The sequence below is a fragment of the Acidovorax sp. SUPP950 genome, from assembly GCF_030158935.1.
Taxonomy (GTDB): Bacteria; Pseudomonadota; Gammaproteobacteria; order Burkholderiales; family Burkholderiaceae_C; genus Paracidovorax.
The window spans coordinates 282422-338605 of record NZ_BQXE01000004.1 but is presented as its reverse complement, the minus strand read 5'-3'; the positions used below and the strand labels follow the sequence as shown (position 1 = coordinate 338605).

The window sequence follows — 56184 nt, the reverse complement described above, 5'->3', positions numbered from 1 at the left end:
CATCGACCACGGCAATGCCATTGCCAACATGGTCGAGCACCGGGCGGAAAGCCATGCCCTGCTGTACCTCAGCCTGTTTTCGCTGCCCCTGGGCGCGCTGGTGGCGCGCCTGCATGGCGAGCAGGCCGGCTGGCGAAGGTGGTGGCTGGCGATGTGGCTCGCGCTCGTCACCCACCCGCTGCTGGATGGCATGACGGTGTACGGCACCCAGTTGTGGAAGCCGTTCACCAGCCACCCGTACGGGGTGGGCAGCATCTTCATCATCGACCCGCTGTACACCGTGCCGCTGATCGTCGGCGTGGTCGCCGCGCTGGCGAGCGGCCCGCCGGTCGGGGCCCGCTGGAACCGTTGGGGCCTGGCGCTCAGCACGCTCTACCTGGCGTGGAGCGTGGGCGTGCAGCAGCACGTCACCGGCGTGGCGATGGCCTCGCTGCGCACGCAGGGCCTGCCGGTGCAGACGGTGCTGGTGACACCCACCCCGTTCAACACCCTGCTGTGGCGCGTGGTTGCGGTCACGCCCACCCAATATGCCGAAGGCTTCTATGCCCTGGCCGACGGCAACAGGCCCATGCAATGGACGGTGCACGAGCGCGGGGCCCCGCTGATCCAGCGCTACGGGACCGTGCCGGACGTGCAGCGGGTGGCGCGCTTCAGCCACGGCTTCTATCGCATGCGTTCGCGGGACGGCCGCGTCTTCGTGACCGATCTGCGCATGGGACAGGAGCCCGACTACAGCTTCCAGTTCGATCTCGGCACGCCCGCGCAGCTGGATGCCGGCCAGCCCGAGGTGGCGCTGCGCGGACAGCGCCCGGACATCGGCACGGCCCTCGCCGCGCTGTGGCGGCGCATGTGGGGGCATGCGGGCGGCTCGGGGCCGTTCGGTGCCGGCACGGCCCCATGAAAAAAGCCGGCGCCACGCGCCGGCTTTCCCCACCAGTCTGTCAGTGGCCGCACCCGCGGCCCGCGGTCAGAACCGCCAGCCCAGGCCCACGCCGGCCAGCACGGGATCGATCTTGAAGGTGCCCAGCTTGGCACCGGCTGCGAACACGTCGGTCTGGATGTAGACCTTCTTCACGTCGAAGTTCAGCACCAGGTTCTTGGTGAGGGGAATGTCCACGCCGACCTGCAGGGCGCCGCCCCAGCTGCTCTTGTCGATGCTCACGCCGGCGGGCAGGCGCACGCTGGAAAACCGCGTGTAGTTCACGCCCGCGCCCACGTAGGGACGAAAGCCCGCGGTGTCGAAGTGGTACTGCAGCATCAGCGAAGGCGGCAGGTGCTTGAGCGTGCCGATCTGCGCGTTCAGGGCGCTGGAGGACAGCCGCTGCTTCTGGGGCACGGTCAGCACCAGCTCGGCGGCGATGTTGCGGTTGAAGAAATAGGAGATGTCGACTTCAGGCAGCGTCTTGTCGTTGATCGACAGGCCCAGGCCGGTGCTGTCCTTGTTGGAGGAATCCAGGTTCACGACACGCGCACGAACGAGCCAGGGGCCTTCCGCCGTTTGCGCGAAGGCGGCGCCGGAGGTCAATGCGCACAGCACGGCCAGGGCCAGCAGGTTTTTTTTCATACGGAAACTCGATGCGTTGAACGGGGACGACCCCCGTGCATGCATTGGGCCGGCAAACGGCCCGGACGGCCTTGCCATGGATCAAACCGCCGGCAGGTTGTGCCGCAGCGCCACGAGGGCCGCAAAGCGCCCTCCTCCCCGCTCTCAGTGCGCGCCCTTGCCCCGCATGCGCTGCACCAGCGTGACCACCGCCAGCACGGCGGCACCGGCCACGATGCCCACCACCGCATTGAGCAGGTTGGGCACCAGCACGCGCCACAGGCCGCCCGCCGGCCACTGGGCCGCCGATGCGGCCAGGCCCTCGACCGCGTGGTGGACGACGGGCACGCCATGCACCAGAATGCCGCCGCCCACGAGGAACATGGCGGCCGTGCCGGCGACCGAGAGCACCTTCATGAGCCAGGGCGCGGCGGCCACGATGCCGCGGCCCAGCGCCTGCGCGGCGCGACCCGTCTTGCGGGTGAGCCACAGGCCCAGGTCGTCCAGCTTGACGATGCCGGCCACCAGGCCGTACACGCCCACTGTCATGATGAGCGCGATGCCGGCCAGCACGGCCACCTGCTGCCCGAACGGGGCGCTGGCGACCGTGCCCAGCGTGATGGCGATGATCTCGGCGGACAGGATGAAGTCGGTGCGCACCGCGCCCTTGACCTTGTCCTTCTCGAAGGCGGCGATGTCCACCGCCGGGTTGGCGTTGGCCAGGGCATGCGCCTCGCGGCCCGCCTCTTCCTTGGGGGCATCGCCGTGGGGCAGGAACCGGTGCGCCAGCTTCTCCGCACCCTCGAAGCACAGGAACGCGCCGCCCACCATGAGCAGCGGCGTCACCGCCCAGGGAATGAAGGCGCTGATCAGCAGCGCGGCCGGCACCAGGATGGCCTTGTTGACGAGCGAGCCCTTGGCCACCGCCCAGACCACGGGAATCTCGCGATCGGCGCGCACGCCCGTGACCTGCTGGGCATTGAGCGCCAGATCGTCGCCCAGCACGCCGGCGGTTTTCTGCGCCGCCACCTTGGTCATGACGGACACGTCATCGGCCATGGCGGCACTCTTCTTGGCAGCGACCTTGGTCATCAGGGCCACGTCGTCCAGAACGGTGGCGATATCGTCGAGCAGCGTCAAAAGGCTGGCACCGGCCATGGGAATCCTTAAAAAATCGAGGGAGGGAGCGGGTCCACGGGCACGGCGGCGAAAGGCGGCAAGGCCACGGGAACGCCGCGCGGGCCGGGCATGCCGGCCGAAAAGCCTGGCGCCCATCGCCCAGGCGGCGCCCACTATAGCAACGCCCTGCGATGGGTCCGTGTCGGTGCAAGGCGCATACTGGCGGCCTTCCCACCGATATCGGGGTCCTGCACGCGGGCTCTCGCTCCCGCCGCATGCCAGGCTACCTGACCAAGCAAGAAAACATCGCCATCGCCGGCGTCGACGACCTCGTCATCCGCTCCCTGCTGGACCGCCAGCAGTTCTCCGACCCCCTCGGCGACGCCGAAACCCTGGGCATCTCCTCCGCCGCCTGGCCCCTCTTCGGCCTGCTGTGGCCCTCGGGCGCGCAACTGGCCGCACGCATGGCGGCGCGGCCCGTGCAGGCGGGCGAGCGCATCCTGGAACTGGGCTGCGGCCTGGCGCTGGCCAGCCTGGTGTGCCACCGGCAAGGCGCCGACGTGACCGCGAGCGACTGCCACCCACTGGCCGGCACGTTCCTGCGCGAGAACCTGCGCCTGAACGGCATGGGCACCATGAAGTACCGACAGGGCCAATGGGGCAGCGGCGAAGCGCTGGGCCCGCCGCAGCAGGACGAGAGCCCGCTCGCGCAGGCGCACGGCGGCCCGGTGCACGGGCTGTTCGACCTCATCATGGGCAGCGACCTGCTGTACGAACGCGATGCCCGCGCCAGCCTCGCGCATTTCATCGGCCTGCACGCGGGCCCCGCGGCCCAGGTCTGGATCGTGGACCCGGACCGGGGCAACCGCGCCGCCTTCAGCAAGCAGATGGCCGCGCAGGGCTTCGGCCTGCGCGAAGAACGGCTGGACCGTGCCGCGCTGGACGATGCGCCCGCCTACAAAGGCCGGCTGCTGGTGTACCGCCGCACCTGAACGCCGAAGACGGCACGAGCACACAGGCCGCCGGAGCGCGCCGGCGCGCTTCCGGCTTTTCGGCCTTCCTCAGCCCACCCAGCGGCGCGCGTTGCGCCAGATGCGCATCCACGGGCTCAGCGCGCTGCGGTCGCCGCTGGTCCAGCTCATCTGCACGTTGCGGAACACGCGTTCGGCGTGCGGCATCATGGCCGTGAAGCGCCCATCGGCCGTGGTCACCGCCGTGAGGCCGCCCGCGCTGCCGTTGGGGTTGAACGGGTACTGCTCGGTGGCCGCGCCTTGGTGGTCCACATACCGCATGGCGGCGATGGCCTGGGCCGGGTCGCCGCGGTACTTGAAGTTGGCGTAGCCCTCGCCGTGCGCCACGGCGATCGGCAGGCGGCTGCCCGCCATGCCGGCGAAGAACAGGCTGGGCGATTCCAGCACCTCCACCAGCGACAGCCGCGCTTCGAAGCGCTCGCTCTGGTTGGTGGTGAAGCGGGGCCAGGCCTCGGCGCCGGGAATGATGTCGGCCAGCTCGGCGAACATCTGGCAGCCGTTGCACACACCCAGGCCGAAAGTGTCCTTGCGGCCGAAGAAGCCCTGGAACTGCTCCGACAGCACCGGATTGAACGTGATCGAACGCGCCCAGCCGATGCCCGCGCCCAGCGTGTCGCCGTAGCTGAAGCCGCCGCAGGCGACCACGCCGGCAAAGTCCGACAGCTGCGCGCGACCTGCCTGCAGATCGGTCATGTGCACGTCGTAGGCCTCGAAGCCCGCCTCGGTGAAGGCATAGGCCATCTCGATGTGAGAGTTGACCCCCTGCTCGCGCAGGATGGCGACCTTCGGCCGCGCGAGGTTCAGGAACGGCGCGGCCACGTCCTCGGACGGATCGAACGTGAGCGCCACATGCAGGCCCGGATCATTGGGCACGCCTGCGGCGGCATGCTCGGCATCGGCCGTGGCCGGGTTGTCGCGCTGCTGCGTGATCTTCCAGCTCACCGCGTCCCACACCTGGTGCAGGTCGGACAGGGTGGCGCTGAACACGTTCTTGGCATCGCGCCACACCTGCAGCTCGCCCTTGCCGGCGTCCATGGTGGACGAGGCAGGCCGCGTCTTGCCGATGAAGTGGCTGGACCGGGACAGGCCGTGCTCGCGCAGGGTCTGCATGACCTCGTTGCGCTCGGCGGTGCGCACCTGCAGCACCACGCCCAGCTCTTCGTTGAACAGCGCCTTGAGCGTCAGCTCCTCGCGGCGCGCGCTCACCTGCGAGGCCCAGTTCTTGGCGTCGCCCGTCTCCATGCGGCTGTCGCTGATGCCGTCGCCCTCGGTCACGAGCAGATCGACGTTCAGCGCCACGCCCACATGGCCGGCGAAGGCCATCTCGGCCACCGCGGCCAGCAGGCCGCCGTCGCTGCGGTCGTGGTAAGCCAGGATCTGGCCCTTGGCGCGCAGCGCGTTCACGGCATCGACCAGGCGCACCAGGTCCTGCGCATCGTCCAGGTCGGGCGCCACGTCGCCGCTCTGGCCCAGCACCTGGCCCAGGATGCTGCCGCCCATGCGGGCCTTGCCATGGCCCAGGTCGATCAGCACCAGCGTGGTGTCGTCCTGCGCCGCGTCCAGCTGCGGCGTGAGCGTGCCGCGCACGTCGGCCAGCGTGGCGAAGGCGCTGACGATCAGGCTCACGGGGGAGGTGACCTTCTTCGCACCGCTGTCATCCTTCCACTGGGTGCGCATGGACAGCGAATCCTTGCCCACCGGGATCGAAATGCCCAGCGCCGGGCACAGCTCCATGCCCACGGCCTTCACGGTGGCGTAGAGCGCTGCATCCTCGCCGGGCTCGCCGCAGGCGGCCATCCAGTTGGCCGAGAGCTTCACGCGCGGCAGCTCGATGGGCGCGGCCAGCAGGTTGGTGATGGCCTCGGCCACGGCCATGCGGCCCGAGGCGGGCGCGTCGATGGCGGCCAGCGGCGTGCGCTCGCCCATGCTCATGGCCTCGCCGGCAAAGCCCTGGAAGTCGGCCAGCGTGACGGCGCAGTCGGCCACCGGCACTTGCCAGGGGCCCACCATCTGGTCGCGGTGCGACAAGCCGCCCACCGTGCGGTCGCCGATGGTGATGAGAAAGCGCTTGCTCGCCACCGTGGGGTGCGCCAGCACGTCGATCACCGCCTTTTGCAGCGCCACGCCCGTGAGATCGATGGGCGCGAATTCGCGCTGCACGGTCTTCACGTCGCGGTGCATCTTGGGCGGCTTGCCCAGCAGCACCTCCATGGGCATGTCCACCGGCAGCTTCTGATCGCCGGTGGCGGCCGTGTCCTCCAGCACCAGCTGGCGGTGCTCGGTGGCCGTGCCGATCACGGCGAACGGGCAGCGCTCGCGCTCGCAGAAGGCGCGGAACTGCTCCAGCGATTGCGGCGCGATCGCCAGCACGTAGCGCTCCTGGCTTTCGTTGGACCAGATCTCTTTCGGGGCCAGGCCCGACTCCTCGAGCTGCACCGCGCGCAGGTCGAAGTGCGCACCCCGGCCGGCGTCGTTGGTCAGCTCGGGGAAGGCATTGGACAGCCCGCCCGCGCCCACGTCGTGGATCGCCAGGATAGGGTTGGCCGCACCCTGCGCCCAGCAGTGGTTGATGACCTCCTGCGCGCGGCGCTCGATCTCTGGGTTGCCGCGCTGCACGGAGTCGAAATCGAGCTCCGCCGCGTTCGCGCCCGTGGCCATGGAACTGGCCGCGCTGCCGCCCATGCCGATGCGCATGCCCGGGCCGCCCAGCTGGATCAGCAGCGAGCCGGCCGGGAATTCGATCTTCTGCGTGAGGCCCGCATCGATGGTGCCCAGGCCGCCGGCGATCATGATGGGCTTGTGGTAGCCCCGGTCCACGCCGCCCACCGACTGCTCGTACTCGCGGAAATAGCCCAGCAGGTTGGGCCGGCCGAACTCGTTGTTGAACGCCGCGCCGCCCAGGGGGCCTTCCACCATGATCTGCAACGGGCTGGCGATGTGCTCGGGCTTGCCGAACTCGCCGCCCCAGAGCTTGGACACCGTGAAGCCAGTCATGCCCGCCTTGGGCTTGGAGCCGCGGCCCGTGGCGCCCTCGTCGCGGATCTCGCCGCCCGCGCCGGTGGAAGCGCCGGGGAACGGCGAGATGGCCGTGGGGTGGTTGTGCGTTTCCACCTTCATCAGGATGTGGTTCGTGACGCTACTCTTTTCATAGCACACTGCCCTAGTGGAATTTGCACTGGCGGGCATTTTGGCCAAAAACCGCTCGACGCGCGTGCCTTCCATGACCGAGGCATTGTCCGAATACGCCACCACCGTGTGCTGGGGCGCCAGCTGGTGGGTGTTGCGGATCATGGCGAACAGGCTCTTGTCCTGCTTTTCGCCGTCGATGGTGAACTGCGCGTTGAAGATCTTGTGGCGGCAGTGCTCGCTGTTGGCCTGCGCGAACATCATCAGCTCCACGTCGGTGGGGTTGCGCGCCAGGCCCTGGAAGGCATTGACCAGGTAGTCGATCTCGTCGTCGGCCAGGGCCAGGCCCCACTGGGCGTTGGCCGCCTCAACCGCCGCGCGCCCGCCGCCCAGCACATCGACGAACTCCATCGGCGCGGCCGGCAGCTCGGTGAACAGGGCCTCGGCGCCCGAGCGGTCCCACACGACCGACTCGGTCATGCGGTCGTGCAGCAGCGCGGCGATCTGTCCGCGCTGCGCATCGGTCAGCGTGGGCGTGCCGCCCAGCAGGCCGGATTTGAGCGAGAGGCGGTATTCGGTGATGCGCTCCACGCGGCGCAGCGCCAGGCCGCAGTTGTGCGCGATATCGGTGGCCTTCGACGCCCAGGGCGAGACCGTGCCCAGGCGCGGCGTGACAACAATGGCCGGGCCATCGGCCGGGCCGCCGTAGGGGTCCCCATAGGCCAGCAGCGCGGCGAAGCGATCGGTTTCGGCCGGGGTGGGCACCGCGTCGGTGGCCACCAGGTGCACGAAGCGGGCGGCGATGCCCGTGATGCGGTCGTGGATGGCCTGCAGCGCGGGCAGCAGCTGGCGCATGCGGAAGGCGCTGAGGGCGTTGCCGCCTTCGAACGTGCTGAGGTGCAAGGAGGGCTTCGTGGACGATGTCGGCGAGATCACTTCGGCGGCCTGTTGGGTGATGGAAAAGGTGCGGCCCCACCCTGGACCGCCGGCCGCTGACTGGGGCCGGCTGGGCAGGGTGCGGAGAATGCTGAGCCCGGCATTTTACCGGGGGCGGATCGCATCGCCGACGAGGCCTTCGCCCGCGTGGCCCGCATCGGCCAAGCGCGGATGGGATAATTGGCCCCATGAGCATCACCATCAAAGACGCCGAAGGCATCGCCGGCATGCGAGAGGCATGCCGACTGGCTTCGGAAGTGCTGGACTACATCGCGCCCCACATCCAGCCTGGCATCACCACGAACGAAATCGACCGCCTCGCGGCCGAATGCATGGCGCAGCAGGGCACCATCTCCGCCACCATCGGCTACCAGCCGCCGGGCTATCCGCCCTACCCCAAGTCGCTGTGCACGTCGATCAACAACGTGGTCTGCCACGGCATCCCGAACGACAAGCCCCTGAAGAAGGGCGACATCATGAACGTGGACGTCACCGTCATCACCAAGGACGGCTGGTACGGCGACAACAGCCGCATGTACCTGATCGGCGACGTCTCCATCGCCGCCAAGCGCCTGTGCAGCCTCACCTTCGACGCCATGTGGATCGGCATCCAGCGCGTCAAGCCCGGCGCCCGCCTGGGGGACATCGGCCACGCCATCCAGAAGTACGCCGAGGGCCACGGCCTGTCGGTGGTGCGCGAGTTCTGCGGCCACGGCATCGGCCAGAAATTCCACGAAGAGCCCCAGGTGCTGCACTACGGCTACCCTGGCACGCTGGATGAGCTGCTGCCCGGCATGACCTTCACCATCGAGCCCATGCTGAACGCCGGCCGCCGCGAGGTGAAGGAGTTCGGCAACGACGGCTGGACCATCGTGACCAAGGACCGCAGCCTGTCGGCGCAGTGGGAGCACACCGTGCTGGTGACCGAGACCGGCTACGAAGTCCTCACCCTGTCGGCCGGATCGCCGCCGCTGCCAGCCTTCGTGACCGCCACGAAGACCTGACCGGAACACGGCGCGCGGGCCGGCCGCGCGGCGGCCGGGCGCACGGTTCTTGCTTTGCCTGGTGCTAACCTGCCAACCCAGTCGCTCCATCCGCACCCGCCACCCCGCCGCCGTCCATGACCGACCTGCAAACCCTGCGCGACGCCTACCGCCAAGACAAGGCCACCCTGCTCGCGTCGCTGCAATCCACGGGCGCCTCCACGCGCGGCGTTCGCACCCTGCTGCACAAGCTCTCCACCCTGGCGGACCGCCTGCTGCGCCAGCTGTGGCAGCGCGCCGGCATGCCGGACGACCTGGCGCTGGTGGCCGTGGGTGGCTACGGCCGGGCGCAGCTCTTTCCCCATTCCGACGTGGACGTGCTCGTCCTGCTGCCGGATGGCGCCACGCCCGGGGCCGGCTGCGCCTTGTCCACGTGCATCGAATCGTTCATCGGCAGCTGCTGGGACGCGGGCCTGGAGATCGGCTCCAGCGTGCGCACGGTGGCCGACTGCCTGACCGAATCCGCGGCCGACGTGACCGTGCAGACCTCGCTGCTCGAAGCCCGCCGCGTCTGCGGCAGCTCGCCGCTGTTCGCCGCGTTCCAGCAGCGCTACGACGCGCAGATGGACGCGCAGGACTTCCTCATCGCCAAGACGCTGGAGATGCGCCAGCGCCACACCAAGTACGAGAACACGCCCTACTCGCTGGAGCCCAACTGCAAGGAATCACCCGGCGGCCTGCGCGACCTGCAGACGGTGCTGTGGGTCGCCCGCGCGGCCGGCCTGGGACGCGACTGGCGCGAACTGGCCGCCAACGGCATGGCCACGCCGTTCGAGGTGGCCCAGATCGAGCGCAACGAGGCCGTGCTGTTCCTCATCCGCGCGCGGCTGCACGCCGTGGCCGGCCGCCACGAGGACCGGCTGGTGTTCGACCTGCAGACCGCCGTGGCCGAATCGTTCGGCTACCGCTCCCACTCGCCTGACGGCAAGCGCCTGGCCATGCGCGCGAGCGAAACCCTCATGCGCCGCTATTACTGGGCGGCCAAGGCCGTGTCGCAGCTCAGCCAGATCCTGCTGCTGAACATCGAGGAGCGGCTCAGCCCCTCCACGCACGAACTGCACCGCATCAACGACCGCTTCTTCGAGAAGGCCGGCCTCGTCGAGGTGGCCAGCGACGACCTGTACGAGAAGAACCCCCACGCCATCCTGGAAACCTTCCTGCTCTACGAAACCACGCTGGGGCTGAAGGACCTGTCGGTGCGCACGCTGCGCGCGCTCTACAACGCCCGTGGGGCGATGGACAGCGCCTTCCGCCGCGACCCGGTCAACCGCGCGACCTTCATGAAGATCCTGCGGCAGCCCTCGGGCATCACGCATGCGATGCGGCTCATGAACCAGACCTCCGTGCTGGGCCGCTACCTCTGGCCGTTTCGCCGCATCGTGGGCCAGATGCAGCACGACCTGTTCCACGTCTACACCGTGGACCAGCACATCCTGATGGTGCTGCGCAACGTGCGCCGCTTCTTCATGGCCGAGCATGCGCACGAATACCCGTTCTGCTCGCAACTGGCCGGCGGCTGGGACAAGCCGTGGCTGCTGTACCTGGCGGCGCTGTTCCACGACATCGGCAAGGGCCGCGGCGGCGACCACTCCAAGATCGGCGCAGAGGAAGTGCGCCACTTCTGCCGCCAGCACGGCGTGGACGAGGAAGACGCGGCGCTGGTCGAGTTCCTGGTGCGCGAGCACCTGGCCATGAGCCAGGTCGCGCAAAAGCAGGACCTGTCCGATCCCGACGTGATCGGCGCTTTCGCCCAGCGCGTGGGCAGCGAGCGCCGCCTCACCGCGCTGTACCTGCTCACCGTCGCGGACATCCGCGGCACCAGCCCCAAGGTCTGGAACGCGTGGAAGGGCAAGCTGCTGGAAGACCTGTACCGCGCCACGCTGCGCGCCCTGGGCGGCCACGCCCCCAATGCCGCCGCCGAAATCGAGGCCCGCAAGCGCGAAGCCATGGTCATGCTGGCGCTGCAGGCCCAGCCGTTCGAGGCGCACAAGAAGCTGTGGGACACGCTGGACGTGGGCTATTTCATGCGGCACGAAGCCGCCGACATCGCCTGGCACACGCGCCACCTTTCGCGCTACGTGGGCACCGGCCGCACCGTGGTCCGCGCGCGGCAGTCGCTGGCGGGCGAAGGCCTGCAGGTGGCGGTTTATGCGCCCGACCAGCCCGACCTCTTCGCCCGCATCTGCGGCTATTTCGACCGGGCGGGCTTCAGCATCCTCGATGCGCGGGTGCACACGGCCCACGATGGCTGCGCGCTCGACACGTTCCAGGTCGTGGCCTCGGAGCAGGCCGGGCACTACCGCGAACTCACGCACATGGTCGAGAGCGATCTCGCCCGCGCGATCGAGGACGAAACCGCGGGCCTGCCCGAGCCGGCGCGCAAGCGCGTCTCGCGCCGCGTGAAGAGCTTTCCCGTGGCCCCGCGCGTCACGCTGCGCCCCGACGAGAAAGCCCAGCGCTGGCTCATCAACATCTCCGCCAGCGACCGGGCGGGCCTGCTCTACCTGGTGGCGCGCATCCTTTCGCGCCACCACCTGAGCGTGCAGCTGGCCAAGGTCAGCACCCTGGGCGAGCGCGTGGAAGACACCTTCCTCGTGCACGGCCCGGAACTGCAGAGCAACGCGCGGCAGATCCAGATCGAGACCGAACTGCTGAACGCGTTGTCCGAGTGAAGGGCCACTGGGATACGCCCCATCCGATGCTACTCATTTGATAGCATAACGCCCTAGTATTGTTTGCGCTGGCGACCAATTCCATTCATATTTTCCGAGGCAACGCTTGCCTGGTCCGTCAGTCGTCTTCCGCGTCGGCGAGCTCGGGAAACAGCACCTCGGTGTAGCCGAACTGGGTGAAGTCGCGCACCCGCATCGGGTAGAGCTTGCCGATCAGGTGGTCGCATTCGTGCTGCACCACGCGCGCATGGAACCCCTCCGCCGTGCGGTCGATCGGGTCGCCATACGGGTCCAGGCCCTGATAGCGGATGCGGGACCAGCGCGGCACCTTGCCGCGCAGGCCGGGAACGGACAGGCACCCTTCCCAGTCCTCTTCCTCCTCGTCGCCCAGCGGGGTGATCTGTGGGTTAAGCAACACGGTGCGCGGCACCAGGGGCCGATCGGGGTAGCGGGGGTTCTTGCGGTCCGAGCCGAAGATCACCAATTGCAGATCCACGCCGATCTGCGGCGCGGCCAGGCCGGCGCCATTGACGGCCTCCATGGTGTCCAGCATGTCGCGCACCAGCAGGTGCAGCGCGTCGGTGTCGAACTCGGTCACGGGCTGGGCCACGCGCAGCAGGCGCGGATCGCCCATCTTGAGAATGTGTTGAACGGTCATGGGAATGAAAGGAAGGGCCGACGGTCAGCGTCGAAGTGCCCGCAGCATAGCGCGCCGACCGCCCCCATGCCGCAGGCACAATCCAGGCATGCCGCCCCCGCTCCCGCCAGCGCCTTTGCCACCGCCGCCGCCCCGCCCCGCCCCGCTGCCCCTGCCGGTGCGCTGGCTGCTGCTGTGCTTTGCGGTGCTGAGCCTGGTGACCGGCATCATCGGCATCTTCGTGCCCGGCCTGCCGACCACGGTGTTCATCCTCATGGCCGGCTGGGCGGCGGCCCGCAGTTCGCCCCGGCTGCACGCGTGGCTGTGGCGCCACCCGCTTTTCGGCCCCATGCTGCGCGACTGGGCCAACGGCGGCCAGGTGAGCCGCCGCGCCAAGTGGAGCGCCAGCATCCTCATGGCGCTCGCGGCGGCCGTGCTCGCCTTCAGCCACGCACCCCGCTGGGTGGCCATCAGCGCTTCGCTGTGCATGGCGTGCGTGCTCGCCTGGCTGTGGCAACGGCCAGAGCCGGCCCGTTGAGGGCCGATGGGAGGCAACCTGCAACCCGATCCATCAGGCAACCGCAGTTCTTCGAATTTGCTCACTTTTTGTGTATATAATCTAAGTCTTGTTCCTCGATAGCTCAGTCGGTAGAGCGCCGGACTGTTAATCCGTAGGTCCCTGGTTCGAGCCCAGGTCGAGGAGCCAAGATCATCAAGGCCTTGCATGTGTACGCAGGGCCTTTTACATCGCTAGTCAGATACCGAATATTCCTCGATAGCTCAGTCGGTAGAGCGCCGGACTGTTAATCCGTAGGTCCCTGGTTCGAGCCCAGGTCGAGGAGCCATCGACAGCCTTCCAAGCTGTGAAAAAGCCCGCTATTTCATCGATAGCGGGCTTTTTTGTTTTCCGGTCCCGTGATTTTTTGACCAGGCATTGCCGACATCGACCGAATCGGCCGTCCGGCCATCGCCTACACCCTGCCCTCTGCCGCTTCGGCATCCTTTGTGGCTCCTTGCTGCGGGTCACCCAACCCGCAGGCCATTCAATCATCCCAAAGGAGTGAAGCCATGCAGAAAACCACCACCGCGTTCGTTCTCACCCTCGGCCTGCTGGGCGCCGCCGCACCGGCCATGGCGCAGTACACCGGTCCCACCACGGGCGAACATGCTGCAGCACCCGCAGCCGGCAGTGGCTACACCGGGCCCACCTCGGTGCCCACGATGACGGTCAAGCAACTGCTCGACACCGCCACGGACGACCAGCACGTCCGCCTGCAAGGCCGTATCGTGTCCCATGACGGTGGCAAAAACTACACCTTCGCAGACGACAGCGGCCGCATGCCCGTCGAGATTTCGGACAAACGCTTTCCGGCAGGCCAACCCATCAGTGCCCAGCAGCGGGTGGAACTGGTGGGAGAGGTAGACAAGGGCATCCGCAAAATGGAGTTCGAGGTGGAGCAGGTTCGCCTGATTCCCTGATCGGATGAAGCAGGGGCCCGAGCGCCGCCACTCGCCCTAGCGAAAGGCCATCCGCGGGAACGGCCTTTCTGTCATCGCCTGCTGAAGGCGGGCTTGGATCGACTCCATCCGAGCAGTCTCCGCCCGACCGATCCGAAGGCCGCCTCGCCGCCCTGCGCACTCGGCGACAATGCATTGCTTCTTCCATTTTTCCCTGTGCATGGCTGACGATCATTTGCCTTGGCTGCAACCCGGCGACGAATTTCCCAGCGTGGCGCTCAGCTGGGGCAGCGAATCCGCGGCCCCGGGACTGCTGGCCGCTGGTGGAAATCTCAGCGTCGCCCAATTGAAAAGTGCCTACCAGCAAGGCATTTTTCCGTGGTTCAGCCCCGGGCAACCCGTGCTCTGGTGGAGCCCCGATCCCCGCATGGTGCTGCCCGTGGCGGAATTTCGTCTGCACCGTTCGCTGCGCCGCACCTTGCAGAAATTCCGCGTCTCGCCCCAGTGCGAAATCCGCGTGGACCATGACTTCGGCGCGGTCATCAAGGCCTGTGCCGGCACGCCAAGGTCGGGCCAGAACGGCACCTGGATCGTGCCGCAGATGGTGGACGCCTATCGTGCATTCCACACCGCCGGCTTTGCGCACAGCGTGGAGACGTGGGTCGACGGCCAGCTCGTCGGCGGGCTGTACTTCATCGCGCTGGGCAAAGCCGTTTTTGGCGAATCGATGTTCGCCCACGCCACCGATGCATCGAAGGTCGCGCTCGCAGCTTTCGTCTGCTTGTGCCGGCACCACGGCGTGGCGCTTATCGACTGCCAGCAGAACACAGCCCATCTGGCGTCTTTCGGCGCCCATGAAATAGACCGCGCCCGGTTCCTGGACCACGTGGCAGAGGCCTCCCGGGAAGCACCTGTTTCCTGGAAATTCGAGCCCGTATACTGGACTGCGCTGATGCCCCCTACTGGGAATCCGGGATGACGCAACTCAACGATCTGCCGCTGCAAACCTTGCAGTTCTATGCCACGGCCCCTTACCCATGCAGCTACCTGCCTGCACGGCAGGCACGCTCGCAGGTTGCCACCCCCAGCCACCTGATCCAGAACGATGTGTATTCGGATTTGGTGTCGCGGGGGTTTCGCCGCAGCGGCATGTTCACCTACCGCCCCTACTGCGATGGCTGCCAAGCTTGTACGCCGCTGCGCGTGCTGTCCAAATCGTTCAAGCCCGATCGCAGCCAGCGCCGCGCATGGGCGAAGCACGGAAACCTGCAGGCACGCGTCCTGCGCCTGGGCTACGTGCCCGAACACTACCAGCTTTATCTGCGCTACCAGAACCTGCGCCACTGCGGCGGCGGCATGGACCACGACAGCATCGACCAGTACACCCAGTTCCTGCTGCAGAGCCGGGTCAACTCCCGGCTTGTGGAGTTCCGTGAACCCGACCTGGACGGCACCCCCGGTGCATTGCGGATGGTCTCGATTCTGGACGTGTTGGACGACGGCTTGTCTGCCGTCTACACGTTCTACGAACCCGACCCCAGCTGCAGCTACGGCACCTACAACGTACTGTGGCAGATCGAGCAGGCGCGCACGCTGGATCTGCCCTATGTCTACCTGGGCTACTGGATCGAAGAGAGCCCAAAGATGAACTACAAGGCACGCTTTCTGCCCCATGAATTGCGGACCAACGGCGAATGGAGACTCGCGCCATGAGGTGGTGAAGACGGCCGCCCTGCATTTCACAAGATAAAATGCGCGCTTCTCGTCAACACACATCACCATGAAAAAAGACGATGCCGGCGCGCCCGCCAAACCCAGCGTCCAGGTGCTGGAGCGCATGTTTGCACTCATCGACGTGCTCACCTCGCGCGAGGAAGCGATTTCCCTCAAGGAAATCAGCGAGAAGACCGGATTGCACCCTTCCACGGCCCACCGCATCCTGAACGACCTGACCATCGGCCGTTTTGTGGACCGCCCGGAATCCGGCAGCTACCGCCTCGGCATGCGTTTGCTGGAATTGGGCAACCTGGTGAAAGCGCGCCTGAGCGTGCGCGACGCGGCGTTGACCCCGATGCGCAACCTGCACAAGCTGATTCAGCAGCCTGTCAATCTGAGCATGCGCCAGGGCGATGAGATCGTGTATGTCGAGCGAGCCTACAGCGAACGCTCCGGCATGCAGGTGGTCCGTGCCATCGGCGGCCGAGCGCCGCTGCATCTGACGTCGACGGGCAAACTGTTTCTGGCCGCAGACGATCCCCAGCGGGTCAGAGCCTATGCGATGCGCACTGGCCTGTCGGGACACACCCGCAACAGCATCACGCAGCTGCCGGTGCTGGAGCGCGAATTGGGCAAAGCCCGCCAGTACGGTATTGCGCGAGACAACGAGGAACTCGAACTTGGCGTGCGCTGCATGGCAGCGGGCGTGTACGACGACCAGGCCCATCTGGTCGCAGGCCTTTCAATCTCCGCCCCCGCGGATCGCCTGGATGAGAACTGGCTGCCAAAGCTCCAGGCGACTGCCAGCGAAATCTCCCAGGCCCTGGGCTATTCCACCAGCCGGCGCGACAAAACAACTGCTCCCTAGCATGCCCCAAGACAAAACGCGCATGGCAAGCAATGCGCGTGGGTCAAAGGGGTCGGATCGCCTTTGGTCTTTCGCCTCTCCTGATCTCAAGCCCTGCCATTCAGAACAGGCGGGGACCGAGTTGCGTTAGGGCTTCGTGCCGATGGCGTGAAGGGTGGGCGCACCACCAATGGAAGGCAGTTTTTCCACCCAGTTGCGCACGCGCTCAGCATCGCCCAGGCGGCTGAACTTGCCTGCAGAATCCAGGAAAACCATGATCAGCTTGCGGCCCGATATCTGGGCCTGCATCACCAGGCAACGGCCTGCTTCGGAGATGTATCCCGTCTTTTGAAGGCCGATGTCCCAAGCCGGGCTTTTCACGAGCCGATTGGTGTTGTTGTACTGCAGCGTGCGGCGCCCCACGGCCACTTCATAGCTGGGAGACGTAGTGAGTTCGCGCAGCATGGGATCGCCATGGGCAATATTGACCAAGGTGGCCAGATCGCGGGCACTGGACTGGTTATGGCTGGACAGGCCCGTGGGCTCCACATAGCGGGTATCCGTCATGCCCAGCAGCTTCGCCTTCGCGTTCATCTGCGCGACAAAAGCTTCCAGCCCGCCAGGGAAGGTGCGGCCCAAGGCATGGGCCGCCCGGTTTTCGCTGGACATGAGGGCCAGATGCATCATCTCGCCCCGCGTGAGGGTCGTGCCCACGGCCAAACGAGAACTGCTGAACTTCTCGGTATCCACGTCGTCTTGCGTGATGGTGATGGGCTCATCCATCGGCAAGTGGGCTTGCGATACGAGCAGCCCGGTCATCAATTTGGTCAGCGATGCAATGGGCAGAACGGCATGGTCGTTCTTGCTCAGCAGGACTTCGTTGGTCTCCTGGTCGATGACCAAGGCCACGCTGGACTTCAAATCCAGGGGATCGGTGAGGGAGTGCAGGCCGGCGACTTGTCCGAAGGACAACTTTTCAGGGACGGCCACCATGCGAGTAGCGGCCTTCACGCTACGCGCGGATGCGCGGGTGGTGGCCTTGACACGGGTCACCGCCTTGCGGGAAACCACCGTGGCAGAGCGTGCCACAGGACGCTGTTTGGCAGTCGAAGATGCAGCCTGCTTCTTGACCTGCACCTTCTTTCGCTCTGCCGCGTGCACCGAGGTGGCCGTGAGCGCAATGCTCATCGCAAGGAATGCGACGGTGCGAAAAAAACGAGAAGAAGCGCGAGGGCGTACGTGCATCAGAATGCTCCAAGCGGTAAAAAGTGTTTGTCAGTGTACAGAATCGAAAAAAGTCGCGCAAGATCAATACCTTGCGCGACCTTTCAATAAAGTGAATGAATTATAAATTCGATGGTCAGCCTTGTGCGGCGACTCGATCGGCTTTACTTTGTAATTTGTTCAACGCACTGATATAGGCTTTGGCTGACGCGACCACGATGTCGGGGTCTGCGCCCACCCCGTTCACCACCCGGCCGCTGTTCTGCAGCCGCACCGTCACTTCCCCCTGGCTCTCTGTCGAACCGCTGATGGCATTGACCGAATAGAGCACCATTTCGGCCCCACTCTTGACGTGCGACTCGATGGCCTTGAGTGAAGCATCCACAGGCCCATTGCCATCCGACTGGCCCCGCACCTCCTTGCCGCCCACGGTGAAGACAATGGTGGCTTGCGGGCGCTCGCCCGTTTCGCTGTGCTGCGACAACGACACGAAGCCATACTGCTCCTGCTCGTTGGCAGCACTCTCACCACTGACCAGCGCCAAGATGTCTTCGTCGAAGATCTCGCTTTTGCGGTCCGCCAACTCCTTGAACTTGGCGAAAGCGCTGTTGACGTCCGTTTCGCTGTCAAGCTGCACACCCAATTCAAGCAAACGCTGCTTGAAGGCATTGCGGCCACTCAACTTGCCCAGCACGATCTTGTTGGCAGACCAGCCCACATCCTCGGCCCGCATGATTTCGTAGGTGTCACGGGCCTTCAGCACGCCATCCTGATGGATCCCGCTGGCATGCGCAAAAGCATTGGCGCCCACCACGGCCTTGTTGGGCTGCACGACGAACCCCGTCGTCTGGCTGACCATGCGGCTGGCCGCCACGATGTGCTGGGCCTCGATGCCCAGCTCCAGTCCAAAGTAGTCCTTGCGTGTCTTGACGGCCATCACGATCTCTTCCAGCGAGCAGTTGCCTGCCCGCTCGCCCAGCCCGTTGATCGTGCACTCGACCTGGCGGGCACCGCCGATCTTCACGCCCGCCAGAGAGTTGGCCACCGCCATGCCCAGATCGTTGTGGCAATGAACCGACCAGATGGCCTTGTCGCTGTTGGGAATCCGCTCCCGCAAAGTCTTGATGAAGTTGCCATACAGTTCGGGAACCGCATAGCCGACGGTGTCAGGCACGTTGATCGTGGTCGCCCCCTCTGCGATCACGGCTTCCAGGACGCGGCACAGGAAATCCATCTCGCTGCGGTACCCGTCTTCCGGGCTGAACTCGATGTCGCCGATCAAGTTGCGGGCGAATCGGACCGACTGCTTGGCCTGCTCCAGCACCTGCTCGGGGGTCATGCGCAGCTTCTTTTCCATGTGCAGCGGGCTGGTCGCAATGAACGTATGGATGCGTGCGCTATTGGCCCCTTTCAGCGCTTCCGCTGCACGCGAAATATCACGATCGTTCGCGCGGGACAGGGAGCAGATGGTCGAGTCCTTGATGGCTTGCGCAATGGACTGTACCGCCTCGAAATCCCCGTTGGAGCTGGCAGCAAACCCCGCTTCGATCACATCGACCTTGAGACGCTCGAGTTGACGCGCAATGCGCAGCTTCTCGTCCTTGGTCATGGATGCGCCAGGCGACTGCTCGCCGTCGCGCAACGTGGTGTCGAAAATGATCAGCTTGTCTGCCATTGTGTTTCTCCAGAGATGGTGGGGGTCCGCAACGTTGAAATTCTGGCACGCAAAGCAAAAAGGCCCGCTGCGGATGCATACGGGCCTTTTTGCAAGAAGAGCGCCTGTGCGCTAGCGTCTTCGCCCGAAAGCGAATAGCGATAGCAGCGGCAGTGCCAGCGTTTTCATGCGGCGCAATGTAGCACACCAGCCTGACGCAGCGGCGCAATCACTTGTGCAAGCCACGTTCGTCCGGCTCGTCAGTGGACATGCTGATCACGCTGCTGTGCTGCCCTTTCGCCTTGCGCCACGCATAGACGAAGTATCCGCTCAGGCCATACAGCACGAACACGCTGAACAGCACGGTGGGTGGGTGGATGTTGATGATGGCGATACCCAGCGCGATCAAAACGATGACGGCGAACGGCACACTCTTCTTCATCTGAATGTCTTTGAAACTGTAAAACGGGACATTGGTCACCATCGTGAGGCCCGCATACAGCGTGAAGCCGAACATGGTCCAGCTTACCTGTGACCAGCTCATCCAGCCCGTCTCGCCGCGGCGTACACCGAGTTCCGTCAACAACCAGATGAAGCCCGCCACCAATGCGGCGGCGGCAGGCGATGGCAAGCCTTGAAAGTACCGCTTGTCCACCACGCCGGTGTTCACATTGAAACGGGCCAATCGCAGGGCAGCACAGGCGCAATAGACGAAAGCGGCGATCCATCCCCAGCGTCCCAGCCCCTTCAGCGCCCACTCATAGGCAATGAGCGCTGGTGCGGCTCCGAAAGACACCATGTCGGAGAGCGAGTCCATCTGCTCGCCAAAGGCACTCTGCGTATTGGTCATCCGGGCCACACGCCCGTCCAGGCTATCGAGCACCATGGCACAGAACACACCGACGGCAGCAAGATCGAAGCGGCCATTCATGGCCATCACGATGGCATAGAACCCCCCGAAAAGCGCCGCCAACGTGAACAGATTGGGCAGTATGTAGATGCCTTTTCGCCGCTTGCGCACCACCACGGGCGTGTCATTGGCGAAATCATTGCCCTCGTGCATCAAATGAACCTCCAGCGCCCACACGGTCAGCGCAAGCAGCTATCAAAATTAGAGTACCTCTGCCGGATCCCAGTGATCGGCGGACAGCGGAGTGTAGTGCCTGCACACACTATGAGAATCCAAAGAAAAAGGCCACCGAAGTGGCCTCCCTGCAATCTTGGTACCCACGGCCGAGACCGCAGGCACGCGGCGGCGATCAGTTGCGGGTCTGGTCCACCAGCTTGTTCTTGGCGATCCAGGGCATCATCGCGCGCAGCTTGTTGCCCACCACTTCGATGCTGTGGTCGGCCGTGTTGCGGCGGCGAGCCGTCATCGATGGATAGTTCAGGCGTCCTTCCTGAATGAACATCTTGGCGTAATCGCCGTTCTGGATGCGCTTCAGGGCGTTGCGCATGGCTTCGCGCGACTGAGCATTGATCACTTCCGGGCCGGTCACGTACTCGCCGAACTCGGCGTTGTTCGAGATCGAGTAGTTCATGTTGGCAATGCCGCCTTCGTAGATCAGGTCCACGATGAGCTTGAGCTCATGCAGGCACTCGAAGTAAGCCATTTCAGGAGCGTAGCCGGCTTCGACCAGAGTTTCATAACCCATCTTGATCAGCTCGACCGCGCCACCGCACAGCACGGCCTGTTCGCCGAACAGGTCGGTCTCGGTCTCTTCCTTGAAGTTGGTCTCGATGATGCCGGCCTTGCCGCCACCATTGGCCATGGCGTACGACAGGGCCAGGTCGCGGGCCTTGCCGGACTTGTCCTGGTGCACTGCCACCAGATGGGGCACGCCACCGCCTTGGGTGTAGGTGTTGCGCACGGTATGGCCAGGAGCCTTCGGGGCCACCATCCAGACGTCCAGGTCAGCGCGGGGCACGACCTGGTTGTAATGCACGTTGAACCCGTGTGCGAAGGCCAGCGATGCGCCCTGCTTGATGTGGGGGGCCACATTGTTCGTGTAGACCTCGGCGATCTGCTCGTCGGGCAGCAGAATCATGACGACGTCGGCAGCCTTTACCGCTTCGTTCACTTCCAGCACATTGAGGCCAGCCTTGCCGACCTTGTCCCACGAGGCCCCGCCCTTGCGCAGGCCAACCACGACCTTCACGCCGCTGTCGTTCAGGTTTTGCGCATGGGCGTGCCCCTGCGAGCCATAGCCGATGATGGCCACGGTCTTGCCTTTGATCAGGCTCAGGTCACAGTCTTTGTCGTAGAAAACTTTCATGTTGGCTCCAGGTTGAATCGATGAGGGGGTATTGAAAAAAGGTGAGGAAATAAGCGGAGTGGATCAGACACGCAGAATGCGTTCACCGCGGCCGATGCCGCTGGCGCCGGTTCGAACGGTTTCCAGGATGGCGGTGCGGTCGATGGCCTGCAAAAACGCATCGTTCTTGGACTGATCTCCCGTCAACTCGACGGTGTAGCTCTTCTCTGTGACGTCGATAATTCGACCGCGAAAGATGTCCGCCATGCGTTTCATCTCTTCGCGCTCTTTGCCGACAGCACGCACCTTCACCATCATGAGCTCCCGCTCGGTGTACGCGCCCTCGGTCAGGTCGACCACCTTCACGACTTCGATGAGGCGGTTCAGATGCTTGGTGATTTGCTCGATCACGTCATCGGACCCCGTGGTCTGTATCGTCATGCGCGAAAGCGACGCGTCTTCCGTGGGAGCCACGGTCAGCGATTCGATGTTGTAGCCCCGTGCGGAAAACAGGCCGACGACGCGGGACAGCGCGCCGGGTTCGTTTTCCAGCAGGACGGCAATGATGTGCTTCATGGGTGAAGATTCCTCTTTTCGCTGCCCTCCCCTGGCGCTGGTAAGCGCCAAGCTCGGCAGGCAATAGATTCGTCGTTGGAGATATTGCTATTCAAAGAATAGCTGGAAACGCTTTATGGCAAAGCGCTGAAGAGCGATTAGGCTTAAAGATCTTCCGATCCCAAAAGCATTTCGGTAATGCCCTTGCCAGACTGAACCATCGGGAACACGTTCTCCGTCGGATCAGTGCGGAAGTCCATGAAAACCGTGCGGTCCTTGAGCTTGCGCGCCTCGCGCAGCGCGGGCTCGACGTCTTGCGGCCGCTCGATCAAAAGACCCACGTGGCCATACGCTTCCGCCAGCTTCACGAAGTTGGGTAACGCGTCCATGTAGCTGTGACTGTAACGGCCAGAATATTCAATTTCCTGCCACTGCCGCACCATGCCAAGGTAACGGTTGTTCAACGCACAGATCTTGATGGGAGTGTTGTATTGCAGGCAGGTGGACAACTCCTGAATGTTCATCTGCACCGAGCCTTCGCCCGTGATGCAGAACACTTCGGCGTCCGGCTTCGCCAGCTTGATGCCCATGGCATAAGGAATACCCACACCCATCGTGCCAAGCCCACCGGAGTTGATCCAGCGGCGCGGCTCATCAAATCGATAGTACTGAGCCGCCCACATCTGATGCTGCCCCACATCAGAGGTCACATAGGTGTCGGCATCCTTGGTCATGTTCCAGAGGGTTTCGACCACGTATTGCGGCTTGATGACTTCGTTGTTGCTGCGATCGTATTTGAGGCATTCGCGCTTGCGCCAGCCTTCGATCGTGTCCCACCAGGCGGCCAAGGTACCGGCATCGGCCCGAGTGCTGGATTCGCTCACCATGGTGATCAGCTCCGTCAGTACATCCTTGACGTCGCCAACGATGGGAATATCGACCTTGACGCGTTTGGAGATGCTCGAAGGGTCGATATCGATATGGATGATCTTGCGATCGTTCTGCGCAAAGTGCTTCACGTTGCCGATGACGCGGTCATCGAACCGTGCGCCGACCGCCAGGAGCACGTCACAGTTCTGCATGGCGTTGTTGGCTTCGATCGTGCCATGCATGCCCAGCATACCGAGGAACTTGCGATCGCTCGCCGGGTATGCGCCCAATCCCATCAGGGTATTGGTCACCGGATAACCCAGCATGTCCACCAACGTGCGCAATTCTTGCGTGGCATTGCCCAGCAAAACGCCGCCACCCGTGTAGATGTAAGGCCGCTTGGCGGTCAGCAGCAACTGCAGCGCCTTGCGGATCTGGCCGCCATGGCCTTTGCGAACAGGGTTGTAGGAGCGCATTTCGACGCTCTGCGGATACCCGTGGTAGGCCACCTTCTTGAAGGAGACGTCTTTCGGGATATCGACCACCACCGGTCCGGGACGGCCGGTGCGGGCGATGTGGAAGGCCTTTTTCATCGTCATGGCCAGATCGCGGGCATCCTTGACGAGAAAATTGTGCTTCACTATGGGGCGCGTGATGCCCACGGTATCGCACTCCTGGAAGGCGTCCAGCCCGATCGCGGCCGTCGGCACCTGTCCGGAGATGATGACCATGGGAATGGAATCCATGTAGGCCGTGGCAATTCCGGTCACGGCATTGGTCAATCCGGGGCCGGAAGTGACGAGGGCGACCCCCACTTCACCAGTGGCACGGGCGTAGCCGTCGGCAGCATGCACTGCAGCCTGCTCGTGGCGCACGAGCACATGCTGAATGGTCTCTTGCTTGTAGAGCGCGTCGTAGATGTAGAGAACCGCGCCACCCGGATAGCCCCAGATGAATTGCACGCCTTCGGCCTGCAAAGACTTGATGAGGATTTCGGACCCCATGAGGTCCTGGGACGGGGAATGCGAAGCGCCCTGCGTGGCAGCGGCCGCCGAAGTGATTTCGGCCTTGGAGATTTCCATGATCAACCTTTGCGAATTTCTCTAACGAAAAACCTTGGGTGCCCCTTGTGCGGACTCTTGTGGAGCCGACTTGGAACTTGAGGCTTCGGACATGGGCGAGATGATTGCTGCGCCGGACCGAAACCCGTTTGCCTTTTGAATTGCAGGCCGGATTATGGCACTGCAACATGGATTCTGGGCACGGCACGCCCAAAAGACTTGAAGTCGATGCGATAAACTCGGCAATCACGCGCTGGCGTTTGTCGCCAACGAACCCCAAGCCCCGATCAGCGGGCACCTTTGTCTTGGCTACCGAACAAGAACTCTCCAACTTCCTCAAAAGCGTAGAAAAGCGGGCCTACAAGCGCTCGCTTTATCACGTACGCAATGAGGAGTCGGCACTGGACATCGTTCAGGACAGCATGCTCAAGCTGGCCGAGCACTATGGTGACAAGCCGGTGGCCGAGTTGCCCATGCTCTTTCAGCGCATCCTGTCCAACTGTACGCTGGACTGGTTTCGGCGCCAGAAGACACGCAATGCGTTGTTTTCTAGCATGAGCGACTTCGAAGGGCCGGGAGAAGACGGTGCAGATTTCGATCTGCTGGAAGCCTATTCGGGCCCCGAGGGCGGCGAGACAGCCCAAAGCGCGGAAGATCTGGTCAGGCGTGCCCAGGTTTTTCACGACATCGAAGCGGAAATTCAAGAGTTGCCATCTCGTCAACGGGAGGCGTTTTTGATGCGTTACTGGGAAGAGATGGATGTTGCAGAAACGGCGGCTGCGATGGGCTGCTCGGAAGGCAGCGTCAAAACGCACTGCTTTCGTGCCGTCCAGACCCTCAGCAAAGCACTGAAGGCGAAAGGAATCGAACTATGAATTACCAGTCCTCAACCCATCCTGCGGAAATTGCCGCAGAGCGTTTTGCGCGCCGTGTGACGGCACGCCTTTCCGATGGCACGGCCGAGCTTCCTTACGATATTTCTGAGCGGCTCCGTGCTGCGCGGGTGCAGGCCCTTGCGAAACGCAAGGTGGTCGCACCGGCGCGGCAGACGGCTCCCGCCGTGTTGGCTTCCGGCAACAGCGCGGTGCTGGGCTGGGGCGGAGAAGGCGGTAGCTGGTGGCGCGCCCTGGTGTCGGCCGTTCCAATCACCGCACTGCTCGTCGGGCTGGTGGTCATCAATGTCTCGCAGGACGAAAAAGGGGTGAACGAGGTGGCAGAGGTGGACGCCGCCTTGCTCACGGATGATCTTCCGCCATCTGCTTATGCCGATCCGGGATTCCTTCAATTCCTCAAGACGTCCGCCAACCCGACCCACTGACCCTATTGCAGATTGCATGCCCGCCAGCCCTTTGGACGCCCCCCGCCTGATGCCAGCCGCCGTGCTGGCTTTTGTCTTGCTGGGCGCGCTCGTCGCGGGCGGCTGGCAAGCCTGGACACAGGTCGGGATGGCACCGGTGGCGCCCATGCCAGCCGAGGCGCTGGCCAGCAAACACACCGCCCGTGGGCCGGAGTTACGGCTTCAGGATCCTGACAGTGCAGGCTCGGGGCCTGCATGGCAATCTTTGACGGCCGCGCAAAAGGAAGCGCTTGCCCCCCTGGCCTCCCGCTGGAGCCTGCTCAGCGAGGCGCAAAAACGGCGCTGGATCACACTGTCCGCAAGCTTTCCTACCTTGTCGCCACAAGAGCGCGAAAAGATGCTGGGGCGCATGACCGACTGGGCCAACCTCAGCCTTCAGCAGCGCAGTCAGGCCCGTTTGAACTACGCCGCCACCAAGAAACTGGCCGTGGATGACAAGTGGGCCCAGTGGGAGGCGTACCAAGCCCTGCCTACCGAGGAAAAGAAGCAGCTGGCGGCCCGTGCGGCCCCTCGGCCCACCGGCGCGGCCACGGCGATCCGGCCCGTGGCCCCTCGCAAGCTGGCCCGCGTTCCTGCCGCCGCGGTCGCGAATGCAAACCGCCCCAATCCCCCCAAGATTCCGCCGGTGAGCGAGTTCCATCCGACCCAGGCATTGCCGGTATCGGTCCCAGCGGCCAGTCTGGCACCTCCAGTGGAAACGGCACCCATCTCGGTGCCGATCGCTGTTCCCTCGCCCCTGGCGCCGCTGAGCGGCGCAGAGCCGGTGGCCGCCGAGGCAGCCCCCACTGCCGCCCCGACCCAGGACAATACCCCGCTTCACCCGCCTCAGTGATACCGCCATGTCTGCGTCTCCGTCTCAGAGCACCATGGCCAGCCATGACATTTCCCGCACCGCGATGAACGGCACCACCCCTTCGCTGCGCCGTCGCATGGCTTGCTGGCTCTACGAGGGCATGCTGATGTTCGGGGTGGTGTTCATTGCCGGCTATCTTTTCGGCACGCTCAGCCAGACACGCAATGCGCTGGACAACCGCCATGCGCTCCAGGGTTTTCTTTTCGTTGTCTTCGGCATCTATTTCGTCTGGTTCTGGGCCAGAGGACAAACGCTGGCCATGAAGACCTGGCATATCCGGGTGGTGGACCGGCTGGGACAGCCGATCACGCAGACCCGGGCCCTCGCCCGTTACGCGCTGAGCTGGCTGTGGTTTTTGCCGCCGCTGGCGGCCATGGCGCCGTTCCAGCTGTCCGGTGGTGAATCGGCGGTCATTCTGCTGGGGTGGGTGGCGGTCTGGGCATTGTTGAGCCGGTTTCAGCCCGAGCGGCAGTTCTGGCACGACATCTGGGCCGGCACGCGGCTCGTGCATTTCGAACACGCCAAAAAGTAAGCCGACAACTTCTTTCGCCGGAGGCGATAACTGCCACACAGGCCGGCGAAAATGCGTGGCCTATGTCTGCCCCCTTCACACCCCATCCCCACAAGGCCCGCACCGGCCTGCACCGCCTGTGGCATGCCGGACAATATTCGCTGCAGGGCCTTCAGGCCGGCTGGGGCGAGAAGGCTTTTCGGCTGGAGGCATGCATGGCTTTCGTGCTGCTGCCCGCAGCATTCTGGCTGGGCCGTGGCTGGTTGGAGGTTGCGGCGCTCGCCGGCACGGTGGTTCTGGTGCTGATCACCGAACTGCTCAACTCCGGCATCGAAGCCGCCATCGATCGCATCGGTCCCGAGTTGCACGATTTGTCCAAGCGCGCCAAAGACATGGGCAGCGCTGCCGTCTTGTTGAGTGTGTTGCTGTGCTCAGGCGTCTGGGCTGCAGCCCTGTTTCAGAGGTTTTTCCATGGCTGAGCCGTCTTTTTCCTTGTGCGTCTATCTGGGGTCCCGCCCAGGTGAAAACCCGTTATTCACCGAATCAGCCATTGCCGTCGGCGAATGGATCGGCCGGCACGGCGGCCAACTGGTCTACGGTGGCGGTCGCAGCGGCCTGATGGGCATGGTGGCCGAGGCCACACGGCGCGCGGGTGGTCGCGTGCTGGGCGTGATTCCCCGGGCGCTCGTGGACAAGGAACTGGCCAACCGGGATTGCGATGAACTGCACATCGTCGAGACGATGCACGAGCGCAAGGCCATGATGGCCGAGCGCTGCAACGCTTTCCTGGCCCTTCCAGGCGGCATCGGAACGTTCGAAGAATTGTTTGAGGTGTGGACGTGGCGCCAGCTCGGCTACCACGACAAGCCCATCGGCCTGCTGAATGTGGACGGCTACTACGACGGCCTGATGGCGTTTCTGCAGACCAGCGTGGCCAGCGGACTCATGAGCGACTGGCAGATGGGTCTGATGACGGCCTCCTCCGACCACGAAAGCCTCCTGCAGTCCCTGGTCGAGGCCGCCGGCATGCAGGCCACGCAGAAGGTTCCGTTACGGGCGGTGATCTGAGCCAGCGCAGCCGCCCAGGCGCGCAGTCGACCATCAGACGGCGGCTTCGTCCAGGTCGCCCGTGCGGATGCGCACCACACGCTCCACGGCGGTGACGAAGATCTTGCCGTCGCCGATCTTGCCCGTGCGCGCCACGTTGACGATGGCGTCCACGCAGCGGTCCACGTCGTCGGTCTTCACGACCACTTCCACCTTCACCTTGGGCAAAAAATCCACCACGTATTCGGCGCCGCGGTACAGCTCGGTGTGGCCCTTCTGACGGCCGAAACCCTTCACTTCGGTGACGGTGAGGCCCGTCACGCCGCACTCGGCCAGGGCTTCGCGGACTTCTTCGAGTTTGAAGGGCTTGATGACGGCGGTGATCATTTTCATGGCGGAAACTCCTGGAAAGGTGAAATGCGAGGGATGCTCAAGGCCGCGTCGTCGTCGATCGCTCACGCCCGGAAACGGTTGGTGATGGGGTAGCGCCAATCCTTGCCGAAGCTGCGGCGGCTGATGCGGATGCCCACCGGCGCCTGGCGGCGCTTGTATTCATTGAGCTGGATGAGGCGCGTCACGCGCTCCACGTCGGCCCGGTCATAGCCGGCCTGCACGATGGCATCGATGGGCTCGTCGTTTTCCATGTACCGTGCGACGATCGCGTCGAGCACCTCGTAGGGCGGCAGGCTGTCCTGGTCCTTCTGGCCGGGGCGCAGTTCGGCGCTCGGCGGGCGCGTGATGATCCGTTCGGGAATGGGCTGCGCGCCGGTTCCAAAGGGGTCATTGGCATTGCGCCAGCGCGCCAGCGAGAACACGGCCGTCTTGGCCACGTCCTTGATGACGGCAAACCCTCCGGCCATGTCGCCGTAGAGTGTGCAGTAGCCCGTCGCCATCTCGCTCTTGTTGCCGGTGGTGAGCACCACCGCGCCGAATTTGTTGGACAGCGCCATGAGCAACGTGCCGCGGATGCGAGCCTGCAGGTTTTCCTCGGTAGTGTCTTCGGACAGGCCGGCGAACTCCTGCGCCAGCGCGGCCTTGAACGCCTCGAATTGCGGGGCGATCGAGATTTCGTCGTAGCGCACGCCCAGACGCTCGGCCATGTCGCGCGCGTCGATCCAGCTGATGTCCGCGGTGTAGGGCGAAGGCATCATCACGGCGCGCACCTTGTCAGCGCCCAGCGCATCCACGGCGATGGCCAGGACCAGCGCGGAATCGATGCCGCCCGACAGACCCAGCAGCGCGCCGGGAAAGCCGTTCTTGCCGACATAGTCGCGCACGCCCATGACCAGCGCGCTCCACAGATCGGACTCCAGCGCGGGCAGCGGCGCGACCTCGGCCTTCAATTCGATCGCACCCTGCACGACGTCCACGCGGACCGGAAAGCAGGCTTCCTCGAATCCGGGCGCACGCGCGGCCACGAAACCGTTGGACTGCAGGGCAAAGGAACGGCCTTCGAAGAGCACCTCATCCTGGCCGCCGACCAGGTGGGCATAGACCAGCGGCAGGCCGGTCTCCGTGACACGCTCGCGCATGATCTGCTCGCGCTCGGCGCTTTTGCCCAGGTGGAACGGCGACGCGTTGATGGTGACCAGCAACTGCGCCCCCGCCTGCGCCGCCCGGCGGGCGGGGCCTTCGAACCAGGCGTCCTCGCAGATCAGCAGGCCGACGCGCACGCCCTCCACGTCAAAGAGGCAGGTGCCGTCGCCTGGCAAGAAGTAGCGCCGCTCGTCGAACACGTCGTAGTTCGGCAGTTCCTGCTTGAGGTAGGTCTGCTCGACCACCCCATTGCGCAGCACGCTGGCCGCGTTGTAGCAAAGGCCTTCGTCATCCGCTTCGGCCCGCTGAGGATGCCCGACCACGATGGCCAAGCCCTCGAACCGCGCCGTCTCCCGCGCCACCGTTGCCAGTGCATCCTCGCAACCCGACAGAAAAGCGGGGCGAAGGTAGAGGTCTTCGGCGGCATAGCCGCACAGCGACAGTTCGGGCGTGAGCAGCAGGCGCGCGCCGGCGGCATGGGCTTGCTGGGCGCAGGCAATGATCTTGCGGGCATTGCCCGGCAGATCGCCCACCACGAAATTGAGCTGGGCAACGCTGATGACGAATGGCATACGGGGATGGAAAAAGGACTCGAACGATTATGTCACCCGCGTCCTGCACGATGGCGCCTTGCGCCACAAGGCCCTGCGTTATCCCCGCGGGCACTGGAAAACTCTGTGGATAAGTCGTGGCTTGCCCTGTAAGGCGGTCCTAACTCCTTGTCAGGCCTGAAAGAATGTCCCCGTGCCCTCTTTTTAGGCACACGGACTGGTGTGGATGCCATACCTCCCCGCGGCGGCGAAGCCCGGTTTGGGCCATGATGGCGTCCCCCCTCCAACGACCGCACGCCGCCTTGTCCCAACCCGCCGATACCGCCTACGTTCTGCGCCTGCACCCGTCTCCCGACGACGTGGACGCCGATGCCTGGGATGCGCTCCTGGCCACCCAGCCCCACGCCACCCCCTTCATGCGCCACGCCTACCTTTCGGCGCTGCACAGCAGCGGCAGCGCGGTGCCGGAAACCGGCTGGACGCCCGTGTTCTGCACGCTCTGGCGGGAGGAGGTGCTGCAGGGCGCGTGCGCGGTGTATGCCAAGCCGCACTCCTACGGGGAATACGTGTTCGACCAGGGCTGGGCGGGTGCCTATGCGCGCCACGGCATGGACTACTACCCCAAGGCCGTCGTGGCCGTGCCCTTCACCCCCGTGCCCGGAGCGCGGTTGCTGGCCGTGGACGCGGCGGCGCGGCATGCGCTGGTGCGGGCGCTGGTGCAGTGGTGCGAAGAGGCGGGCCTGTCGTCGCTGCACCTGCTGTTCACCGCCCCGCAGGATGTCGAGGCCGCGCAGGCGGCGGGGCTGATGCTGCGGCACACGGTGCAGTTTCATTGGACGAACGCGGCGCCCCCGCACGGCGCCGGCGCGCTCGCCTCACCGGCCGAGGGGGCAACCCCGTCCGCACGCGAAGGGGCCGGGCCGATGGCCGACGCGAGCGGCGAAGCGCCCTCGCCTGCCGGCGAACGGCCGTTCAAATCCTTCGACCATTTCCTGGCCAGCCTGTCGCAGGACAAACGCAAGAAGATCCGGCAGGAGCGGCGCCGAGTGGCCGACGCGGGCGTGGCGTTTCGCTGGATACGGGGCACCGACATCACGACAGCCGACTGGGATTTCTTCTACCGCTGCTACGAGCGCACCTACCTGGAGCACGGCAACCCGCCCTACCTCACGCGCGAATTCTTCGCCCGCATGGCCGCCGACATGCCCGAGGCCTGGGTGCTGTTCATCGCCGAACGCGGCGGACACCCCATTGCTAGCAGTTTGATAGCAGTTGGGGCAAGCGATACTAGGGCACAAGGCACAAAAGGCCCGGAACTGGTGGCATTCGGCCGCTACTGGGGAGCGCTGGAGCGGGTGGACTGCCTGCATTTCGAGGCCTGCTACTACCAGCCGCTGCAGTGGTGCATCGCGCATGGCGTGCAGCGCTTCGAGGGCGGCGCCCAAGGCGAGCACAAGATGGCACGGGCCCTGCTGCCGGTGCAGGCCACGAGCGCCCACTGGCTCGCCCATCCCGCTTTTGCCGAGGCGGTGGACCGGTTCCTGGAGCGCGAGGGGGAAGGCGTGGCGCAGTATCTGGAGGAACTGCAGTCGCGCAACCCGTTCAAGACGGGCCGGTGACCCGAAGCGCATGAAAGCGCAGGCGCCCGCCCCGGCCAGAACTGAGCCCGCGGCGGCGGCACCGCCCGCCGGATTCAAGAGTCAAAAGCCCATCCAGCGCAATATCCACTAGGGCATACCGCTACAAAAAATATAGCATACGCTCCTGACCTTGGCGCCGGGCTACGCCACGGCAGCTGAGCGCACCAGTCCCATTTCGGCGCTGCTGAGCAGGGATTCGATGTCCATCATGATGAGCATGCGCTCGCCGACGCTGGCAATGCCGGTCACGAAGGCCGAATCCACCTCGCCCTGGAACTGCGGCGCCGGCCGGATGGCCTCGGCCTGCAGGGGAACGACGTCGGCCACCGCATCCACGACGGCGCCCATCACCGTGCCGCCCACGTTGAGGATGATGACGACGGTGAAATCGGTGTACTCGGCCTGCGCGCAGCGCAGCTTCAGCCGCAGATCGACGATGGGGACGATCACGCCGCGCAGATCGATCACGCCCTTGATGAAGTCCGGCGCGTGGGCCATGCGGGTGGGTTGCTCGTACGAGCGGATTTCCTGCACGCGCAGGATGTCGATGCCGTATTCCTCCTGCCCCAGACGAAAGGTGAGGTACTCCGCTGCGTTGGTGGCGGCACCCGTGGCATGGCGGGGAGAGGCGGAAGCGGGGGTCGACAGCATGGCAGGTCCTTCACAGATCAGGGTTCAGCACGTGCAGACGACCGTCTGGCGCGCGCGGCAATGGTCCAGCATATCAGCCGCCTTGTTACTTGTGCTGACATTTAGCCGATTCCACCTATTCAAAGAAGGCCATTGCTGTGCTAGCAACGGCCTGCCCTCGGGCTTGGGCAGCGCTGGTGGCGGTTGCCTGTGGCGGCCCACCGGAAAGCCCCTGGGCCATCAAGACCCGGGCCGCTTGCCCGCCTGTCCGGCGTGCCGACAGGACAGCCTCAGGCCGGCAGCAACGTGACGCCTGTCTTGGCCTGCAGCGCTTCGAAAGTCACGCCCGGCGCAAGTTCGACCACCTGCAGCCCCTTGGGCGTGACGTCCATCACGGCCAGGTCGGTGATGATGCGGTCCACCACGCCCACGCCGGTGAGGGGCAGCGTGCACTGGGGCAGGATCTTGAGGTCTTCGGTGCCGTCCTTCTTGCGCGCCACATGCTCCATGAGCACGATGACGCGCTTGACGCCGGCCACCAGGTCCATCGCCCCCCCCATGCCCTTGACCATCTTGCCGGGGATCATCCAGTTGGCCAGATCGCCCTTCTCGCTCACCTGCATGGCGCCGAGGATCGACAGGTTGATCTTGCCGCCCCGAATCATGGCGAACGACTGGTCGCTGCCGAAGATGGAAGAGCCCTTGATGGTGGTGACGGTCTGCTTGCCGGCATTGATGAGGTCGGCGTCCACGGCGTCTTCGGTGGGGAACGGGCCGATGCCCAGCATGCCGTTCTCCGACTGCAGCCACACTTCCTTGTCGCCCGTGAAATTGGCCACCAGCGTGGGGATGCCGATCCCCAGGTTCACGTAGAAGCCGTCTTCGAGTTCTTGTGCCGCGCGCGCGGCCATCTGATCTTGGGTCCAGGGCATCTCAGGCTCCTTCTTTCTTGTTGACGGGCACCGTCACCGTGGGCACGGCTTCGCTGGTGGCAGCGGCCTGCGCGATCACGGCCTGGGCCTCGACCTTGGCAGCGGCCACATCGACGGGCGCGGCGGTCACGGTGCGCTTTTCGATGCGCTTTTCGGGGTTGGGGTTGTGCACGATACGGTGCACGTAGATGCCAGGCAGGTGCACATCGTCCGGCGCGATGTCGCCCGTCTCCACGACCTCCTCCACCTCGACGATGCAGACCTTGCCGGCCGTGGCGGCCGCGGGGTTGAAGTTGCGCGCGGTCAGGCGGAACTGCAGGTTGCCGGACTTGTCGGCGCGCCAGGCCTTGACGAGCGACACATCGGGCACCAGCGAGCGCTCCATCACATAGGTTTCGCCGTCGAATTCGCGCAGTTCCTTGCCCTCGGCCACCATGGTGCCGACGCCGGTCTTGGTGAAGAAGGCCGGAATGCCGGCGCCTCCCGCCCGCAGCTTCTCCGCCAGCGTGCCCTGCGGCGTGAATTCCAGCTCCAGCTCGCCCGCAAGGTATTGGCGCTCGAATTCCTTGTTCTCGCCCACGTAGGAAGAGATCATCTTCTTGATCTGGCGCGTTTCCAGCAGCTTGCCGAGGCCGAAGCCGTCCACACCGGCGTTGTTGGAGATGACGGTGAGGTCCTTGACGCCGCTGTCGCGCAGGGCGTCGATCAGCGCCTCGGGAATGCCGCAGAGCCCGAAGCCGCCGACGGCCAGCATCTGGCCGCCGGCCACGACGCCCTTGAGCGCCTCGGCCGCGGTGGGAAAAAGCTTGTTCATTGGAGACTCCTCAACATCAGGTTGGATGGCCGCTACGATACTACGTACCCCGCTACGTAGTTCTCCCTAAATACTTCCATGGATGTCGCCGATTACCGCCTCGCTTTCGAAATGGCCCCGGTGGGTCTGGTCATTTCGCGCAACCGCACCATGGTCGACTGCAATCGCCAGGTGTGCGAGATGTTCGGCGCCTCGCGCGAGGTGCTGATCGGACAGTCTTTCCGGATTCTGTATCCCAGCGCGGACGAATACGAGCGCCTGGGCAAGCACATGGAGCCCATCCTGAATGCGCGGGGCCACTATGCCGACAACCGCATCATGAAGCGGGCCAGCGGCGAGGTGTTCTGGTGCCATGTATCGGGCCGGGCGCTCAATCGCGAAACCCCGCACGAATCGGGCATCTGGAGTTTCGAAGACCTCAGCTCGCAGCGCTCGGTCAAGGCCGAACTGACCGGACGCGAGCGCGAGGTGGCGGCGCGGCTGCTGGACGGCCTGACCTCCAAGGAGATCGGCCGTGCGCTCGACATCAGCCACCGCACGGTGGAGATCTACCGCGCGCGCCTCATGCGCAAATACGCAGCCTCCACGGCGGCCGACCTGGTGCAAAAGCTCATGGCGGGATGACGGTCGGCCATCAGGGATATCCCTACTAACACTTGCTTTCATCTGCGCTCCCTGGGTGGGGTACCGCGGCAAGGAGGCCACGGATACCGTCTCCACATCCCAACCTGCCAGTCGGCGGTGCGGCGCATGGTGCGCGGCGCCGCGGAGCGGCGACCCATCCCGAGACCCCATGCCCGCCAGTTTCCATTCATTCCGCGCTACCGCCGCTTTCGCAGCCCTCGCCGCATTGACCGCCGCGTCCCTGACCGCATGCGGCGGTGGTGGAGGTGGGGGCGACGTGACCACGCCGCCCGGCGGCACCCCAGCTCCAGCGCCCACGCCAGCCCCATCGCCATCGCCATCGCCGGCACCGTCACCCGCTCCAGCACCGGCCCCCACGCCGGCACCCGCACCTTCGAGCGGGAGTTCCGCCGCCTGCTACAACGCGGCGGATTTCAACGAAGGAACGGTGCTCATCGAAGAGGGCCTCACGAAGATGGACGGGCAACCCGACCTCACGACCACCAGCACCACGACGACCGGAGGCCGGCAGGATTTTGCCGGCGCGAAACCAGTCATGTTCACGCCGCAGTCCACCGGTTCCCTGGGCAACAACCGGCTGTTCCGCGACCGCACGGCCAGCAGCGAACTGGCGTACGGCGTTGTCTCCGACACGTCCACCCAGGTACTGACGCAGGTCTACGATCCACCCGTGTCCACGCCCTTGGACATGCAGCCCGGCCAGACCGTCCAGCGGGACCACAAGAACCAGTTCACGATCGTGCCCAAGGCGGGCTCGGCGCCCAGCTCCTATTCGGAAACCGTGGAAGACCAGTTCACGTACGTGGGCAGGGAGTCGCTGCAGACCGCCATGGGTACCTTCAACGTCTGCAAATTCAACAACGACTTCGTCACGGTGGGGCCGACCGGGCGCGTCGTGGCCAACTTCCAGACCTGGGTGGTCGCAGAAGGCCCTTACCAGGGCCGGACGATCAAGATCGCCACGTCCAGCTCCAACGGCAGGCCCTCGACTTACGAGGTAACGAAGATCACCTATACCCCCAAGTAAGGCGCGCAAGCGGGCCGCAGGACGGTGGCGGGCGGCCGGGTCGGAACCGGCATGCCTGCCCAGCTCCTTGCAGCCACGCGCTCAGTGGAGCTTCAGCCGTCCGGACACGCGCTGCTGCAGCAGCCGCGCCAGGGCGAGCACAGCCGTCTTGCCCAGGCCCAGGATGGCCCGGTGGTGATTCAAGTGCAAGGAGATGTACATCCACTTCGCGATGAGGCCTTCCACGAAGAAGTTGCGTCCCATCAGGCCGCCCATGAGGTTGCCCACGCCCTTGTTATCGCCCAACGACACCAGCGAGCCGAAGTCGCGGTACACGAACGCCTCGGTCACTTCGCGCTCGCGCAGCATCGCGCCGAGCACCTTGGCCAGGTAGTCGGCTTGCTGGTGCGCGGCCTGGGCCCGCGCCGGAACGGTCTTGCCTCCCTCCCACGGGCAGGCGGCGCAGTCGCCGAATGCATAGACGCCGGGCACCGAGGTGCGCAGGCGGTCGTCCACCACGAACTGGTTCAGACCGTTCACGGCCAGCCCCATGCGGGCATTGGCATCAGCAGCCTTGATGCCCGCGGCCCACACGATCATTTCGGCGGGAATGCTGCCTTCGGAGGTGACCAGCGCGCCACGGCGCACCTCGGTCACACGCGTGCCGGTGCGCACGTTGACCTGCTTGCGCTCCAGCGCCAGCCGGGCCTGGGCCGAGATCTTTTCGGGCAGGCCACCCAGGATGCGCGGGCCGCCTTCCACCAGCGTGATGTCGAGCCGAAAGCGCTGGCCATCGCCCATGCTTTCCTGCAGTTCGGCATGGGCCTCCAGCAGTTCGGCCGACAGTTCCACCCCGGTCGCCCCACCGCCCACGATGGCCACGCCCAGCGCACGGCTCTCGGAGAAAGAAGCACGGGCGCACGCGGCCAGCCAGTCGGCATGGAAACGCTGCGCATCGCGCACGTTCTCCAGCAGGTACGCGTGCTCCACGCCAGGCGTGCCGAAGGCATTGGAGCCGCTGCCGATCGCCAGCACCAGGCGCGTGTAGCTCACGGTGCGCCGGGGCACCACGGCTTCACCCTGCGCATCGCGAATCTCCGACAAGGTGATGCCTTTGCGCTCGGTGTCGAGGGCCGCCATCTCGCCCATGGCAAAACTGAAATGGTTGCGCCGGGCCAGCACGGTGTAGGACAGCCCTTCCTGGTGCGCATCGAGCGTGCCGGCGGCCACCTCGTGCAGCGTGGGCTTCCAGATGTGGAACGGGCTGCGGTCGACCAGCAGCACCTTTTCCCGCCCTACCCGGGGCCCCAGGCCCCGCCCGAGGCGTGCCGCCAATTCCAGGCCGCCCGCGCCGCCGCCAACGATCACGATGTCGAAATGCATTCCATCTCCCGCTTTTTGTGCGATGCAGCAAGTTTAGGGCGCGCAGGCCTTCCCCGCGCCCAAAAGGGCTCCTTTGCCGCACGCGGATGCGAAAAAGCCCGCGGCGTCGAAGCCGCGGGCTTTTCCCGGAGAAAGCGCGCCGGCTCAGCAGAGCCGACGCGGCAGGTCAGGCCAGATCGAAGCGATCGAGTTCGGTGACCTTGGTCCAGGCCGCAACGAAGTCGTCCACGAACTTGCGTTTGGCGTCCGCCCCGGCATACACCTCGGCCTGCGCCCTCAGCAGGGCGTTGGAGCCGAACACGAGGTCCACGCGCGTGCCGGTCCACTTGACCTCGCCGGTCTTGCGGTCGCGGCCTTCGAACACCCCGGCGTCCTGGGCCGATGCCTTCCACTCTGTGCCCATGTCGAGCAGGTTGACGAAGAAGTCGTTGGTGAGCGCGCCAGGCGTTGCGGTCAGGACACCGTGGCGGGTTCCGTTGGCATTGATGTTGATCGCACGCAGCCCGCCGATCAGTACCGTCAGCTCGGGCGCAGTCAACGTCAGCAGCTGGGCCTTGTCGATCAGCAGCACCTCGGCAGGCACGCTGTAGCGGCGCTTTTGGTAATTGCGGAAACCGTCTGCCACGGGCTCGAGCACTGCGAACGATTCCACGTCGGTCTGGTCCTGCCGCGCATCGGTGCGGCCCGGGGAGAACGGTACCGTCACCTCGACGCCCGCGCTCTTGGCCGCCTGCTCCACGCCCGCCGCACCTGCCAGCACGATCAGGTCGGCCAGCGAGATGCGCTTGCCCCCTGCGGCGCCGCGATGGAAGTCGCTCTGGATGCCTTCAAGCACCTGGAGCACCCGGGCCAGTTGCGCCGGCTGGTTGACGTCCCAGTCCTTTTGCGGCGCCAGGCGGATGCGGGCGCCATTGGCCCCGCCGCGCTTGTCCGAACCGCGGAAGGTGGATGCCGAAGCCCAGGCCGTACCCACCAGTTCGGACACCGACAGGCCGGAGGCCAGGACCTGTGCCTTGAGGGCCGCCACATCGGACGCATCGACCAGCGGATGGTCCACCGCGGGAACGGGGTCTTGCCAGATCAGCACTTCCTTCGGCACTTCGGGGCCGAGGTAGCGCGCGCGCGGCCCCATGTCGCGGTGCGTGAGCTTGAACCAGGCCCGCGCGAAGGCTTCGGCGAAGGCCTGGGGGTTGTCCAGGAAACGGCGCGAGATTTTTTCATAGGCCGGGTCCATGCGCAGTGACAGGTCGGTGGTCAGCATGGTCGGCATGCGCTTCTTGGTGGGGTCGTGCGCGTCGGGAATGATGGCTTCGGCGTTCTTGGCCTGCCATTGGTGCGCGCCGGCCGGGCTCTTGGTGAGTTCCCATTCGTACTTGAACAGGTTCTCGAAGAAGTTGTTGCTCCACTGCGCGGGCGTGGTGGTCCAGGTCACTTCCAGGCCGCTGGTGATCGCATCGCCGGCCTTGCCGGAGCCGAAGCTGCTGGCCCAGCCCAGGCCCTGCTGCTCGATGCCTGCGGCTTCGGGCTCAGCCCCCACATGGTCGGCGGCACCGGCCCCATGGGTCTTGCCGAAGGTGTGGCCGCCGGCGATCAGGGCCACGGTTTCCTCGTCGTCCATCGCCATGCGGCCGAATGTTTCTCGGATGTCGTGCGCGGCGGCGATCGGGTCGGGATTGCCTTCGGGGCCTTCCGGGTTCACATAGATCAGGCCCATCTGGACCGCGGCGAGGGGGTTCTCCAGGTTCCGCCCCTGGCTGTCCGTGCGGTCGGTTTCCTGGCCGTGCATGGCGGGGTCGGCCACCAAGGTGCCGTCGCCGGGAGTGCCCTTGCCATAGCGGGCATCGCCGCCCAGCCACGTCTTCTCGCTGCCCCAGTACACGTCCAGGTCGGGTTCCCACGTGTCTTCACGGCCGCCGGCGAAGCCGAAAGTCCGAAAGCCCATGGTTTCCAGCGCGACGTTGCCGGTCAGCACCAGCAGGTCGGCCCAGGAAATTTTTTGACCGTATTTTTGCTTGATGGGCCAGAGCAGGCGGCGCGACTTGTCGATGTTGACGTTATCGGGCCAGCTGTTGAGCGGCGCGAAGCGCTGCTGCCCACGGCCCGCACCGCCACGGCCGTCGCCCGTGCGGTAGGTGCCGGCGGCGTGCCACGCCATGCGGATGAACTGCGGGCCGTAGTGTCCGAAGTCGGCCGGCCACCAGTCCTGCGAGTCGGTCATGAGCGCGCGCAGGTCTTTCTTCAGGGCTTCGTAGTCGAGCTTCTTGAACTCTTCGGCGTAGTTGAAGCTGCTGCCCAGGGGGTCGGACTTGGACGAATGCTGATGCAGCAGGTCCACGCGCAACTGGTTGGGCCACCAGTCCTTGTTGAGGGTTCCACCATTGACGGCGGCGGCATGGAACGGGCACTTGGTCTCTTGGCTCATGGGGCATTCCTCTTGCGGCTGATTGATGGGTGAATGCTAGAGAAAAGACTCCCGCCGGAAAAGGCAATTAATCACATGCCTGGAATAGTTTTTCGAAATGATCAGCCATGACCGACTCCTCATCAAAGAGCGCGCGGCAAGCGGGCGCCGCATGTTTTTTCACTGCACTCCACTGCACGCCCTGCCCCGCCTCCTGGCTCTGTCAGATCAGCCGCCGCGCGCTGCGTCCGCGTGCAGTGGCAGCCCCGGTGCGTCCATGCTGGTACACAGGATGCGCCCGTGGGTGGAGTCGGTCACATAAAGCTTGGCCAGGTCGGCTCCGCCGAACGCCATGTTGGTGGTGGAGCTTCCCGGCACACCGCGCAGCACCTGCACCGGCTCGGCCCGGCCATTGAGTACCCAGACCCAGCCAAGACCGGGATTGGCCACGAGCAGACGGCCCAGTGCATCCACCGCCAGTCCGTCCGGGCCGCTCGGGCCGTAGGAGGTGAAGAACTGGCTCACCTTGGCCACGCTCCCGTCGGGCAACAGCGGGACGCGCCACACGCAGTTGCCACGCGTCACGGCCAGGTAAAGCACGCGGCCATCCGGCGACAGTGCCACGCCGTTGGGACTGGGGACATTGTTCAGCAGCAGATCGAGCTGGCCGTTCGGACGCAGGCGGTACAGGCGGCCCGACGGGTCGTGCAGGCCGCTTTGCCCCTGGTCGGTGAAGTACAGGTTGCCTTCGGCATCGAACACCAGATCGTTCACGCCCTTGAAGCGCTCGCTGTTTCGGCGCTCCAGGTAAGGCGTTATGGTGCCGCTCGCCACATCCAGTCGCACCAGGCCGTTCTTGTAATCGGTGATGAGCAACGTGCCGGCGTCCAGGAACTTCATGCCATTGGGTTCGCCGTCGTACTCGGCGACCAGGCTCCAGCCGCCCTGCGTGTCGATGCGGAAGATGCGCCCCCATGGAATGTCGGTCACATACAGGTGGCCGGCGGTATCGAACACCGGGCCTTCGAGGAATGAATCGGTGATGGTGCCGCCGCGGTTGGCATCGGCCCATGCGCTGCGCGCCCGGCGGCGGAACGCATCGGGCAACGAGGTGAACGGCTCCAGTTCACGGACCTGTGGGGCCTGTAGCAAGAACATGGGATCGGCTTTCTTTGAAAAAGGGCCCGTCCCGGCGAAATCCTGGGCCAGGACGGTAAACGGAATGCGATTTTCAGACGGCTTCGAACCCGTACAGCTGCGCAGGGTTGTCCACCAGGATGCGGTCCATTGCCATGGGATGGGACCCTGTCCAGGCTTGCAGCAGATCCACCAGATCGGCATCGTTCACCGTGCCGGGCGGCTCGGTGGTGTGGGGCCAGTCGCTGCCCCATACCAGCCGCTCGGGCACGGCCTGCACCAGCGCGCGGCCCAGAGGCAGCGTGTCGGCGTAACTCGGGCCTCGCACCGTGGAACGCATGTAGGCGCCGGAGAGCTTGACCCAGGTGTTGCCCCCGTCGAGCAGCCTGCGCAGCACGCCGTAGGCCTGCGCGGACGGGCCTTCCGCCGGGTCGATGCGGCCCAGATGGTCGATCACCAGCGGCACGGGCAACGCCTGCAGCACCGGCCGCAGTGCGACGATCTGCTCCGCATCCGCGAAGACCTGGATGTGCCAGCCACCACAGTGCGGATGGCGCGCGACCCGGCTCGCCAGCGTGGTGAGCATCTCGGGCGTGGTCGCACCCCAGGACTGCGGCGATACGAAGTTCACCCGCAGGCCGCACACGCGGCGCGCGGCCAGGTGTTCCAGCTCGTCATCGCTCACGTTCGTGCCCACGACCGCCACGCCCCTCGCGATGTCGCCGAGCTGCTTCAGGGCATCCAGCGTGCAGGCGTTGTCCGTGCCATAGGTGGAAGGCGTCACCACCACCGAACGCGCCGTGCCCAGGCGCTGCTGCAGCCGACGGTAGGCAGCCACCGGTGCATCGGGGGGCAAGCGCTTCCAGTGCACCGACGGTGCAAAACGCGGATCGAAAATGTGCATGTGGCTGTCGCATGCCATCGCGGGCAGCAAGCGCAACGGGCGGCTCACGCCCATGGAATGCGGCACTGGTGCGGAAATCACAGGCAGGTGCATGGTGCCCATCAGTCCAGTTTGATGTCGCCTTTGCGTACCACCTCGCCCCACTTGGCGTCTTCCTTCTTGAGGAAGGTGACGAACTCCGCGGGCGTGGAACCGATCGCCTGGGCGCCCAGATCCGCGAGGCGCTGCTTCACCTCGTCTTCCTTCAGTACCTCGACCAGTGCCTGCTGCAGCTTGGCGGCCACCGGCTCGGGCGTGCCCGCAGGCAGGAACACGCCGTTCCATTCATAGGCCTCATAGCCGGGAATGACGGTCTCGGCCACCGTGGGCACATCGGGCAGGCGCTTGGACCGCTCGGGGGCCGATACCGCCAGTGCACGCAGTTTGCTGCCCGACACCAGCGGGTACGAGGCCGCGATGGTGCCGAACATGAAGTCCACCTGCCCGCCCATCACATCGGCAATGGCGGGGCCACCACTCTTGTAGGGCACGTGCACCATGTCCAATTGCAGCTTCTGGCGGAACAGCTCCGCCGCCAGCCGCTGCACGGTGCCGCTGCCGCCCGACGCGAAGTTCAGCTTGCCAGGCTCGGCTTTCGCCTTAGCGATCAGGTCATTCACGTTTTTGAAGGGCGAGTCGGCTTTCACGATCAGCGCGTTCGGAGCCAGCAGTACCAGGGACAGCGGCTGCAACGCCGTGCTGGCGTAAGGCATCTTGGGGAACAGGTGCGGATTGATGGAATACGGCGTGGCGTCGTACAGCATGGTGTAGCCGTCGGCAGTGGCCTTGGCCACATAGCTCCCGCCGATCGTGCCGCTGGCGCCGGCCTTGTTGTCCACGATCACGCTGGCACCCAGCCGGGCGCCCATGCGCGTGGCCAGCACACGGGCCACGGCATCGGCAGCACCACCCGGGGCGTAGGGCACGACGATCGTGATCGGACGGTCCGGGAAAGCGGCCTGTGCCACGGTGGCGGCAAGGGCGCAGGCGGCGATCAGGGGGGAGATGACAAAAGCACGCATGAGGTCTCCTGGTTCGAATGGCAAAGCGACAGAGAAAAAGCAACCGCAACCCGCCGCGAGCCACGCGGCGCGGGCCCAGGACAGTTGCGTTGGAAGGCACGCCGGTGGTCAGTCGGCCTTGAGATTCAGGTCGAGGGCAATCTGCGTATAGGTGGCCACTTCACGCCCGACCCGCGCCACGAAGGCAGCGCCACAGGTGGACTCGGCGTCCAATCCCAGGCCACGCAGTTTCTCGGCAGCAACCTCGCTCTTGGCGAAGTCAGCGGCCACGCGTTCCAGCGCCTGCGCGACCGGCTCGGGAACGCCGGCGGGCGCCAGCACGCCGTACCATGCGTCGGCCGAGTAGTTGCCACCCCCCGATTCCGCGAAGGTGGCGACGTCGGGCAGCAGGCCGGAACGCTGTGGAGACGCCACCGCCAACGCCGCCAGCTTGCCACTGCGGATCTGCGGCAGGACCGAGCCCAGCGTGGCGAAGGAGCTGTCGAGCTGGCCGCCCATCAGGTCCGTCACCACCGGTGCGGCGCCTTTGTAAGGCACATGGTTGAGCTGCAGGCCATTGGCGCGGGCGAACATCTCGGTCGCGAAGTGGCCCGAGCTGCCGATGCCAGCCGTTCCGGCAGTGATGCGGCCGGGCTCCTTGCGGGCCTTGGCCATGTAATCGGCCAACGACTTCATCGGCAAGCCCGGCCCGACCACCAGCACCGTCGGGCTGGTCGCCACCGTGCACAGCGGACGGAAGGAGCGCACCGCATCGAACTTCACCCGGTTGCTGTACAGCCCGGGAATCATCGTGTGGTTGGTCGCACCGAACAGCAGCGTGTAGCCATCGGCCGGCGCGCTGACCACCGCCTGTGCAGCCAGGATGGTGTTGGCACCCGGCTTGTTGTCGATGATGAATGGCTGGCCCAGCGCGCGGCTGGCGTGGTCAGCAAACGCCCTGGCCACCACGTCGGTGGGGCCGCCTGCCGCAAATCCCACCACCAGCTTCACGGGCTTGGAAGGATAGCCACCGGCCTGCGCGAAACAGGTGGCGGACACCATGCACAGCGCAACCGCCAGCGCCTTGCGCACCGGCGCTGCCAGCATTCTGGTTTCGAAACTCTCGCTCATTGAATGTCTCCTGTCAGGGGCCGCACTGGCGGCGGCTTCTTGTTCCGGCGCAACCGGCATCCCACACCGGTCGGGGAAAAGCGGACACGCAACGCTGGCGTGCCCAGCCTCGGGTCTTGGTTACGAGGCTGCGGCAACGGCAGCCGGGGCGCGAGCCAACACCTCCAGCAGGTTCTTGGCAGCCCCCACGCCCATGTTCACGTAGGCATCGCCCGTCACGCCGCCGATGTGCGGGCTCAGGATGAAGCGTGGCTCGCCCTGGAACGGGTGGTTGGCCACCATGGGCTCCACGGCGAAGCTGTCCAGGCCCGCCGCCATCACCTGGCCCGATCGCACGGCAGCCAGCAGGGCAGGTTCGTCGACGAGTCCGCCACGCGCGGTGTTCACCACGATCACGCCGCGCTTGCACTGTGCCAGCGTGGCGGCATTCAGCATGCCGCGGTTATCGTCGGTCAGCGGGCAGTGCAGCGAAATCGCGTCGGACTCGCGCCAGATCGTCGCCAGGTCCACGCTCTGCACGAAGGCCGGCAGGTCCTTGGCGAAGGGATCGAAGCCGATCACGCGCATGCCCAGCGCATCGGCCATCCTGGCGAAGCGCAGGCCAATGGCGCCCAGGCCCACGAGGCCCACCGTGCACCCACCCAGTTCCAGGCTCTTGTGCGTGGCCTTGTCCCAGTGGCCGGCGTGCATGCGGGCATCGAGTTGCACCACCGACTTGGCACAGGCCAGCAACAGGGCCAGCGCCTGCTCGGCCACCGCCGCGGCGTTGGCACCTGCAGCGGCCACGACCTCTACGCCACGGGCCTTGGCGGCCACCTTGTCGATGGTATCGGTGCCGCTGCCGTGCTTGGAGATCACCTTGAGCGATGGCGCCGCGTCCATCACGGCGGCGCCCACCTTGCCGTAGCGCACGATGATGGCCACCGGGTCATGCTGCCGACACAGCGCCACCAGGTCGTCTTCGGTGGGTGTCTTGCCGGCATACACGATCTCGAAATCCTGAAGCAGGTCGAGTGCCTGCTGCGCCAGATCGGCGCCGGTCACGAGGATGGCGCTCACAGCGATTCCCCTTCCTTCAGCACGCCGGCGGCGCGCAGCGCGGCGGGCAGCCATTTGGAGGCCGTATCGCCACGGGCAATCGCCTCGATGCGCGCGGCCTCATCGGCCACCTTCTTGTCGGCCAGCGCCATCATGGCGGGCGCCTTGGCACGCTCGATGACCACCACGCCATCGGCATCGCCCACCACCAGGTCGCCCGGGTTCACCACTGCGCCGCCGGCCGAGATGGGATGGTTGATGCGGCCCGGCACGTACTTGGTGGGGCCGGCAGGATTGAAACCAGCGCTGAACACCGGAAAACCGAGTTCCAGCAGTTCCAGCTTGTCGCGGATCGCACCGTCCACGATCACGCCGGCCAGGCCGATCTTCTTGCAGGCGCTGAGCATCAGCGTGCCCATGAGCGCGGCGGTCTGGTCGCCCTTGCCGTCAATGACCAGCACATCGCCCGGTTTCGCCAGCGCGATGGCCGCGTGGATCATCAGGTTGTCGCCCGGGCGCACTTCGACCGTGAAGGCGGGACCGGCCACCTTCATGTCCTGGTGGACGGGCGCCACGCGGGCATGCATGGTGCCGCGGCGTCCTGCCACATCGGACAGGATGGCGGCCTGGAAGGTCGCGGCCTTGGCGACGACCTCGGCGCTGACGCGCTCGATGTCACGGATGACTTCTGGGAGTTGGCTCATGGTGGTTCCAGCGGGGTTGGGAAGAAATAGAAAAACGGAAGAAAACACTGGCCTGCAGCGACCTCACTCGGCCTTGATGTTTCTGTCCTGGATGACCTTGGCCCACTTGGCGGAGTCGGCCTTCTGCAGATCGCCCAGTTGCCGGGGCGTGCCGCCGACCAGCGTGACGCCCAGCTTGTCGGCCAGCGCGACCACGCCCGGGTCCTTCAGCGCGTTGCCGATCTCCTGGTTCAGGCGCTGCACGATGGCGGCGGGGGTCTTGGCTGGTGCAAACACGGCCTGCCACTGCTCGACGACAAAGTCGTTCATGCCGACTTCGCCCATGGTGGGCACGGACGGCAGGGACTTCAGGCGCTGCGCCGACGTGACGGCCAGCGCGCGCAGCTTGCCCCCCTGCACATGCGGCAATGCAGCCGCGGCAGGCGCAAACATGAATTGAACCTGTTCAGCCAGCGTGTCCTGCAGCGCCGGGGTGTCGCCCTTGTAAGGCACGTGGATGAAGCGCGCGCCCGACTGCTGCTGCAGCAACTCCCCCTGCATCTGCAGGATGGTGCCGTTGCCGCCGGAGGCGAATGCCAGCTTGCCGGGCTGTGCCTTGGCCGCAGCCACCAGATCGGCCACGGTCCTGAACGGCTGGTTGGCGCCGACCACGAGGATGTGCGGAATGGTGCCGATGGTGATCACGGGCTCGAAACCGCCGATCGGGTCATAGGGCAGCCTTCCCATGAGGTGCGGCGCGATGGCCTGGGGACCGATGGAGGTGCCCAGCAGGGTGTAGCCATCCGGCGGCGCCTTGGCGACGAACGCCGCGCCGATGGTGCCCGTGGCACCGGCCTTGTTGTCCACGATCACGTTCGTGCCCAGCGCTGCGCCGACGCGCTGCGCCACATTGCGGCCGAGCACATCGGTGCTGCCGCCCGGCGGGTACGGAACCACCCAGGTGATGATCTTGCCGGCAGGCCAGTCGCCCTGCGCCAGCGCGGGGCAGGTGAGCAGCGGGCCGAGCAGCGCGGCGCCTGCGGTGGCCAGCAGGCTGCGGCGTGCGAGCCGGGCCTTTGGAGAAGAAGGGATCGAGGTGGTCATGGGCTTGTCTCTTGTGGGTCAGGCGAAAGAGGAAGGCGGCGTGAAGCCGTACAGCGCGGCGGGGTTGTCCACCAGCACGCGATGCAGGATGGCCGCATCGCCGGTCTGGCCGGCCCAGTCGACGAGCCGATCCACCTGTCGGGCGTCGTCCGGCATGGGGTGCGCACCGGACGATGCGGTGGCGTGGGGCCAATCGCTGCCCCAGACCACGCGCTCGGGCGCGCAGCGCAGGTAGCTCGCGGCCAGCGCATCGAGGGCGGGGTCTTCGGGCGAGTGGTGTTCGCTCACGATGTAGCCGCCGGACAGCTTGATCCACGCCTGTCCGCGCTGCAGCAGGTCCTGCAGCAGCGCGTGTGCGGGATGTTGCCCGGCCTGCGCCGGCGAAATGCGGCCGAAGTGGTCGAAGACCAATGGAACGGGCAGCCGGCGCAGCACGTCGCCCTGCGTCGCCAGCAGATCCGGCGCCATCAGCAATTGCAGGTGCCAGCCCAGCGGCGCGATGCGGCAGGCCAGCGGCATCAGCGATTGCACGGTGCCCGATACGCCGAGCGACAGGTTCAGGCGCACGCCGCGCACGCCGGCGTCATGCAGGTGCTGCAGTTGGGCGTCGCTCTCGCCGCCGTCGATCACCGCCACGCCACGCGCCTGCGGGCCCAGCGCCGCGAGGCCTTCGAGCATGCAGCGGTTGTCGGTGCCATAGGTCGAGGGTGTGACCAGCACGGTGCGCGCGGTGCCGATGCGTTGCTGGAGCGCGCGGTAGTCCTGCGCCGAGGCGTCCGGCGGCAGCAGCCTGGCGCCCGGTGCAGCGGGAAAGCGGCCGTCATAGACATGCACGTGGCAGTCGCAGGCGTCTTTCGGCAGCACCGTGCGCGGCTCGGCGCTACCGGCCGAGAAACGCACAGGCGTGGCAAAGCTTTCGCAGTGCATGGCGAGGGCTCGATGGGCGTGGGAAATAAGGCGTTGCGGGGCGCCGCGTCAATCCAGGCTGGCGCCCGAGTCCTTGACGATCTTGGCCCAGCGGGGCACTTCGGACTTCAGCAGCGCGCCGAACTTTTCGGGGGTGCCGCCCAGCACATCACCGCCTTCGGAGCGGAGCTTTTCCGCCACGTCGGGCTGCGCCAGCGCCTGGTTGATGGCCTTGTTCAACTGCTGCACGATGGGGGCGGGCGTGCCGGCCGGGGCCAGCACGCCATACCAGGAAGCGGCCTCGAAATCCTTGTAGCCCGACTCGGCCAGCGTGGGCGTCTGCGGCAACTGGTCGGATCGCTTGAGCGACGTGATCACCACCGCACGCAGCTTGGCATTGCGCACCTGCCCCAACAGCGTGGGCACGGCCGACATGTACAGGTCGATCTGCCCTCCCACCAGGTCGGTCATGGCCTGGGCCGCGCCCTTGTAGGGCACGTGGCGCAACTTGATGCCGGCGGCGTTCTCTGCCAGTTCACCGGCCAGATGGGCGACGGTGCCGTTGCCGGAGTAACCCAAAGTGATGCCGTCCGGCTTGGCCTTGGCGGCGGCGACCACATCGGCGAACGTCTTGTAAGGCGAGTTGGCGGGCGCGGCCATCACGATGGGGGCCGACGACACCAGCGCCACCGGGACCAGATCCTTCAAGGGGTCGTAGGGCAGCTTGGCATACAGCGAGGGGTTGATGGCCAGGTTGCTGGTCTGGCCCATCACCAGCGTGTAGCCATCGGGCGCCGACTTGGCCACGGTATCCACACCCAGGTTGCCGCCCGCCCCAGGGCGGTTGTCCACCACCACATTCCACTTGTGCTGCTCGGTCAGCTTCTGCGCCACGGTGCGCGCGATCATGTCGGTGCCGCCGCCGGGCGGGAACGGCACGATCAGGCGGATTGGCTTGGTCGGGTAGCCGGACTGCGCTTGCGCAGTGCCGGCAGAAAAGGCCAGAACCGCCATGCCCAGCAGGGCGATGGACAAAGGTGCGCCCAGGGCGCGCCGGGTCAGCGAGAAAGTTGGCATGGTTTGTCTCCGTTGTGATGGGCCTGTCGCGCCTTGTTCCCAGGCGTTGCCAAGACTTTACGAAAACGTTTCAACCCATACAATATAGTTTCATACAGCGAAACATATTGCACCATGAGCAACGCAATAGGCGGCAACCCGAACGCCTCATCTACACCGCCGCAGGGGCTTGTCGAGGCCGCATCCGCCGCCCCGAGGTCCTCCTCTTCAGCCATGGCGAAAGAAACCGGTGGGGTCATCGCCGTGACGCGCGCCCTCCAGTTGCTGGAGGCGTTCTCCCTGGGCGAATCGCATCTGCCGCTCGCAGAGCTGAGCCGCCGCTGCGGGTTGCACAAGACCACCGTGCTGCGCCTGGCGCGCACGCTGGCGCAGTCCGGCTTCATGGTGCAGCGCGAGGACGGCGACTGGCGCCTCGGGCCGGCGGCGGGCTGGCTGGGGGCGCGCTACCAGGCGGGGTTCGACGTGCAGAACGTGCTGGAGCCGGCCTTGCGCGAGCTCACCCAGGCCACGGGCGAAAGCGCGGCGTTCTATGTACGTGAAGGCAACGTGCGCACGTGCCTCGTGCGGGTGGAAGGCCCACAGGCGCTGCGCCACCATGCCCGCATGGGTGAAGGCCTGCCGCTCGACAAGGGCTCGCCGGGCCGCGTGATCCTGGCCTTCTCGGGCGAACCTGGTGCGGACTACGAAGACATCCGCCAGCGTGGCTACCACTGGTCCATCGGCGAGCGGGAGCACGGCGTGGCCACCGTCTCGGCGCCCGTGTTCGGCATGCATTGGCGGCTGATGGGCTCGGTATGCATCTCGGGGCCGGAATCACGCCTGCCCGAAGCCCGTCTGCAGGCGCTGGCCAAGACGGTCACCGCAGCGGCCACACGGCTGTCGTATGCGCTGGCGGGCAGTTCCGCGCCCCCCTCCTCCACCGGGATGCGCGCGACCCAGTGGCATCCGTGATAAGTTGCAGGCGACCATTCGCGCCAGCCACAACACAACGGAGACAACCCTTGAGCCGCTACCCCTTCCCCGACCTCGCCGCCCTGCCCGACGACATCCGCGCCCGCATTCTCGAAGTGCAGGAAAAGGCCGGCTTCGTGCCGAACGTGTTCCTGGCATTTGCTCGGCGACCCGCCGAATGGCGTGCGTTTTTCGCCTACCACGACGCCTTGATGCTCAAGGAGGAAGGCAGCCTGACCAAGGGCGAACGCGAGATGATCGTCACCACGACCAGCGCCGCCAACCAGTGCCTCTACTGCGTGGTCGCGCACGGTGCCCTCCTGCGCATCTACGAAAAGAAGCCGCTGGTGGCCGATCAGGTGGCGGTCAATTACCGCAAGGCCGACATCAGCCCGCGCCAGCGGGCCATGCTCGACTTCGCGATGAAGGTGTGCAGCCAGTCGCATGCCATCGAGGAAGCGGATTTTCCCGCCCTGCACGCCCACGGCTTCGATGACGAGGACATCTGGGACATCGCGGCCATCAGCGCGTTCTTCGGCCTGTCGAACCGCATGGCCAGCTTCGCGGGCATGCAGCCCAATCCCGAGTTCTATCTGATGGGCCGCGTACCGCGCCAAAAATAGCGCCCTCGAAATGCGTTGACCCGCCCCAGGCGCCTCCGCCATACTGGGACAAAGCAATCACACGGCAAGAGCTGCAGCCAGCAGCCGCCTCGGCTTTGCAATACCCGCAAGAGGGGGAGGAAAACCATGGAACTCGCGTCTCGGAATGCGTGCGCGTCTGCGTCTGCAACCGCCTTTGCCGTTGCGTTGGCATGCACCGCCGCACTGCCCGCACAGGCCCAGTCAGACACCCCACGGCAGGTGTCCAACCCACCCCTGCTGGAGTTGCAGCGCAAGGCGCCTCGCAGGCTCCAGGTGGCAGCGGGCCCGGCCACGCGCGCCGTGTCCCACGAAGCCTCGCTGGACCTGAACGTCGTCTACACCGACGGCAAGCTCTGGAACCCGGCCGAGCAGCGCTTCGACAAGGTGCGCCTGCGCAGCTACCAGGGCACCCGCATCGATCCCAAGGCGCCTTTCGTCTCGCCCATGCTGGAGATCCGCCCCGGCGACACCATCCGCATCCGCCTGAACAACCAGTTGCCGCCCGACCCGAGCTGCACCACGTTCACCGGCGGGGTCAATACGCCGCACTGCTTCAACGGCACCAACCTGCACACCCACGGCCTGTGGGTGAACCCGGCAGGCAATGGCGACAACGTGCTGATCTCCATCAACCCGACGGTGAGCTTCGAGTACGAGTACAACATTCCCTCGGACCATCCCGCCGGCACCTTCTGGTACCACACGCACCGCCATGGCTCCACCGCGCTGCAGGTGGCCAGCGGCATGGCGGGTGCCCTCGTCATCCGCGGCGACCGGCCGCCCACCCCCACGCAGACGGGCGATGTGGACACCCTGCTGCGGCCCACTGCCCGCCAATCGTTCAAGGAACGGGTGCTGGTGCTGCAGCAGATCCAGTACGCCTGCCGCGACAAGAACAACCGCATCCAGTTCAACCCGGACGGAACCTACCGCTGCAACGAAGGCGACGTCGGTGGCATCGAGCACTACAAGGCCGTGGACAAGGAGGACAAGGACCAGTTCGGCCCCGGGTCCTGGCCGGCCTCCGGGCGCTACACCAGCATCAACGGCGACGTGCTGCCCACCTTCGAGGGCGCGAAGGCTGGGCAGATCGAACGCTGGCGCACCATCCATGGCGGCGTGCGCGACACCATCAACCTGGAGTTCCGCAAGCTGCGGCCGGGCGCACGCAACGCACAGGCGCTGCGCGCCAGCGAGCACGATGCCTACATCGAACAAAATTGCACGGGCGCCCCGCTGCCCCAGCACCTGATCGCAGCCGACGGGCTGACCACCGCTGCGGCGATCCCCAGCACGCAGACGGTGTACCAGCCGGCTTACCGCTGGGACACCTTGATGGTGTTTCCCGAGGCGGGCGACTACTGCGTGATCGACGCCGCCTCGCCCGCTTCGGCCAGCGTGAACCAGGCGCCCCCGTCGCGCCAGTTGCTGGGCACCGTGAGCAAGGTCGCCCCTGGCAATCCCGTTCCTCAGAACATTTCGGCGTACCTCGCAGCGGAACTGGCTGCCGCTGCCGCCATCAACCTGCCCTCGGACGTGCGGGCCCAGGTCAGCGCTGAATTGAAGGATGGACTGAAGCTCACCAGCTTCGTGCCCCACCCCACCGTGCAGGACAGCGAAGTCACGGGCACGCAGACCCTCGCATTCAACATCGACCTGAACGCCCAGCCGATCCAGTTCCAGGTGAACGGCAAGCCCTTCGATCCGAACCGCGTCGACCGCGTGCTGACCTTGGGCGGGGTGGATGAATGGACGCTGCAATCGGACTTCGTGAGCCACCCGTTCCACATCCATGTGAACCCGTTCCAGATCGTCAAGATCCTCGACCCGGACGGCAAGGACGTGTCCGGACCGGACGGCGACGACAAGGCGGACGGCACCGTCGACCCGCAATACCGCGCGCTCAAGGGCGTGTGGAAAGACACGCTCTGGGTGAAGAACATCGCAACCAAGGAAAAGCCCAATGGCAAGTACACGCTGATCGTGCGAACGCGCTACCAGCGCTACATCGGGGACTACGTGCTGCACTGCCACATCCTGGACCACGAAGACCAGGGAATGATGCAGATCGTGCGGGTGGCCTTGCCGGACGGCGCTGGCGGGGCCAGCAAGGGCCACCACTGACCTCAAGGCCCGACGCCCCCCCGACACCGGAGAACCTCCACATGATCAGCGAAAGAAACGCACTGAAAACCGCGGTCGCCGCCGGCCATCACCCCGTTCTCGGGCCTGATGCCCCGAGGGAACTGATCTTCAGGATGCACCGGCAACCTCGACCGCATCTGCCCGTCCGGGAACGCGCGTGGCCGACGGGAGATCACCGCGCTTCGCGGTGCACCCGCTGCGCGCCTTCACCGCGGCGCAGCCACAGCGCAGCCAGCGGTTTCTCGTCTCCCTGGCAGGTGATGCCCCCCTGCCCCCGGCGGGGCAGCCGGTCTGCCTGCTGATCGGTTGTCCCATCGACGGCATCCCCCACGAGTGCGGGCGAGCCGCCCTTGCCATTGAACTCTTTCCCACCAAATGACCATGCCTGCAGCATCCCATTCCACACCTGCCACGGCCTTTCCACGCACCCAACGCATCGGGATCCTGGTGTTTCCCCAGTTCGAGCCGCTCGACGTGTGGGGCTTCATCGAGGCGTTTTCCATCGCGCGCTTCATCGGCACCTCCTATGCCAACGCGCCGGCCCTGCCGTTCGAGATCGTGCTGATCTCCAACGAGTGCAGGCCGGCCGCGAACGGTGCCAGCCCTGCGCCGGTTCCCGCGCCGGTGGCCAGCTTCAACGGCCCCCGCGTGGCGCCGGATCTGTTCCGCGACGAGGCGCTGGAGCAGCCGCTGGACCTGCTCATGATTCCCGGCGGACAAGGGGTCGGCACCTTGCTGATGGACCCGGACACCGCAGCCGTCCAGGCCTTGCTGCAATGGGTGCAGGCCATGGACCAGCAGGTGGCCGTGGTCACTTCGGTCTGCACCGGCGCGGCCATCCTGGCGCAATCCGGCCTGCTGGATGGGCGGCCGGCCGCCACCAACCACCAGGCCTTCGGCTGGGTGGCGGGTTTCGGTCCCGCGGTGCTGTGGGACAACGTTTCGCGCTGGGTGGATGCGGGCAAGTACGTGACCTCGGCGGGCGTGTCCGCAGGGACCGACATGGCCTGGCACCTGGTCGCTCGCCTGGCTGGCCGTGCCGTGGCCGAAACGGCCGCCCTCGCCGCCGAGTACGACTGGCACCGCGATCCGGCGCAACCCATCTTCTACCCCCAGCAGGCTGCGGTGCCTTCTTCCTGAGTCCTCTGCCGACGTCAGCAGACGGGGGGAGCGCTAATCCCCCGCGTCGGCGCGCAGCATGCCCCACAGCATGCGCACCAGTTCGTCCTCGAACGCGGGCTGGCCCAGCAGGGGCGAGTCCTCCAGCGCGGCGCTGCGGATGGCGCCCATGATGGCGCGCGTGGCAACGAACATCATGGCCGGCGTGGGAGCGCGCACCGAGGTATCGCCCACCTCGATCAGGCGGGCCAGCGCCAGGGCATTGCGCTCCGCCCCTTCGCGCAACGCGGCCGTCACGCGGTCGTGGTGGTCGATGCGCCAGCCCAGCCGCACCATGCCGCGCCGAACCCGCGAATGGCCGCCGGTGCCGAAGGCCGCCACCAACAGCCGAACCACGTCGCGCAGCACGGCCCGCACCTCACGCCGCTGGGCCACGGCCTCATCCAGCAGCTCGCGCAATTGCTGCTGCACGCGGTTGCGCTCGCGCTCCACCATGGCCAGCACGATGGCCTCCTTCGAGGGGAAATACTGGTAGAGCGTGCCGATGGAAAAGCCCGCCACCTGCGCGACCTTGTTGGTGGTGACGCCCTCCTCGCCTTCCTTTTCCACGATCTGGGCGGTGGCGCCGAAGATGGCCTCGATGGTCTGGCGCGCCCGCGCCTGCGTGGGCTGGCGGCGCATGCCGGAGGAACTGTCGGGGGATGGAGATTTCTTCAAAGGCGGCTTTCGAGCGGTGGACGCGGCACGGCAGGGCCACGCCCTGGAAACTGAATGGTGCTCAGAAAAGGTGGCGGCGGCAAGGGTGCCAGCGTCACCTGGCCCCAACCATCCGCCCCTTCAGCCGGCGGATGCCGTCGATTGCCGCTCGATCAGGCGAAAGCCCAGATCGAAGATGGTTTGCGGGCCCGCGTTGCCCCGGCAGCGGTCGATGACCAGTTGCGCCGCCAGCCGGCCGATCTCCGGGCCATCGACATGCACAGTGGTGATCGAAGGCAGCATGTGCTCGCTGAAGTCGGCATTGCCAAAGCCGCAAATGGCGAGGTCCTGCGGCACCCGCAGCCCGCGGGCCGCGGCCTCGACGAGCACGCCATGCGCCAGCGTGTCCGAACTGCACGACACGGCCTGCAGCCGCGGCTCTTGCTCCAGCAGCTCCGCCAGGGCCCTTCGCCCCAGCGCCAGGCTGCTGGGTGCGGGCACCGTGGCGGTCGGCACGTCTCGCCCCAGGGTGGCGACGAAACCTTCGCGGCGCAGCATGGCTCGGTGATCGCCGCCCGTGGCGATTCCCACGCGCTGCCAGCCCCGGGACAGAAAGAACCCCGCCACCGCGCTGCCCACTTTCAGGTGCGAAAAGCCCACCACCATGTCCACGGGGCGGTCGCTCAGGTCCCAGGTTTCCACCACGGGAATGCCGGATCGGCGCAGCCGGTCGCGCGCGCGCTGCGATTGCACCAGCCCGGTCATCACCAGCCCGTCGGGCTGGCGGCCGATCATGGTGTTCAGCACGGCCTCTTCGCGCTCGGCGTCGTAGGCGGTCTGGCCCAGGATGAGCTGGTACCCCTCGGCAGCCAGCGTGGTCGTCAGGCTTTGCACGGTGGGCAGGAACTGCGACACCGACAGCGCCGGTACCACGGCCGCCACCATCAGGCTGCGGCGGGACTTGAGCCCCCCCGCCAGCAGGTTGGGAATGTAGCCCGTCGCCTCGACGGCCTGCTGTACCCGGGCCTTTGTCTTCTCGGACACCACCCCTGGATTGCTCAGCGCACGCGAGGCGGTGATCAACGACACGCCAGCGGCCTTGGCCACGTCGTGAAGCGTGGCCGCCTTGAAGTTGGAGGGGGCGTTCATGGGGTTTCGGAGCACACCGGTCGGGCGAAAGACGAGGACCATACCGCATTCCACGGCACCGCCCGTGGCCAGTGCACCGCTGTATTCCAGAGCACGTCCCGGACGCCAGCGGCGGTCACGGACAAGGGGAAAACCCCCAGCAGAAAAGCTTGTCGATTGGAAATGACAACGATATCATTTCCAATGCGCGCGCACAGCGCATCTGGAAAAATCATAAGAACATGTCGATCCTGTAATGTTTTTGGCGGTGCTTCACCTTCCGACCAAAAATGACAACGTTCGCATTTCCATTAGGAGACAAATCATGAAGCGATTCCTGGCAGCCATTTCCCTCGGCATTCTGGCTCTCGGCGCCCAGGCACAGTCCTGGCCCGAAAAACCCGTGACCCTGGTCGTGCCCTTCCCGCCCGGCGGCTCGACCGACCAGGTCGCACGCGCCGTGGGGCCCCGGTTGACGGAGAAGTTCAAGCAGTCCTTCCTGGTGGACAACAAGCCCGGCGCCACCGGAACGATCGGCGCCACGTTCGTGCAGCGGGCCGCGCCCGATGGCTACACCTTCCTTGTGACGTCCCTGGGGCCGCTGGTCATCGTGCCGCACCTGCTCAAGGGCGTGCAGTACGACGCGCTGCATGGTTTCGACCTGATCACCGTGGCGGTGCAGTCGCCCAACGTGCTGGTGGTGCCGGCCAACTCCCCGCACAAGACCGTGGCCGACGTCATCGCCTACGAGAAAGCCAACCCCGGCAAGATGAGCTTCGCTTCGGCCGGCAACGGGTCGAGCGACCACCTCACCGCCGAGCTGTTCTGGCAGCAGACGGGCACCAAGGGCGTGCACATTCCCTACAAGGGCGGCGCGCCGGCCCACACCGACCTGATCGGCGGTCAGGTGGATGCCTCGTTCCAGAACATCAACGCCGTGTCGCAATACATCAAGGCCGGCAAGATGCGCGCGCTGGCCATCACCAGCGCCAAGCGATCGCCGGTGCTGCCCGACGTGCCCACGCTGGCCGAAGCGGGCGTGCCCAATGTCGAGGTCGCTTCGTGGCAGGCCATCGTCGCACCCAAGGGGCTGCCACCCGCCGTGCGCGAAAAGGCCCATGCGGCGTTCGTCGAGGCGCTCAAGGACCCGAAGGTGCGCGAGCAGTTCACGTCGATCGGCTTCGACATGGTCACCAACACGCCCGAGCAGTTCGCCGCCTTCCAGCAGCAGGAGTTCGCCCGCTGGAAGAAGGTGATCGAGACCGGAAAGATTTCGATCGACTGACCCTCGCCCTGCCTGCCTGGCGCCTGCCCCCCGTTTTGCCCGAATGACCTGCACTGCACCATGACCGCTTCCTCGCCCCCCTCCTCTTTCAGCGACAGCATCGCCTGGGTCCGTATCTCATCGTGCTACCTGCCCCTGGCCAA

53 protein-coding genes and 2 tRNA genes (2 of these 55 only partly in view) are annotated in these 56184 nt (G+C 65.8%); 26 read left to right on the top strand and 29 right to left on the bottom strand.

Translation table 11 applies throughout. The annotated features are described in order from the left end of the window. Window positions 1–901: the 3' portion of a metal-dependent hydrolase gene (locus AVME950_RS18500; protein ID WP_284430935.1), read on the top strand. 128 nt of this gene lie to the left of the window's left edge; 901 of the gene's 1029 nt are visible here — the last part of the coding sequence; its start codon lies off the left edge, out of view; it ends in the stop codon at window positions 899–901. 66 nt (window positions 902–967) lie between these two features. Here AVME950_RS18500 and AVME950_RS18495 read toward each other — a convergent pair whose 3' ends face one another. Beyond that, complete coding sequence (locus tag AVME950_RS18495) at window positions 968–1564, bottom strand: OmpW/AlkL family protein (protein WP_284430934.1); 597 nt, start codon at window positions 1562–1564, stop codon at window positions 968–970. A 144-nt stretch (window positions 1565–1708) separates the two neighbouring features. After that, a complete protein-coding gene (locus AVME950_RS18490; RefSeq protein ID WP_284430933.1) occupies window positions 1709–2701 on the bottom strand; it encodes a DUF808 domain-containing protein in 993 nt (330 codons plus the stop codon). A gap of 236 nt (window positions 2702–2937) precedes the next feature. Here AVME950_RS18490 and AVME950_RS18485 point away from each other — a divergent pair, with 236 nt between their 5' ends. After that, entirely contained in the window at window positions 2938–3654 is a 717-nt protein-coding gene (locus AVME950_RS18485) for a class I SAM-dependent methyltransferase (RefSeq protein ID WP_284430932.1), read from the top strand. 69 nt (window positions 3655–3723) lie between these two features. Here the strand turns inward: AVME950_RS18485 and purL are convergent, their stop codons facing one another. Beyond that, window positions 3724–7722, bottom strand: a complete 3999-nt coding sequence (gene purL / locus AVME950_RS18480) for a phosphoribosylformylglycinamidine synthase (RefSeq protein ID WP_284430931.1) — start codon at window positions 7720–7722, stop codon at window positions 3724–3726. Window positions 7723–7943: 221 nt separating this feature from the next. Here purL and map point away from each other — a divergent pair, with 221 nt between their 5' ends. Both map and AVME950_RS18470 read left to right on the top strand, forming a co-directional pair. Further along, window positions 7944–8759, top strand: a complete 816-nt coding sequence (map, locus tag AVME950_RS18475) for a type I methionyl aminopeptidase (protein ID WP_272569475.1) — start codon at window positions 7944–7946, stop codon at window positions 8757–8759. Between the two features lie 116 nt (window positions 8760–8875). After that, window positions 8876–11470 carry a [protein-PII] uridylyltransferase gene (locus AVME950_RS18470; protein ID WP_284430930.1) on the top strand — a complete coding sequence of 865 codons (2595 nt, stop codon included), beginning with the start codon at window positions 8876–8878 and terminating at the stop codon, window positions 11468–11470. A 118-nt stretch (window positions 11471–11588) separates the two neighbouring features. Here the strand turns inward: AVME950_RS18470 and def are convergent, their stop codons facing one another. Then, window positions 11589–12128, bottom strand: a complete 540-nt coding sequence (gene def, locus AVME950_RS18465) for a peptide deformylase (protein ID WP_284430929.1) — start codon at window positions 12126–12128, stop codon at window positions 11589–11591. A gap of 88 nt (window positions 12129–12216) precedes the next feature. On the opposite strand from def, the gene AVME950_RS18460 reads away from it, so the two are divergent. From AVME950_RS18460 to AVME950_RS18430, 7 genes are all read left to right on the top strand, one after another. Then, entirely contained in the window at window positions 12217–12645 is a 429-nt protein-coding gene (locus AVME950_RS18460) for a YbaN family protein (protein WP_284430928.1), read from the top strand. 92 nt (window positions 12646–12737) lie between these two features. Beyond that, window positions 12738–12813: transfer RNA gene (locus AVME950_RS18455), tRNA-Asn, on the top strand. A 63-nt stretch (window positions 12814–12876) separates the two neighbouring features. Next, window positions 12877–12952, top strand: a tRNA-Asn gene (locus AVME950_RS18450). Window positions 12953–13175: 223 nt separating this feature from the next. Continuing rightward, window positions 13176–13586 (top strand): YgiW/YdeI family stress tolerance OB fold protein, encoded by a 411-nt coding sequence (locus AVME950_RS18445; protein WP_284430927.1) that lies wholly within the window; start codon window positions 13176–13178, stop codon window positions 13584–13586. Window positions 13587–13785: 199 nt separating this feature from the next. Then, window positions 13786–14544, top strand: a complete 759-nt coding sequence (gene aat, locus AVME950_RS18440) for a leucyl/phenylalanyl-tRNA--protein transferase (RefSeq protein WP_284430926.1) — start codon at window positions 13786–13788, stop codon at window positions 14542–14544. Further along, window positions 14541–15278, top strand: a complete 738-nt coding sequence (locus tag AVME950_RS18435) for an arginyltransferase (protein ID WP_284430925.1) — start codon at window positions 14541–14543, stop codon at window positions 15276–15278. The genes aat and AVME950_RS18435 overlap by 4 nt, the downstream gene beginning before the upstream one ends. Window positions 15279–15345: 67 nt before the next feature. Next, a complete protein-coding gene (locus AVME950_RS18430; RefSeq protein WP_284430924.1) occupies window positions 15346–16149 on the top strand; it encodes an IclR family transcriptional regulator in 804 nt (267 codons plus the stop codon). A 126-nt stretch (window positions 16150–16275) separates the two neighbouring features. Here the strand turns inward: AVME950_RS18430 and AVME950_RS18425 are convergent, their stop codons facing one another. From AVME950_RS18425 to AVME950_RS18400, 6 genes are all read right to left on the bottom strand, one after another. After that, complete coding sequence (locus AVME950_RS18425) at window positions 16276–17373, bottom strand: serine hydrolase (protein ID WP_272569464.1); 1098 nt, start codon at window positions 17371–17373, stop codon at window positions 16276–16278. Window positions 17374–17488: 115 nt separating this feature from the next. After that, complete coding sequence (locus AVME950_RS18420; RefSeq protein ID WP_284406930.1) at window positions 17489–19027, bottom strand: 2-isopropylmalate synthase; 1539 nt, start codon at window positions 19025–19027, stop codon at window positions 17489–17491. Between the two features lie 208 nt (window positions 19028–19235). Further along, window positions 19236–20069, bottom strand: coding sequence for a CDP-diacylglycerol--serine O-phosphatidyltransferase (pssA, locus tag AVME950_RS18415; RefSeq protein ID WP_284430923.1), 834 nt, complete (start codon window positions 20067–20069; stop codon window positions 19236–19238). Window positions 20070–20265: 196 nt separating this feature from the next. Beyond that, window positions 20266–21282 (bottom strand): ketol-acid reductoisomerase, encoded by a 1017-nt coding sequence (gene ilvC / locus AVME950_RS18410; RefSeq protein ID WP_284430922.1) that lies wholly within the window; start codon window positions 21280–21282, stop codon window positions 20266–20268. 63 nt (window positions 21283–21345) lie between these two features. After that, on the bottom strand, window positions 21346–21837 hold the full coding sequence (gene ilvN / locus AVME950_RS18405; RefSeq protein ID WP_092743827.1) for an acetolactate synthase small subunit: 492 nt from the start codon (window positions 21835–21837) through the stop codon (window positions 21346–21348). 143 nt (window positions 21838–21980) lie between these two features. After that, window positions 21981–23768 (bottom strand): acetolactate synthase 3 catalytic subunit, encoded by a 1788-nt coding sequence (locus tag AVME950_RS18400; RefSeq protein ID WP_284430921.1) that lies wholly within the window; start codon window positions 23766–23768, stop codon window positions 21981–21983. 284 nt (window positions 23769–24052) lie between these two features. Here AVME950_RS18400 and AVME950_RS18395 point away from each other — a divergent pair, with 284 nt between their 5' ends. From AVME950_RS18395 to AVME950_RS18370, 6 genes are all read left to right on the top strand, one after another. After that, complete coding sequence (locus tag AVME950_RS18395; RefSeq protein WP_284430958.1) at window positions 24053–24622, top strand: RNA polymerase sigma factor; 570 nt, start codon at window positions 24053–24055, stop codon at window positions 24620–24622. Then, window positions 24619–25065 (top strand): DUF3619 family protein, encoded by a 447-nt coding sequence (locus AVME950_RS18390; RefSeq protein ID WP_284430920.1) that lies wholly within the window; start codon window positions 24619–24621, stop codon window positions 25063–25065. Before AVME950_RS18395 ends, AVME950_RS18390 begins: the two co-directional genes overlap by 4 nt. Before the next feature lie 16 nt (window positions 25066–25081). Beyond that, a complete protein-coding gene (locus AVME950_RS18385) occupies window positions 25082–25936 on the top strand; it encodes a DUF3106 domain-containing protein (protein WP_284430957.1) in 855 nt (284 codons plus the stop codon). Between the two features lie 64 nt (window positions 25937–26000). Then, complete coding sequence (locus tag AVME950_RS18380; RefSeq protein WP_284430919.1) at window positions 26001–26489, top strand: RDD family protein; 489 nt, start codon at window positions 26001–26003, stop codon at window positions 26487–26489. 62 nt (window positions 26490–26551) lie between these two features. Then, a complete protein-coding gene (locus tag AVME950_RS18375) occupies window positions 26552–26947 on the top strand; it encodes a diacylglycerol kinase (RefSeq protein ID WP_284430918.1) in 396 nt (131 codons plus the stop codon). After that, window positions 26940–27536, top strand: coding sequence for an LOG family protein (locus AVME950_RS18370; RefSeq protein WP_284430917.1), 597 nt, complete (start codon window positions 26940–26942; stop codon window positions 27534–27536). The genes AVME950_RS18375 and AVME950_RS18370 overlap by 8 nt, the downstream gene beginning before the upstream one ends. A gap of 33 nt (window positions 27537–27569) precedes the next feature. Here AVME950_RS18370 and AVME950_RS18365 read toward each other — a convergent pair whose 3' ends face one another. After that, window positions 27570–27908, bottom strand: coding sequence for a P-II family nitrogen regulator (locus tag AVME950_RS18365; RefSeq protein WP_092743842.1), 339 nt, complete (start codon window positions 27906–27908; stop codon window positions 27570–27572). A gap of 62 nt (window positions 27909–27970) precedes the next feature. Further along, window positions 27971–29623 (bottom strand): NAD+ synthase, encoded by a 1653-nt coding sequence (locus AVME950_RS18360; protein ID WP_284430916.1) that lies wholly within the window; start codon window positions 29621–29623, stop codon window positions 27971–27973. Between the two features lie 248 nt (window positions 29624–29871). Here AVME950_RS18360 and AVME950_RS18355 point away from each other — a divergent pair, with 248 nt between their 5' ends. Beyond that, on the top strand, window positions 29872–31221 hold the full coding sequence (locus AVME950_RS18355; RefSeq protein ID WP_502869426.1) for a GNAT family N-acetyltransferase: 1350 nt from the start codon (window positions 29872–29874) through the stop codon (window positions 31219–31221). 162 nt (window positions 31222–31383) lie between these two features. Here the strand turns inward: AVME950_RS18355 and AVME950_RS18350 are convergent, their stop codons facing one another. The 3 genes from AVME950_RS18350 to AVME950_RS18340 all read right to left on the bottom strand — a co-directional run bounded on the left by AVME950_RS18350 (window position 31384) and on the right by AVME950_RS18340 (window position 33618). Further along, window positions 31384–31893 carry a chemotaxis protein CheW gene (locus AVME950_RS18350; RefSeq protein ID WP_284430914.1) on the bottom strand — a complete coding sequence of 170 codons (510 nt, stop codon included), beginning with the start codon at window positions 31891–31893 and terminating at the stop codon, window positions 31384–31386. A gap of 269 nt (window positions 31894–32162) precedes the next feature. After that, window positions 32163–32804 carry a 3-oxoacid CoA-transferase subunit B gene (locus AVME950_RS18345; protein WP_284400194.1) on the bottom strand — a complete coding sequence of 214 codons (642 nt, stop codon included), beginning with the start codon at window positions 32802–32804 and terminating at the stop codon, window positions 32163–32165. Between the two features lies 1 nt (window position 32805). Next, complete coding sequence (locus tag AVME950_RS18340; protein ID WP_272569448.1) at window positions 32806–33618, bottom strand: CoA transferase subunit A; 813 nt, start codon at window positions 33616–33618, stop codon at window positions 32806–32808. Window positions 33619–33696: 78 nt separating this feature from the next. Between AVME950_RS18340 and AVME950_RS18335 the strand changes: the two genes are divergently transcribed. Beyond that, window positions 33697–34242, top strand: a complete 546-nt coding sequence (locus AVME950_RS18335; protein ID WP_284430913.1) for a PAS and helix-turn-helix domain-containing protein — start codon at window positions 33697–33699, stop codon at window positions 34240–34242. Between the two features lie 169 nt (window positions 34243–34411). Then, on the top strand, window positions 34412–35290 hold the full coding sequence (locus tag AVME950_RS18330; protein ID WP_284430912.1) for a hypothetical protein: 879 nt from the start codon (window positions 34412–34414) through the stop codon (window positions 35288–35290). Window positions 35291–35371: 81 nt separating this feature from the next. On the opposite strand, the gene AVME950_RS18325 is transcribed toward AVME950_RS18330, so the two are convergent. From AVME950_RS18325 to AVME950_RS18275, 11 genes are all read right to left on the bottom strand, one after another. Beyond that, window positions 35372–36652: an NAD(P)/FAD-dependent oxidoreductase gene (locus tag AVME950_RS18325; RefSeq protein ID WP_272569444.1), complete on the bottom strand. Its 1281-nt coding sequence runs from the start codon at window positions 36650–36652 to the stop codon at window positions 35372–35374. A 166-nt stretch (window positions 36653–36818) separates the two neighbouring features. Continuing rightward, a complete protein-coding gene (katG, locus tag AVME950_RS18320; protein WP_284430911.1) occupies window positions 36819–39074 on the bottom strand; it encodes a catalase/peroxidase HPI in 2256 nt (751 codons plus the stop codon). Between the two features lie 207 nt (window positions 39075–39281). After that, window positions 39282–40211, bottom strand: coding sequence for an SMP-30/gluconolactonase/LRE family protein (locus tag AVME950_RS18315; protein ID WP_284430910.1), 930 nt, complete (start codon window positions 40209–40211; stop codon window positions 39282–39284). Window positions 40212–40284: 73 nt separating this feature from the next. Further along, the gene (locus tag AVME950_RS18310; protein ID WP_284430909.1) at window positions 40285–41187 is read right to left on the bottom strand and encodes an amidohydrolase family protein; all 903 of its coding nucleotides are present in this window, start codon (window positions 41185–41187) and stop codon (window positions 40285–40287) included. A gap of 8 nt (window positions 41188–41195) precedes the next feature. Continuing rightward, window positions 41196–42155, bottom strand: a complete 960-nt coding sequence (locus AVME950_RS18305; protein ID WP_284430908.1) for a Bug family tripartite tricarboxylate transporter substrate binding protein — start codon at window positions 42153–42155, stop codon at window positions 41196–41198. Window positions 42156–42263: 108 nt separating this feature from the next. Then, window positions 42264–43196: a tripartite tricarboxylate transporter substrate binding protein gene (locus tag AVME950_RS18300; RefSeq protein ID WP_502869425.1), complete on the bottom strand. Its 933-nt coding sequence runs from the start codon at window positions 43194–43196 to the stop codon at window positions 42264–42266. Window positions 43197–43385: 189 nt separating this feature from the next. After that, window positions 43386–44324, bottom strand: a complete 939-nt coding sequence (locus AVME950_RS18295) for an NAD(P)-dependent oxidoreductase (RefSeq protein WP_284430906.1) — start codon at window positions 44322–44324, stop codon at window positions 43386–43388. Then, window positions 44321–45007 (bottom strand): RraA family protein, encoded by a 687-nt coding sequence (locus AVME950_RS18290; RefSeq protein ID WP_284430905.1) that lies wholly within the window; start codon window positions 45005–45007, stop codon window positions 44321–44323. Before AVME950_RS18290 ends, AVME950_RS18295 begins: the two co-directional genes overlap by 4 nt. A gap of 63 nt (window positions 45008–45070) precedes the next feature. Beyond that, window positions 45071–46090, bottom strand: coding sequence for a Bug family tripartite tricarboxylate transporter substrate binding protein (locus tag AVME950_RS18285; RefSeq protein WP_284430904.1), 1020 nt, complete (start codon window positions 46088–46090; stop codon window positions 45071–45073). A gap of 18 nt (window positions 46091–46108) precedes the next feature. Further along, entirely contained in the window at window positions 46109–47017 is a 909-nt protein-coding gene (locus tag AVME950_RS18280; protein WP_284430903.1) for an amidohydrolase family protein, read from the bottom strand. Between the two features lie 48 nt (window positions 47018–47065). Beyond that, window positions 47066–48073, bottom strand: coding sequence for a Bug family tripartite tricarboxylate transporter substrate binding protein (locus tag AVME950_RS18275; RefSeq protein WP_284430902.1), 1008 nt, complete (start codon window positions 48071–48073; stop codon window positions 47066–47068). Window positions 48074–48286: 213 nt separating this feature from the next. On the opposite strand from AVME950_RS18275, the gene AVME950_RS18270 reads away from it, so the two are divergent. The 3 genes from AVME950_RS18270 (at window position 48287) to AVME950_RS18260 (ending at window position 51792) form a co-directional block, all read left to right on the top strand. Next, window positions 48287–49024: an IclR family transcriptional regulator gene (locus AVME950_RS18270; RefSeq protein WP_284430901.1), complete on the top strand. Its 738-nt coding sequence runs from the start codon at window positions 48287–48289 to the stop codon at window positions 49022–49024. 50 nt (window positions 49025–49074) lie between these two features. Continuing rightward, window positions 49075–49647, top strand: coding sequence for a peroxidase-related enzyme (locus tag AVME950_RS18265; protein WP_284430900.1), 573 nt, complete (start codon window positions 49075–49077; stop codon window positions 49645–49647). A 240-nt stretch (window positions 49648–49887) separates the two neighbouring features. Beyond that, window positions 49888–51792 (top strand): multicopper oxidase family protein, encoded by a 1905-nt coding sequence (locus tag AVME950_RS18260; protein ID WP_284430899.1) that lies wholly within the window; start codon window positions 49888–49890, stop codon window positions 51790–51792. 193 nt (window positions 51793–51985) lie between these two features. Here the strand turns inward: AVME950_RS18260 and AVME950_RS18255 are convergent, their stop codons facing one another. Further along, complete coding sequence (locus AVME950_RS18255; RefSeq protein WP_284430898.1) at window positions 51986–52207, bottom strand: hypothetical protein; 222 nt, start codon at window positions 52205–52207, stop codon at window positions 51986–51988. On the opposite strand from AVME950_RS18255, the gene AVME950_RS18250 reads away from it, so the two are divergent. Then, window positions 52195–52953: a DJ-1/PfpI family protein gene (locus AVME950_RS18250; RefSeq protein ID WP_284430897.1), complete on the top strand. Its 759-nt coding sequence runs from the start codon at window positions 52195–52197 to the stop codon at window positions 52951–52953. The genes AVME950_RS18255 and AVME950_RS18250 overlap by 13 nt on opposite strands. 33 nt (window positions 52954–52986) lie before the next feature. On the opposite strand, the gene AVME950_RS18245 is transcribed toward AVME950_RS18250, so the two are convergent. Beyond that, the gene (locus tag AVME950_RS18245) at window positions 52987–53649 is read right to left on the bottom strand and encodes a TetR/AcrR family transcriptional regulator (RefSeq protein ID WP_284406886.1); all 663 of its coding nucleotides are present in this window, start codon (window positions 53647–53649) and stop codon (window positions 52987–52989) included. 120 nt (window positions 53650–53769) lie between these two features. After that, complete coding sequence (locus tag AVME950_RS18240) at window positions 53770–54777, bottom strand: LacI family DNA-binding transcriptional regulator (protein ID WP_284430896.1); 1008 nt, start codon at window positions 54775–54777, stop codon at window positions 53770–53772. A gap of 304 nt (window positions 54778–55081) precedes the next feature. On the opposite strand from AVME950_RS18240, the gene AVME950_RS18235 reads away from it, so the two are divergent. Together AVME950_RS18235 and AVME950_RS18230 are read left to right on the top strand one after the other, a co-directional pair. After that, window positions 55082–56041 (top strand): Bug family tripartite tricarboxylate transporter substrate binding protein, encoded by a 960-nt coding sequence (locus tag AVME950_RS18235; RefSeq protein WP_284430895.1) that lies wholly within the window; start codon window positions 55082–55084, stop codon window positions 56039–56041. A gap of 60 nt (window positions 56042–56101) precedes the next feature. Continuing rightward, window positions 56102–56184: the beginning of an L-talarate/galactarate dehydratase gene (locus tag AVME950_RS18230; RefSeq protein ID WP_284430894.1), read on the top strand. The gene runs 1072 nt beyond the window's last position; 83 of the gene's 1155 nt are visible here — the first part of the coding sequence; the start codon lies at window positions 56102–56104; its stop codon lies beyond the right edge, outside the window.

Coding starts and splice junctions, on each gene's coding strand:
- AVME950_RS18495 (WP_284430934.1), bottom strand. CDS start 1,564: ATGAAAAAAAACCTGCTGGCCCTGGCCGTGCTGTGCGCATTGACCTCC.
- AVME950_RS18490 (WP_284430933.1), bottom strand. CDS start 2,701: ATGGCCGGTGCCAGCCTTTTGACGCTGCTCGACGATATCGCCACCGTT.
- AVME950_RS18485 (WP_284430932.1), top strand. CDS start 2,938: ATGCCAGGCTACCTGACCAAGCAAGAAAACATCGCCATCGCCGGCGTC.
- map (WP_272569475.1), top strand. CDS start 7,944: ATGAGCATCACCATCAAAGACGCCGAAGGCATCGCCGGCATGCGAGAG.
- AVME950_RS18470 (WP_284430930.1), top strand. CDS start 8,876: ATGACCGACCTGCAAACCCTGCGCGACGCCTACCGCCAAGACAAGGCC.
- def (WP_284430929.1), bottom strand. CDS start 12,128: ATGACCGTTCAACACATTCTCAAGATGGGCGATCCGCGCCTGCTGCGC.
- AVME950_RS18460 (WP_284430928.1), top strand. CDS start 12,217: ATGCCGCCCCCGCTCCCGCCAGCGCCTTTGCCACCGCCGCCGCCCCGC.
- AVME950_RS18445 (WP_284430927.1), top strand. CDS start 13,176: ATGCAGAAAACCACCACCGCGTTCGTTCTCACCCTCGGCCTGCTGGGC.
- aat (WP_284430926.1), top strand. CDS start 13,786: ATGGCTGACGATCATTTGCCTTGGCTGCAACCCGGCGACGAATTTCCC.
- AVME950_RS18435 (WP_284430925.1), top strand. CDS start 14,541: ATGACGCAACTCAACGATCTGCCGCTGCAAACCTTGCAGTTCTATGCC.
- AVME950_RS18430 (WP_284430924.1), top strand. CDS start 15,346: ATGAAAAAAGACGATGCCGGCGCGCCCGCCAAACCCAGCGTCCAGGTG.
- AVME950_RS18425 (WP_272569464.1), bottom strand. CDS start 17,373: ATGCACGTACGCCCTCGCGCTTCTTCTCGTTTTTTTCGCACCGTCGCA.
- AVME950_RS18420 (WP_284406930.1), bottom strand. CDS start 19,027: ATGGCAGACAAGCTGATCATTTTCGACACCACGTTGCGCGACGGCGAG.
- pssA (WP_284430923.1), bottom strand. CDS start 20,069: ATGCACGAGGGCAATGATTTCGCCAATGACACGCCCGTGGTGGTGCGC.
- ilvC (WP_284430922.1), bottom strand. CDS start 21,282: ATGAAAGTTTTCTACGACAAAGACTGTGACCTGAGCCTGATCAAAGGC.
- ilvN (WP_092743827.1), bottom strand. CDS start 21,837: ATGAAGCACATCATTGCCGTCCTGCTGGAAAACGAACCCGGCGCGCTG.
- AVME950_RS18400 (WP_284430921.1), bottom strand. CDS start 23,768: ATGGAAATCTCCAAGGCCGAAATCACTTCGGCGGCCGCTGCCACGCAG.
- AVME950_RS18390 (WP_284430920.1), top strand. CDS start 24,619: ATGAATTACCAGTCCTCAACCCATCCTGCGGAAATTGCCGCAGAGCGT.
- AVME950_RS18385 (WP_284430957.1), top strand. CDS start 25,082: ATGCCCGCCAGCCCTTTGGACGCCCCCCGCCTGATGCCAGCCGCCGTG.
- AVME950_RS18380 (WP_284430919.1), top strand. CDS start 26,001: ATGAACGGCACCACCCCTTCGCTGCGCCGTCGCATGGCTTGCTGGCTC.
- AVME950_RS18375 (WP_284430918.1), top strand. CDS start 26,552: ATGTCTGCCCCCTTCACACCCCATCCCCACAAGGCCCGCACCGGCCTG.
- AVME950_RS18370 (WP_284430917.1), top strand. CDS start 26,940: ATGGCTGAGCCGTCTTTTTCCTTGTGCGTCTATCTGGGGTCCCGCCCA.
- AVME950_RS18365 (WP_092743842.1), bottom strand. CDS start 27,908: ATGAAAATGATCACCGCCGTCATCAAGCCCTTCAAACTCGAAGAAGTC.
- AVME950_RS18360 (WP_284430916.1), bottom strand. CDS start 29,623: ATGCCATTCGTCATCAGCGTTGCCCAGCTCAATTTCGTGGTGGGCGAT.
- AVME950_RS18355 (WP_502869426.1), top strand. CDS start 29,872: ATGGCGTCCCCCCTCCAACGACCGCACGCCGCCTTGTCCCAACCCGCC.
- AVME950_RS18350 (WP_284430914.1), bottom strand. CDS start 31,893: ATGCTGTCGACCCCCGCTTCCGCCTCTCCCCGCCATGCCACGGGTGCC.
- AVME950_RS18345 (WP_284400194.1), bottom strand. CDS start 32,804: ATGCCCTGGACCCAAGATCAGATGGCCGCGCGCGCGGCACAAGAACTC.
- AVME950_RS18340 (WP_272569448.1), bottom strand. CDS start 33,618: ATGAACAAGCTTTTTCCCACCGCGGCCGAGGCGCTCAAGGGCGTCGTG.
- AVME950_RS18335 (WP_284430913.1), top strand. CDS start 33,697: ATGGATGTCGCCGATTACCGCCTCGCTTTCGAAATGGCCCCGGTGGGT.
- AVME950_RS18330 (WP_284430912.1), top strand. CDS start 34,412: ATGCCCGCCAGTTTCCATTCATTCCGCGCTACCGCCGCTTTCGCAGCC.
- AVME950_RS18325 (WP_272569444.1), bottom strand. CDS start 36,652: ATGCATTTCGACATCGTGATCGTTGGCGGCGGCGCGGGCGGCCTGGAA.
- katG (WP_284430911.1), bottom strand. CDS start 39,074: ATGAGCCAAGAGACCAAGTGCCCGTTCCATGCCGCCGCCGTCAATGGT.
- AVME950_RS18315 (WP_284430910.1), bottom strand. CDS start 40,211: ATGTTCTTGCTACAGGCCCCACAGGTCCGTGAACTGGAGCCGTTCACC.
- AVME950_RS18310 (WP_284430909.1), bottom strand. CDS start 41,187: ATGCACCTGCCTGTGATTTCCGCACCAGTGCCGCATTCCATGGGCGTG.
- AVME950_RS18305 (WP_284430908.1), bottom strand. CDS start 42,155: ATGCGTGCTTTTGTCATCTCCCCCCTGATCGCCGCCTGCGCCCTTGCC.
- AVME950_RS18300 (WP_502869425.1), bottom strand. CDS start 43,196: ATGGTGTCCGCCACCTGTTTCGCGCAGGCCGGTGGCTATCCTTCCAAG.
- AVME950_RS18290 (WP_284430905.1), bottom strand. CDS start 45,007: ATGAGCCAACTCCCAGAAGTCATCCGTGACATCGAGCGCGTCAGCGCC.
- AVME950_RS18285 (WP_284430904.1), bottom strand. CDS start 46,090: ATGACCACCTCGATCCCTTCTTCTCCAAAGGCCCGGCTCGCACGCCGC.
- AVME950_RS18280 (WP_284430903.1), bottom strand. CDS start 47,017: ATGCACTGCGAAAGCTTTGCCACGCCTGTGCGTTTCTCGGCCGGTAGC.
- AVME950_RS18275 (WP_284430902.1), bottom strand. CDS start 48,073: ATGCCAACTTTCTCGCTGACCCGGCGCGCCCTGGGCGCACCTTTGTCC.
- AVME950_RS18270 (WP_284430901.1), top strand. CDS start 48,287: ATGGCGAAAGAAACCGGTGGGGTCATCGCCGTGACGCGCGCCCTCCAG.
- AVME950_RS18250 (WP_284430897.1), top strand. CDS start 52,195: ATGCCTGCAGCATCCCATTCCACACCTGCCACGGCCTTTCCACGCACC.
- AVME950_RS18255 (WP_284430898.1), bottom strand. CDS start 52,207: ATGCTGCAGGCATGGTCATTTGGTGGGAAAGAGTTCAATGGCAAGGGC.
- AVME950_RS18240 (WP_284430896.1), bottom strand. CDS start 54,777: ATGAACGCCCCCTCCAACTTCAAGGCGGCCACGCTTCACGACGTGGCC.
- AVME950_RS18235 (WP_284430895.1), top strand. CDS start 55,082: ATGAAGCGATTCCTGGCAGCCATTTCCCTCGGCATTCTGGCTCTCGGC.